60 protein-coding genes, 1 tRNA gene and 1 riboswitch (1 of these 62 running past the window's edge) are annotated in these 52,868 nt (G+C 64.1%); of the genes, 42 read left to right on the top strand and 19 right to left on the bottom strand.

The genetic code is table 11. The annotated features are described in order from the left end of the window. From ACFX4F_RS12155 to ACFX4F_RS12140, 4 genes are all read right to left on the bottom strand, one after another. Window positions 1–49 carry the 5' portion of a hypothetical protein gene (locus tag ACFX4F_RS12155; RefSeq protein WP_380655573.1) on the bottom strand. The gene continues 98 nt to the left of window position 1, outside the view, so the window shows 49 of its 147 coding nt (coding positions 1–49); it begins with the start codon at window positions 47–49; its stop codon lies off the left edge, out of view. A 176-nt stretch (window positions 50–225) separates the two neighbouring features. Beyond that, window positions 226–375 carry a hypothetical protein gene (locus ACFX4F_RS12150; RefSeq protein WP_185954495.1) on the bottom strand — a complete coding sequence of 50 codons (150 nt, stop codon included), beginning with the start codon at window positions 373–375 and terminating at the stop codon, window positions 226–228. Further along, window positions 372–692, bottom strand: a complete 321-nt coding sequence (locus ACFX4F_RS12145; RefSeq protein WP_152609517.1) for a hypothetical protein — start codon at window positions 690–692, stop codon at window positions 372–374. The genes ACFX4F_RS12150 and ACFX4F_RS12145 overlap by 4 nt, the downstream gene beginning before the upstream one ends. Then, the gene (locus ACFX4F_RS12140; RefSeq protein ID WP_380655568.1) at window positions 689–913 is read right to left on the bottom strand and encodes a hypothetical protein; all 225 of its coding nucleotides are present in this window, start codon (window positions 911–913) and stop codon (window positions 689–691) included. Before ACFX4F_RS12140 ends, ACFX4F_RS12145 begins: the two co-directional genes overlap by 4 nt. A 245-nt stretch (window positions 914–1,158) precedes the next feature. On the opposite strand from ACFX4F_RS12140, the gene ACFX4F_RS12135 reads away from it, so the two are divergent. Continuing rightward, on the top strand, window positions 1,159–1,698 hold the full coding sequence (locus ACFX4F_RS12135) for a DUF4124 domain-containing protein (RefSeq protein ID WP_380655565.1): 540 nt from the start codon (window positions 1,159–1,161) through the stop codon (window positions 1,696–1,698). A 325-nt stretch (window positions 1,699–2,023) separates the two neighbouring features. On the opposite strand, the gene ACFX4F_RS12130 is transcribed toward ACFX4F_RS12135, so the two are convergent. Both ACFX4F_RS12130 and ACFX4F_RS12125 read right to left on the bottom strand, forming a co-directional pair. Further along, window positions 2,024–2,578 (bottom strand): hypothetical protein, encoded by a 555-nt coding sequence (locus ACFX4F_RS12130; RefSeq protein ID WP_239669987.1) that lies wholly within the window; start codon window positions 2,576–2,578, stop codon window positions 2,024–2,026. A gap of 225 nt (window positions 2,579–2,803) precedes the next feature. Beyond that, window positions 2,804–3,034 carry a hypothetical protein gene (locus ACFX4F_RS12125; protein WP_049423629.1) on the bottom strand — a complete coding sequence of 77 codons (231 nt, stop codon included), beginning with the start codon at window positions 3,032–3,034 and terminating at the stop codon, window positions 2,804–2,806. A 68-nt stretch (window positions 3,035–3,102) separates the two neighbouring features. Between ACFX4F_RS12125 and ACFX4F_RS12120 the strand changes: the two genes are divergently transcribed. From ACFX4F_RS12120 to ACFX4F_RS12005, 24 genes are all read left to right on the top strand, one after another. Beyond that, a complete protein-coding gene (locus ACFX4F_RS12120) occupies window positions 3,103–3,633 on the top strand; it encodes a hypothetical protein (protein WP_049423631.1) in 531 nt (176 codons plus the stop codon). A 407-nt stretch (window positions 3,634–4,040) separates the two neighbouring features. Beyond that, complete coding sequence (locus tag ACFX4F_RS12115; RefSeq protein WP_380655560.1) at window positions 4,041–6,455, top strand: DUF5906 domain-containing protein; 2,415 nt, start codon at window positions 4,041–4,043, stop codon at window positions 6,453–6,455. A gap of 342 nt (window positions 6,456–6,797) precedes the next feature. Beyond that, entirely contained in the window at window positions 6,798–7,442 is a 645-nt protein-coding gene (locus tag ACFX4F_RS12110; protein WP_380655557.1) for a hypothetical protein, read from the top strand. Continuing rightward, complete coding sequence (locus ACFX4F_RS12105; RefSeq protein ID WP_380655555.1) at window positions 7,439–9,364, top strand: phage terminase large subunit family protein; 1,926 nt, start codon at window positions 7,439–7,441, stop codon at window positions 9,362–9,364. Before ACFX4F_RS12110 ends, ACFX4F_RS12105 begins: the two co-directional genes overlap by 4 nt. Next, entirely contained in the window at window positions 9,361–9,678 is a 318-nt protein-coding gene (locus ACFX4F_RS12100; RefSeq protein ID WP_199157845.1) for a hypothetical protein, read from the top strand. The genes ACFX4F_RS12105 and ACFX4F_RS12100 overlap by 4 nt, the downstream gene beginning before the upstream one ends. Window positions 9,679–9,757: 79 nt before the next feature. Next, entirely contained in the window at window positions 9,758–9,973 is a 216-nt protein-coding gene (locus tag ACFX4F_RS12095) for a phage head-tail joining protein (RefSeq protein ID WP_235651093.1), read from the top strand. A 1-nt stretch (window position 9,974) separates the two neighbouring features. Next, complete coding sequence (locus ACFX4F_RS12090) at window positions 9,975–11,465, top strand: phage portal protein (RefSeq protein WP_380655551.1); 1,491 nt, start codon at window positions 9,975–9,977, stop codon at window positions 11,463–11,465. Window positions 11,466–11,467: 2 nt separating this feature from the next. Beyond that, entirely contained in the window at window positions 11,468–13,444 is a 1,977-nt protein-coding gene (locus tag ACFX4F_RS12085; RefSeq protein ID WP_380655548.1) for a prohead protease/major capsid protein fusion protein, read from the top strand. Window positions 13,445–13,466: 22 nt separating this feature from the next. Further along, window positions 13,467–13,832 carry a DUF2190 family protein gene (locus tag ACFX4F_RS12080; RefSeq protein ID WP_049442274.1) on the top strand — a complete coding sequence of 122 codons (366 nt, stop codon included), beginning with the start codon at window positions 13,467–13,469 and terminating at the stop codon, window positions 13,830–13,832. An 80-nt stretch (window positions 13,833–13,912) separates the two neighbouring features. Continuing rightward, complete coding sequence (locus tag ACFX4F_RS12075; protein WP_235651097.1) at window positions 13,913–14,344, top strand: structural protein P5; 432 nt, start codon at window positions 13,913–13,915, stop codon at window positions 14,342–14,344. Then, window positions 14,344–14,685, top strand: a complete 342-nt coding sequence (locus ACFX4F_RS12070) for a hypothetical protein (RefSeq protein WP_049423649.1) — start codon at window positions 14,344–14,346, stop codon at window positions 14,683–14,685. The genes ACFX4F_RS12075 and ACFX4F_RS12070 overlap by 1 nt, the downstream gene beginning before the upstream one ends. Then, on the top strand, window positions 14,682–15,173 hold the full coding sequence (locus ACFX4F_RS12065; RefSeq protein ID WP_380655544.1) for an endopeptidase: 492 nt from the start codon (window positions 14,682–14,684) through the stop codon (window positions 15,171–15,173). The genes ACFX4F_RS12070 and ACFX4F_RS12065 overlap by 4 nt, the downstream gene beginning before the upstream one ends. Further along, on the top strand, window positions 15,170–15,505 hold the full coding sequence (locus tag ACFX4F_RS12060) for a hypothetical protein (RefSeq protein WP_143994125.1): 336 nt from the start codon (window positions 15,170–15,172) through the stop codon (window positions 15,503–15,505). The genes ACFX4F_RS12065 and ACFX4F_RS12060 overlap by 4 nt, the downstream gene beginning before the upstream one ends. After that, window positions 15,498–15,980: a hypothetical protein gene (locus ACFX4F_RS12055; RefSeq protein WP_380655542.1), complete on the top strand. Its 483-nt coding sequence runs from the start codon at window positions 15,498–15,500 to the stop codon at window positions 15,978–15,980. The genes ACFX4F_RS12060 and ACFX4F_RS12055 overlap by 8 nt, the downstream gene beginning before the upstream one ends. Before the next feature lie 13 nt (window positions 15,981–15,993). Next, a complete protein-coding gene (locus ACFX4F_RS12050; RefSeq protein ID WP_380655539.1) occupies window positions 15,994–16,794 on the top strand; it encodes a hypothetical protein in 801 nt (266 codons plus the stop codon). 71 nt (window positions 16,795–16,865) lie between these two features. Further along, window positions 16,866–17,516: a hypothetical protein gene (locus tag ACFX4F_RS12045; RefSeq protein WP_380655537.1), complete on the top strand. Its 651-nt coding sequence runs from the start codon at window positions 16,866–16,868 to the stop codon at window positions 17,514–17,516. Further along, complete coding sequence (locus ACFX4F_RS12040; protein ID WP_380655534.1) at window positions 17,509–21,252, top strand: Laminin subunit alpha-2; 3,744 nt, start codon at window positions 17,509–17,511, stop codon at window positions 21,250–21,252. Before ACFX4F_RS12045 ends, ACFX4F_RS12040 begins: the two co-directional genes overlap by 8 nt. Further along, window positions 21,252–21,668, top strand: coding sequence for a hypothetical protein (locus ACFX4F_RS12035; RefSeq protein WP_380655531.1), 417 nt, complete (start codon window positions 21,252–21,254; stop codon window positions 21,666–21,668). The genes ACFX4F_RS12040 and ACFX4F_RS12035 overlap by 1 nt, the downstream gene beginning before the upstream one ends. 3 nt (window positions 21,669–21,671) lie before the next feature. Then, entirely contained in the window at window positions 21,672–25,277 is a 3,606-nt protein-coding gene (locus tag ACFX4F_RS12030; RefSeq protein ID WP_380655528.1) for a hypothetical protein, read from the top strand. Beyond that, window positions 25,274–26,269 (top strand): hypothetical protein, encoded by a 996-nt coding sequence (locus ACFX4F_RS12025; protein WP_380655525.1) that lies wholly within the window; start codon window positions 25,274–25,276, stop codon window positions 26,267–26,269. The genes ACFX4F_RS12030 and ACFX4F_RS12025 overlap by 4 nt, the downstream gene beginning before the upstream one ends. Window positions 26,270–26,271: 2 nt before the next feature. Beyond that, a complete protein-coding gene (locus ACFX4F_RS12020) occupies window positions 26,272–26,658 on the top strand; it encodes a hypothetical protein (RefSeq protein ID WP_248149463.1) in 387 nt (128 codons plus the stop codon). 780 nt (window positions 26,659–27,438) lie between these two features. Then, window positions 27,439–28,464: a hypothetical protein gene (locus ACFX4F_RS12015; RefSeq protein ID WP_380655520.1), complete on the top strand. Its 1,026-nt coding sequence runs from the start codon at window positions 27,439–27,441 to the stop codon at window positions 28,462–28,464. Beyond that, window positions 28,454–28,687: a hypothetical protein gene (locus ACFX4F_RS12010; protein ID WP_230112420.1), complete on the top strand. Its 234-nt coding sequence runs from the start codon at window positions 28,454–28,456 to the stop codon at window positions 28,685–28,687. Before ACFX4F_RS12015 ends, ACFX4F_RS12010 begins: the two co-directional genes overlap by 11 nt. A 149-nt stretch (window positions 28,688–28,836) precedes the next feature. Continuing rightward, on the top strand, window positions 28,837–29,628 hold the full coding sequence (locus ACFX4F_RS12005; RefSeq protein WP_380655517.1) for a DNA adenine methylase: 792 nt from the start codon (window positions 28,837–28,839) through the stop codon (window positions 29,626–29,628). 4 nt (window positions 29,629–29,632) lie between these two features. Here the strand turns inward: ACFX4F_RS12005 and ACFX4F_RS12000 are convergent, their stop codons facing one another. Then, the gene (locus tag ACFX4F_RS12000) at window positions 29,633–30,370 is read right to left on the bottom strand and encodes a hypothetical protein (protein ID WP_380655515.1); all 738 of its coding nucleotides are present in this window, start codon (window positions 30,368–30,370) and stop codon (window positions 29,633–29,635) included. Window positions 30,371–30,427: 57 nt separating this feature from the next. Here ACFX4F_RS12000 and ACFX4F_RS11995 point away from each other — a divergent pair, with 57 nt between their 5' ends. Both ACFX4F_RS11995 and ACFX4F_RS11990 read left to right on the top strand, forming a co-directional pair. Continuing rightward, window positions 30,428–31,360 (top strand): SOS response-associated peptidase family protein, encoded by a 933-nt coding sequence (locus ACFX4F_RS11995; protein WP_380655512.1) that lies wholly within the window; start codon window positions 30,428–30,430, stop codon window positions 31,358–31,360. Between the two features lie 203 nt (window positions 31,361–31,563). Then, window positions 31,564–32,070, top strand: coding sequence for a hypothetical protein (locus tag ACFX4F_RS11990; protein ID WP_380655509.1), 507 nt, complete (start codon window positions 31,564–31,566; stop codon window positions 32,068–32,070). Window positions 32,071–32,188: 118 nt separating this feature from the next. Here the strand turns inward: ACFX4F_RS11990 and ACFX4F_RS11985 are convergent, their stop codons facing one another. Beyond that, on the bottom strand, window positions 32,189–32,944 hold the full coding sequence (locus ACFX4F_RS11985) for a hypothetical protein (RefSeq protein ID WP_380655506.1): 756 nt from the start codon (window positions 32,942–32,944) through the stop codon (window positions 32,189–32,191). A gap of 25 nt (window positions 32,945–32,969) precedes the next feature. Then, on the bottom strand, window positions 32,970–33,680 hold the full coding sequence (locus ACFX4F_RS11980; protein WP_380655503.1) for a hypothetical protein: 711 nt from the start codon (window positions 33,678–33,680) through the stop codon (window positions 32,970–32,972). A 343-nt stretch (window positions 33,681–34,023) separates the two neighbouring features. Between ACFX4F_RS11980 and ACFX4F_RS11975 the strand changes: the two genes are divergently transcribed. Next, window positions 34,024–34,593, top strand: coding sequence for a DUF998 domain-containing protein (locus ACFX4F_RS11975; protein WP_380655500.1), 570 nt, complete (start codon window positions 34,024–34,026; stop codon window positions 34,591–34,593). Window positions 34,594–34,639: 46 nt separating this feature from the next. Here ACFX4F_RS11975 and ACFX4F_RS11970 read toward each other — a convergent pair whose 3' ends face one another. Beyond that, window positions 34,640–35,281, bottom strand: a complete 642-nt coding sequence (locus tag ACFX4F_RS11970; protein ID WP_380655497.1) for a flavin reductase family protein — start codon at window positions 35,279–35,281, stop codon at window positions 34,640–34,642. Window positions 35,282–35,386: 105 nt separating this feature from the next. Here ACFX4F_RS11970 and ACFX4F_RS11965 point away from each other — a divergent pair, with 105 nt between their 5' ends. Together ACFX4F_RS11965 and ACFX4F_RS11960 are read left to right on the top strand one after the other, a co-directional pair. Further along, window positions 35,387–36,091, top strand: a complete 705-nt coding sequence (locus ACFX4F_RS11965) for an ArsR/SmtB family transcription factor (RefSeq protein WP_380655494.1) — start codon at window positions 35,387–35,389, stop codon at window positions 36,089–36,091. Between the two features lie 133 nt (window positions 36,092–36,224). Beyond that, window positions 36,225–36,494, top strand: coding sequence for a hypothetical protein (locus ACFX4F_RS11960; RefSeq protein ID WP_089240177.1), 270 nt, complete (start codon window positions 36,225–36,227; stop codon window positions 36,492–36,494). A gap of 13 nt (window positions 36,495–36,507) precedes the next feature. Here ACFX4F_RS11960 and ACFX4F_RS11955 read toward each other — a convergent pair whose 3' ends face one another. Then, complete coding sequence (locus tag ACFX4F_RS11955; RefSeq protein ID WP_380655491.1) at window positions 36,508–37,590, bottom strand: alpha/beta hydrolase family protein; 1,083 nt, start codon at window positions 37,588–37,590, stop codon at window positions 36,508–36,510. Between the two features lie 261 nt (window positions 37,591–37,851). On the opposite strand from ACFX4F_RS11955, the gene ACFX4F_RS11950 reads away from it, so the two are divergent. Further along, window positions 37,852–38,367, top strand: coding sequence for an AAA family ATPase (locus ACFX4F_RS11950; RefSeq protein ID WP_380655488.1), 516 nt, complete (start codon window positions 37,852–37,854; stop codon window positions 38,365–38,367). A 94-nt stretch (window positions 38,368–38,461) separates the two neighbouring features. Beyond that, entirely contained in the window at window positions 38,462–39,295 is an 834-nt protein-coding gene (locus ACFX4F_RS11945; protein ID WP_099820066.1) for an AraC family transcriptional regulator, read from the top strand. 3 nt (window positions 39,296–39,298) lie between these two features. On the opposite strand, the gene crcB is transcribed toward ACFX4F_RS11945, so the two are convergent. Together crcB and ACFX4F_RS11935 are read right to left on the bottom strand one after the other, a co-directional pair. Continuing rightward, window positions 39,299–39,691: a fluoride efflux transporter CrcB gene (crcB, locus tag ACFX4F_RS11940; protein WP_380655484.1), complete on the bottom strand. Its 393-nt coding sequence runs from the start codon at window positions 39,689–39,691 to the stop codon at window positions 39,299–39,301. Between the two features lie 81 nt (window positions 39,692–39,772). Beyond that, window positions 39,773–39,836, bottom strand: a riboswitch (Fluoride riboswitch). Window positions 39,837–39,858: 22 nt separating this feature from the next. Then, complete coding sequence (locus tag ACFX4F_RS11935; protein WP_223880016.1) at window positions 39,859–40,299, bottom strand: helix-turn-helix domain-containing protein; 441 nt, start codon at window positions 40,297–40,299, stop codon at window positions 39,859–39,861. A gap of 78 nt (window positions 40,300–40,377) precedes the next feature. Here ACFX4F_RS11935 and ACFX4F_RS11930 point away from each other — a divergent pair, with 78 nt between their 5' ends. Both ACFX4F_RS11930 and ACFX4F_RS11925 read left to right on the top strand, forming a co-directional pair. Then, entirely contained in the window at window positions 40,378–40,587 is a 210-nt protein-coding gene (locus ACFX4F_RS11930) for a hypothetical protein (RefSeq protein ID WP_099820068.1), read from the top strand. 351 nt (window positions 40,588–40,938) lie between these two features. Next, window positions 40,939–41,175, top strand: coding sequence for a hypothetical protein (locus tag ACFX4F_RS11925; RefSeq protein ID WP_025875165.1), 237 nt, complete (start codon window positions 40,939–40,941; stop codon window positions 41,173–41,175). A gap of 1 nt (window position 41,176) precedes the next feature. On the opposite strand, the gene ACFX4F_RS11920 is transcribed toward ACFX4F_RS11925, so the two are convergent. Together ACFX4F_RS11920 and ACFX4F_RS11915 are read right to left on the bottom strand one after the other, a co-directional pair. Beyond that, window positions 41,177–42,226, bottom strand: coding sequence for a 4Fe-4S dicluster domain-containing protein (locus ACFX4F_RS11920; RefSeq protein ID WP_380655479.1), 1,050 nt, complete (start codon window positions 42,224–42,226; stop codon window positions 41,177–41,179). Beyond that, window positions 42,223–42,507: a hypothetical protein gene (locus tag ACFX4F_RS11915; RefSeq protein WP_089240191.1), complete on the bottom strand. Its 285-nt coding sequence runs from the start codon at window positions 42,505–42,507 to the stop codon at window positions 42,223–42,225. The genes ACFX4F_RS11920 and ACFX4F_RS11915 overlap by 4 nt, the downstream gene beginning before the upstream one ends. Before the next feature lie 180 nt (window positions 42,508–42,687). Here ACFX4F_RS11915 and ACFX4F_RS11910 point away from each other — a divergent pair, with 180 nt between their 5' ends. After that, window positions 42,688–43,128, top strand: coding sequence for a group III truncated hemoglobin (locus ACFX4F_RS11910; protein WP_380655475.1), 441 nt, complete (start codon window positions 42,688–42,690; stop codon window positions 43,126–43,128). Between the two features lie 44 nt (window positions 43,129–43,172). Next, a complete protein-coding gene (gene hemN, locus ACFX4F_RS11905; RefSeq protein ID WP_380655472.1) occupies window positions 43,173–44,582 on the top strand; it encodes an oxygen-independent coproporphyrinogen III oxidase in 1,410 nt (469 codons plus the stop codon). A 9-nt stretch (window positions 44,583–44,591) separates the two neighbouring features. Here the strand turns inward: hemN and ACFX4F_RS11900 are convergent, their stop codons facing one another. Both ACFX4F_RS11900 and ACFX4F_RS11895 read right to left on the bottom strand, forming a co-directional pair. Beyond that, window positions 44,592–45,071 carry a hypothetical protein gene (locus tag ACFX4F_RS11900; protein WP_380655469.1) on the bottom strand — a complete coding sequence of 160 codons (480 nt, stop codon included), beginning with the start codon at window positions 45,069–45,071 and terminating at the stop codon, window positions 44,592–44,594. Window positions 45,072–45,247: 176 nt separating this feature from the next. Further along, window positions 45,248–45,334, bottom strand: a tRNA-Leu gene (locus ACFX4F_RS11895). Between the two features lie 166 nt (window positions 45,335–45,500). On the opposite strand from ACFX4F_RS11895, the gene ACFX4F_RS11890 reads away from it, so the two are divergent. The 5 genes from ACFX4F_RS11890 to ACFX4F_RS11870 all read left to right on the top strand — a co-directional run bounded on the left by ACFX4F_RS11890 (window position 45,501) and on the right by ACFX4F_RS11870 (window position 50,573). Further along, complete coding sequence (locus ACFX4F_RS11890; RefSeq protein ID WP_380655466.1) at window positions 45,501–46,472, top strand: TraB/GumN family protein; 972 nt, start codon at window positions 45,501–45,503, stop codon at window positions 46,470–46,472. Window positions 46,473–46,530: 58 nt separating this feature from the next. Further along, complete coding sequence (locus ACFX4F_RS11885; RefSeq protein WP_240196353.1) at window positions 46,531–46,983, top strand: BLUF domain-containing protein; 453 nt, start codon at window positions 46,531–46,533, stop codon at window positions 46,981–46,983. 112 nt (window positions 46,984–47,095) lie between these two features. Further along, window positions 47,096–48,382, top strand: a complete 1,287-nt coding sequence (locus ACFX4F_RS11880; protein WP_380655463.1) for a nucleotide sugar dehydrogenase — start codon at window positions 47,096–47,098, stop codon at window positions 48,380–48,382. Window positions 48,383–48,427: 45 nt separating this feature from the next. After that, on the top strand, window positions 48,428–50,050 hold the full coding sequence (locus tag ACFX4F_RS11875; protein ID WP_099820075.1) for an FMN-binding glutamate synthase family protein: 1,623 nt from the start codon (window positions 48,428–48,430) through the stop codon (window positions 50,048–50,050). A gap of 91 nt (window positions 50,051–50,141) precedes the next feature. Further along, window positions 50,142–50,573 (top strand): GNAT family N-acetyltransferase, encoded by a 432-nt coding sequence (locus ACFX4F_RS11870; RefSeq protein ID WP_380655459.1) that lies wholly within the window; start codon window positions 50,142–50,144, stop codon window positions 50,571–50,573. A 25-nt stretch (window positions 50,574–50,598) separates the two neighbouring features. On the opposite strand, the gene ACFX4F_RS11865 is transcribed toward ACFX4F_RS11870, so the two are convergent. Both ACFX4F_RS11865 and ACFX4F_RS11860 read right to left on the bottom strand, forming a co-directional pair. Further along, window positions 50,599–51,846 carry a TIGR03862 family flavoprotein gene (locus tag ACFX4F_RS11865; protein WP_380655456.1) on the bottom strand — a complete coding sequence of 416 codons (1,248 nt, stop codon included), beginning with the start codon at window positions 51,844–51,846 and terminating at the stop codon, window positions 50,599–50,601. Next, window positions 51,833–52,267 (bottom strand): FKBP-type peptidyl-prolyl cis-trans isomerase, encoded by a 435-nt coding sequence (locus tag ACFX4F_RS11860; protein WP_099820078.1) that lies wholly within the window; start codon window positions 52,265–52,267, stop codon window positions 51,833–51,835. The genes ACFX4F_RS11865 and ACFX4F_RS11860 overlap by 14 nt, the downstream gene beginning before the upstream one ends. A 68-nt stretch (window positions 52,268–52,335) precedes the next feature. On the opposite strand from ACFX4F_RS11860, the gene ACFX4F_RS11855 reads away from it, so the two are divergent. Beyond that, window positions 52,336–52,701: a DUF6164 family protein gene (locus ACFX4F_RS11855; protein WP_099820079.1), complete on the top strand. Its 366-nt coding sequence runs from the start codon at window positions 52,336–52,338 to the stop codon at window positions 52,699–52,701. Window positions 52,702–52,868 lie beyond the last annotated feature (167 nt).

Below are 52,868 nucleotides of genomic sequence, written 5' to 3'. Positions count from 1 at the left end.
CAAGGCTCGGATCGGTCCAGCGCAGCTCGGCCAGCGCGGCCTTTTCCATTGGTACCGGACGGGTGGCGAGGCCACACCGATGGCATTCGATGTGTAGCAGCGGCGGGCAGGGGGCGCCCAGGCGATGGCCGGTCGGGGCGCCTTCAGTCACCACGACGTGAGGCCGATGGCCGGGGCCACACAGCGGCACGGAGTCGGGGAGCGGGCGAGAGGTCTGGCGCATGGTCAGCCCCTCACCGAGGTGCTGAGCGCCCAGCGCGCCTTGGCCGCATCGCGGTCGCTGTGCGCCTGGTGGATCTCTGCGATGCGCAGTGGCACGACAACTGCGGCCACCAGTGCGACGGCGGCCCAAGCGAGGCGGAGACGCCGGCTCATGCGGCACCGCCTTTGGCGCGGGCGAGGGCAGCGGCGAATGCCAGCATCGAAGCTTCGCATTCGCGGTGCGCGTTGATCTGAGCCTGCATGCCATTGGATTGACCAAGCGCGCGGAACGCCGCAGTCAGGCGATCGCCATGGTCGACCAGCTCAGAGAGCGCGGTGTGGGCAGCGCTCAGATCGACGGATTGCTTCTTCAGCATCGATTCGCCCACTCGAATCATGAAGTCAGGCGTAGCTGCGGCAACGGCGCCGAACTCGCCGTTTGTGGCTGCAATGCGTTGGAGGGTCGCCAGGGGGGATTCCACGGTGCTCATGCGCGCACCTCGGCAGACAGGTCCCGTGAGCAGGCTTCCAGGCGGAGGCTGGCGACGCCCATGCGCCGGGAGCGGCGCAGCTGGTTGCGGCTGTGTTCGCCCTTGCTGCGAACCCACAGGGTCCGGGCGGTGCTGTGATCGCGTGCAGCCACTGCCCGCAGGGCCTTCACGGCCAACATCGGCAGCAGGCAAGGGCTTGGGTCGGCGTAGCGATGAGACATGGCGCGCTCCTGTTCGAAGGAGGGCGCCGGCGGGTCAATGGCCGAGGGGGCGGCTACTGCCGGTCAGGGGAGTGGCCGGCAAGGTGGCGACCCGCCGGTCGCCCGCCGGTCGTTGGCCGGCGAGGCAATTTATCCCACAGCTAAATTGTCATTGCAATAGCTGTGAGCTAAATTTTCGTCAGGGGCTGAAAAAGGGAAGGGCACGCCTGATAATTCCCAGGCATACAGGTGCCAGGGAGGCTGCGATGTTTAGCAGGTTGGTGATGCTGGGGGTTGCGCTTGTAGTTTCGCCTTGGGCTTCGGCAGAGGTGTTCAAGTGCAAGGGGGCAGCCGGGGAGACGGTCTACTCGCAAGCCCCGTGTTCCGCAGGCGCAGCGCCGATGAAGCTGCGCTCCAATCGAGCTTCTACAGAGAGTGCGGGCGAGGCTGCCAATCGTGCGGCGGTGTATCAGACGACAGAGCTCGCAGATGCTGGCATCTCCGAACGGAACTGCTTGTCCTCGGAGCAAAGTCGGATTTACGGCCCGGTCAACGCCCGGGGGCAGGATGTGTCACGTCAGATCGCTGCGCTAAATCGTGAACTGGCTACTGCAAGGAATAACCTTGCCGGCGCCACCTATGCGTCTGGGATAAGGTCTCAGATTGCTAGCCTGCAGCAGGCCCAGACAGCCGACAGGATCTCTGCAGATAGCCAGATGGCCGAGGCTAGGAAGCGATGCGGCGACGCCCGTGCTGAGCGAGAACGAGTCACGCGGGAAAAATACTCAGGTGCCGGCACACCATAGATGTGGGCGCGTTGCGCGCCCACTTGCTTTGCTTCAGGGTCACGCGTCCTAGATGGAAACATCTCGGATGAAGCCAGCTTCATCCAAAGGAACTCCGTCCATGCAGCATTCTCTGGCGGCTTCCATTTCTCGATGCAGACGCACCAGCGCGTCGTTCTCAAGGCAATCGATGCCTGGCGTGTTGAATGTTGCTTGGTCGATCAAGCAGCCCAAGTTGTAGTGATCGCGGAGCCAGCGGATACGCCGGAGAATGCTGTCTCGCGTTACGTTATCGATGGTTGATGGCCTAGGTGCTTCGACTAAGCGGAGCTTGGGCTTTTGCCCGTCACGCCTTGCGACGCGTTGTGCGATCACCTGAGCCAATGCTTCGAGCGTCCCGGCGGCCGGGGGTTCCTTCTTCTGCTTCTCCATCCTTCTCCCTGAGCCTTTGTGCAAGCGCCTTGCTGAAGTCGATCAGGTTGTCGGGAGTTACCGTTGCCTCACCCCGCTGGTATAGGTACTCGTAGGCATAAGCCAGTGGCGTACCGTCTTCTTCATTGCTGAAGTCATCAATCCCGAGGTTGGCGAACGTTAGCCTCACGAGCCTGATCGCGGAGGCGATGATCTCAGGGTCGATTCGCAGATCCTGAGAACCAGCAGGGGCCCCAGCACCAGCGTCGTCGTCGGACCTCGGCTGGTCCAGCCAGCCATGGGATAGCCCGGCCGCGCGTTCGATCTTGCGCGCAACGTCATCCCCCATCTTCTTGCCGCTCAATAGCTGGTTCAGATAGGAAGGCGCCATGTCCAGGTGGATGGCGATCGCTTTTTGCGTCCCCAACTGGGGTTTGAGCGTGGCGACCAGGGCCTGGAGGTTGAGGTGTCTGGCGGTGATGGCATCCATACGGCAAGCGTAGCTAGTAGCTAAACGCCGAAGTTGCGCTGCGTGCTTGACATTAACGTTTAGCTCGGGGCTAAATACTGGCCCTATGGACCTACTCACCTTCATTTCGGACCCCGAACGTAAGCGGCGCCTCGCTGCCTTGACCGGCAGTTCTGAGGGATACCTGTGGCAGTGCGCGACCGGTTGGAGGAACAAGAAGCCCAGCCCAATCCTGGCGCGAAAGATTCAGCTGGCGTCAGTAGAGATCGGTGGCGAGCTTGGCTGCGAGCCTTTGGCTCTTGCTGCGATCCGCCCTGACATCTGGCCGGCTGAGACGGCATGAATCGGTCTACATACAAGAGCCTTGCGCGCCGGGGCGAACAGGACCGCGACCACGCCGCCGATGCCGGATGCGGCGTCGTAGGTGCGGATCGCGGTGAAGCGCATGCGCTGCGGGAAGCTGATGATCTCTGCCATGGCGCCAATGTTGCCCCGGCCGCAATCAGCCTTCCCACGATGATCGTTGGCCCGTTTCAGGGGGACGCATGACCTGCCTCCGCTCTGATCTTTACTGGCGGGATGCCCTGCACAACGCAGTGGCCCGCGCCCCAGGTGGTCTGCAGGATGCGGCCGCACACATCAGCAAGCGTAGGGGCAAGTCGATCTCGGCAGAGACGCTGCGCAAAAAACTGCGAGGCATCGATGGTGAGTCTATCTCCATGGAGATGGCCGAGATCCTGACGGACTACCTGCAGCAGTTCGTGGTCACGCAGGAGATTGCCACCGACTGGGTGTGCTCCCTCGCAGGTCAGTACGACCTGATGGTGGATTACGTACCGCCGCCACCCGAGGGTGGTTGGCCGAACGAGCTGGCCGCGATCCAGGCAAAGCTGCTGGAGCTGCACAAGCTGACCGGCGCGCTGGCTGGCGCCGGTATCGACGCTATGGCCGACCAGCGCTTGACCGTCCCCGAGGCGGATCGAATCCAGGACCTATCGCGCGATGTGCGAAGGCTCTGCTACCGACTGGAGCGCAATGCCTGCCGTGCTGCTGGTAAGCAGGGGATGGAGGACTGACGTGGCAACCCACCACGCCCATCGATCCCGATATCGACGGCGTGGCATAGCCAGCGCATCTGCGCGGCAAGCAATGGAACTGGCCGCCTTGGCGCTGACTGACGCGGTGCCCAGGTTGGTAGGTGAAGAAGCATTGGCGGAGCGCGAGCGCATCCGCCAGCGACAAGAGCAGCAAGACAACCGGCAGCACTGCCTGCCTTTGGGGAATCCAGATGTATCAAGCAAGCACTGATTCGGCCCCATCCCCCCGGGTGGCTTGTGAAAGGCCGCGTGCTGCCCGCGCTACTGAATCCGCCCTGGCATTGCGAGCCATTCGCGATACCAGCGATGGGTCCTCCCTGGACCTGACGGACGCGGGTATTCGGACGCGCATTTCCTGGGTAGATAGCGGCTCGGGAAACTACTGAATGTCTGAGAACTATGGGGATGTGCTGCAGCAGCTGCAGTCTGCCGGCCTGCTGGTCACCGAACTGGACACCACCGGGCGCATGGTCCGGTGCCGCGTCGAAGGTTCACGCGAGCGCCGGGGCTGGTACGCGCTCCACGAACTGAACACCTCGGCCGGCGAAGTGCTGGTCGTCGGCATCTACGGCGTCTGGCACGGCAACGACAACGGCGCGACCAAGGTTGATCTGCGTAAGCGCGACAAGACCTTCTCCGATGAACAGCGCGAAGCGCTGCGGAACCGCCTGGCCGAGGATCGTCGCAACGCGGAGTCTGCCCGGCAGACCCAAGCGAAGCGTGCGGCCGAGCGGGCATCGTCGGCCTGGGCCAAGGCGAATGCAGTCGGCGATGCTGACTACCTGGTCAGCAAGGGCGTGCAGGGCTTCGGCCTGCGCTATGGCACCACGGGTGCCGCACTTGTCCCGCTGCTGGACGTCAACGGCCAAGTGCATGGCCTGCAGGTACTGCGCAGCGCCAAGCTGGCGGCCGCAGGGCGCAAACCGGCCAAGGAGTACTGGCCGGCAGGCATGGTCAAAAAGGGCCACTTCCACCTGATCGGCGGAAGCCCGCAGTGGATCTTGCTGGTGGCCGAGGGCTATGCCACTGCGGCAACGCTGCACATGGCGACGGGTTACCCGGTGGCCGTGGCGTTCGATGCTGGCAACATGCTGGCCGTCGCCTCGGCCCTGGCGAAGCGCTATCGCGGCATCAAGATGCTGCTCTGCGCCGATGACGACGTGTTGCAGAAGTGCCGGCACTGCAAGAGCCGCTTGGTGCTGGCCGACCATCCGCAGTTCTGCCCATCGTGCGCGCAGCCGCATGGCGCGTCGAATGCCGGCCTGCTCGGTGCCGAGGCCGCAGCGCTGGACGTGGGCGGAGCGGTGCTGCACCCGGTATTCGCCGATGAGCCGGCCAGGCGTGAGTGCTTCATCGACACCGGCCGCAAGGTCAGCGACTTCAACGATCTGCACGCACAAGAGGGTCTGCATGTCGTGCGAGCGCAGGTCGAGGCCCGTCTCACGGAGCTTTCTTGGCGGGTGCCTGCGGAAAAACGCGCGCCTTCCATCACCAACGACGGGGGCGAGGGGAATGATCCACTGTCCCCCATCCATTCGTTGACCGAGCTGCTCGAGCGCTTCGCGCTGGTCTATGGGCAGGGCGGCACGGTGTTCGACCACAAAGAGCACATGCTTGTGGCGCTGGGCGATATGCGCGATGCCTGCGTGCGCAAGGAGCTGCACCGCGCGTGGATGGAGCATTCGGATCGGTCCATCGTGCGTGTCCGCGAGGTCGACTTCGACCCCTCGGGCGAGAAGCCGGGCGTGACCTGCAATCTCTTCGCAGGTTGGCCGACGGTGCCGCAGGAGGGTAACTGCGACCGGCTGCTGCAGCTGCTCTGGCACATGTGCGGGAACGAGGCAAACCAGAAGGCGCTGTACGACTGGGTGGTCAAGTGGCTTGCCTACCCGCTGCAGCATCCGGGCGCCAAGATGAAATCGACCATCGTCATCCATGGTCCGCAGGGCACGGGCAAGAACATGTTCTTTGATGAGTACATGAAGCTCTACGGTGAGTACGGCCGTGTGCTTGACCAGGCCGCCCTGGAAGACAAGTTCAACGACTGGGCAAGCCGCAAGCTGTTCCTACTGGCCGACGAAGTGGTTGCACGCACCGAGGTCTACCACCTCAAGAACAAGCTCAAGGCGCTGATCACGGGTGACCGCATCCGCATCAACCCGAAGAACATCCAAGCCTACGAGGAAGACAACCACGCCAACCTGGTGTTTCTCTCGAACGAGGCGATGCCGGTCGTGCTGGAAGAGGATGACCGGCGCCACGCGGTGATATGGACCCCGGACAAGCTGAGCTCGGAGTTCTACACCGAGGTACTGGCCGATATCCGCAACGGCGCAACGGCAGCGCTGCACCACTACCTGCTGCAGGTTGATCTGACCGGATTCACCAACGGCACCAACCCGCCGATGACTCAGGCGAAGGAAGAACTGATCGGCCTGAGCCAAGACAGCCCGCAGCGTTTCCTGGACGAGCTCTACGGCGATGACATTCCTGGGCTGAAACCCATGCCGGCGCTCTCGAAGGAGTGGTACGAGGTCTACAAGGCCTGGTGCGCACGCGAAGGCATGCCACGCCCGGCGCCGTCACCAAAGTTCATCAACGCGCTGGTGCGCAAGCGCCAGATCGTCCATCCCGACCGGGCGCGGAAGCGCTACCAGATCGAGCAGACCGTGAACGGGCCGCATGGCTTCCTGATGCTGGGCGATTGCACGGTGCCTGACGGCAAGACAGAGGCGGCATGGCTGGGCGACCAGGTCGTGTCATTCCGCCGCATGTACTCCGACTACAAGGGGCGTGCGTGATCACTATGCCCATCAATGTGCGGCGTGTGCGGGATGTGCGGGCAGATGTGCGGGCATCGAATTGCCGTGAATCGCTTGCAGCAGTAGGCGTGTGCGGGATGTGCGGGCATCGGCCTACATGGGCGGGCGCGGGCGCGAACGGGTATCGCAACGCCACGCCGCAGTGCGGCTCGCGTGCGTATATGGGTGACCGCACATCCCGCACACGCCGCACACGCCTTGCGCCGCGTGGATTCAGCGGCTATCGCCTCCCGCACACACTGCCGCACAGCCCGCACATGCTCGCGCGCGCGCGTTTTTCCGCTTTAACGATCTTCGAAGGAAATGGAGAAGGGGGTAGCAATGGCTGAGGAAGACGTGACGATCACTGGCAAGGAGTTGGCCTCGCTGATCGGCTGCAAGCCGTCCTACGTGGTCGAGCTGAGGAAGAAGGGCAGGGTGGTGGCGGGTGAGAGCGGCAAGGGATTCCTGAAGGCCGCCTCCCTGGAGCTTTACGCTCGCACCGCAGACCCGGTCTATGCCGGTGTCGCCCAGCGCCACGCAGATGAGCGCGGCAGCGCGCTGGTGGGGGGCGGGGATGGGGCCAATGCCGTCGACGCCGACATCGATGACGACGAAGAGGACGGCGACGACGACGATGCCAGGCCCTCACGCGCCGGCCGCCCTCAGACCCCGGACTCCGCGCGCAAGGCCAAGGCGCTCGCTGACAAGGCCGAGACCGACGCGCACATGGCCCACATCGCGCTGCAGAAGGAGCTGGGGCTGCTGTTGCCGCGCGCAGACGTGGAGGCGTTCCTCGCTGAGCATGCAACGACGTTCCGGGGTGCGATGGAGCGCCTAGCCGACACGCTGGCGCCACAGCTCGCTGCAACGCTGGATGAGGCCGGGTGCCGGCGGCTGGTCTGGGATGAGGTGAGCCACGCCTTGGAAGAACTGAGCCAGGGCTTCCGCACGTTGGCGGCCAAGGCAGCGGAGGCTGCGGAATGATGGAGGCACAGAGCTGCCTGGCGTCGGTGCTGGCGCGCTCGCTGCAGCCGCGGCGGCCCATGAGTGTGTCGCAGTGGTGCGATGAACACATGCGCTTGTCTACCAAGAGCGGCAGCAAGCCCGGCCGGTGGGTGACGGACCGCAACCCGCCGCTGCGTGAGCCGATGGACAACATGTCCGCCCGTAGTCCGGTGCATGATCAGGTCTGCATGTTCCCGATCCAGTTCGGCAAGAGCCAGCTGGCGACCAATGCCATGGCTTACTGGATGGACTATGCACCGGGCCCAATGATGTACGCGCTGCCGGGTGAGGTGTCCATGAACAAGTGGATCGCCCAAAAGCTCAACCCGATGATCGAGGTCTGCGCAGCAGTGAAGAAGGCGCTGACCAGCACCGCCAGCCGCGACAGCGCGAACCAACGCACCTTCAAGGACTTTGCTGGCGGCCAGCTGTTCGTGGAGCACATGGGTAGCCCGCAGCGACTGAAGTCGTCGACGGTGAAGTACCTGCAGGTGGATGAAATCGATGAGGCGCCGCAGCAGCTCTCCACGGGCGACAACCCGGTGAAGATGCTGGACGGCCGCACATCGTCCTTCCCGACCACCTACAAACGGCAGTACATCAGCACGCCTGGTATCGCCGGGCTCAGCCGCATCGCCAAGCTGTACGACAAGAGCGATCAGCGTCGCTATCACGTGCCGTGCCCCCACTGCGGCCATTACCAGGCGCTGCAGTGGAGTGGTCTGGTGTGGTCGCCCGACAAGAGCCACGCGTGGTACGCCTGTTGCGAGTGCGGCGTCGCCATCGAGGAACACTTCAAGACCGAGATGATCGCCAACGGGCGCTGGGTCGCGGCCAACCCTGACTCGCCCATTCGCGGCTACACCATCAACTGCCTCTACTACCAGTTCGGCCTGGGGCCGCGCTGGTTGGACCTGGTGAAGGAATGGCTGGAGGCGCAGGGCGATCCCGCTTCTCTAAAGACCTTCGTCAATGATCGCCTGGCCGAGACGTGGGAAGACCCGGCAATGCGGGCAGTGAAGCACAATGTCATCAAAGATCGTGCCGAGCCCTATGCGCTTCGCTCGGCTCCGCAAGGTGTGCTGGCTATCACCGTAGGTGTGGATACGCAGGACAACCGTCTTGCTGTTCACGTCGTCGGCTGGGGACGGGGTATGACCGCATGGACGCTGGACTATGTGGAGCTGCAGGGCGATCCAGCCGAGGAAGCGGTGTGGGTAGCCCTGACCGATTTGCTCAACCGCGCAATCGAGCGCGAAGATGGCGCGCTGCTCCGGCCGATGGCAGTGGCCATCGACGCTGGTGGCCACCGCACCGAAGCCGTCAAAAACTACGTCCGTCAGCGGCGCATCACCCGACCAATGTGCATCTTTGGTGCTGTACCCAACAACGCTCCCGTGCTGTCCAAGGGCAAGCTGGCTGACGTCACCTGGAAGGGCAAGACTGACAAGCGCGGCATCACCATCAACCACGTGGGTACCGTTGCAGCCAAGCACTACCTTTACAGCCGTCTGTCGGCTGACGCCGAGCGTAAGCCCGAGAATCGCATGGTCCACCTCAGTGACCAGCTACCGGAGGAGTTCTTCCCGGGCCTGGTGTCGGAGGTCTACAACCCTGTCAAGAATCGCTTTGAGAAGAAGGTGACCCGAAACGAGCCGTTGGACACCTGGGTGTATGCCTACGCGGCGACCCATCACCCAGAGGTCCGCATCAACCGCTTCACGCGTTCCGATTGGGACCTTTTGGAACAAAGGCTGGCTGCGCCGCCAAGCGTGAACGTTTCACGCGAAACGCAAGGTGCTGCGTCGGAGGCCGACACGTCCGCTGATTCCCGTGAAACATCGAGTGTTCCTCGCCGGCAACGTCCCGCGCAGCCTCGCAGCACGGGGAGGCAGTGGTGAGCAGGAACACAGTCCGAAACAAGGTACGAATCAGTGAGCTGACGGAGGAGCTCGCGGTCGGCGCCGCGCTGCGCCTGCGATGTGATAGCGACGATATACGCAGCGTTGTGGAGGCCGTGGTGGCCTACCTTGTCGAGGAGTACCCAGCACAGGATCTGTACATCCCCGCCAGCATGCAAATCAGTGCCTACCCTGTGGATGAGATCCGAAAAGGGATGCAGGAACAGGAGTCTGTACGGTCGCTGTGCAGGAGGTTCAGGATTGACAGACGGACGCTGTACCGCTTGCTTGATGAGCCTTGCGCCAATGAGTAGGGGGTGCGGGTGAGTTCCCCGAGACTCACCCGCACTTGATCAGGAAACTGGCATCCATGATCTCGCGGATGCCTCACTGATGAGCTGGACCAAAGACGATGTGCAGAGGCTGAAGGCCGCCATCGCCAGCGGTCAGTTGTCCGTTCGGCATGGTGATCGTCAGATCACGTATCAGTCCGTCGAAGCCATGTTGACGGCATTGGACCGCATGGAAGCTGAGGTTGCCGCCGTGACGGCTGGCCGACGGAAGTCGGCCACACGCCGCTACCGCTTCACGACGCTGAGGGGCTTCTGACATGGCGGCCTCGCTGCTGGACAGGGTCATCGGCGCCATTTCTCCGCAGGCAGCCCTGAAGCGTCACCGCGCCAGGGCAACGCTTGATGCGGTACGTGCCTACGAGGGCGCTTCGCGCGCTGACGGTTGGCGTGTTCGTAGGGCGGGGGCCAGCGCGAACACCGATCACCTGGCAGACGCCCGCGAGCTGCGGAACCGAGCTCGGGCGCTGGTGCAGAACGTTCCGTACTGCGCGCGGTCCCTCCAAGTGCTGGTGAGCGCAACGATCGGGACCGGCATTACTCCCAAGGCCGAAGGCCCAAACGCTTCCGCGCTGGACACCCTGTGGGGCCGCTGGGCCGATGTGGCGGATGCTGATGGAAAGTCGGACATCTACGGCCTCATGGCTACCGCGTATCGCGCGATGGAGCAGGACGGTGAGGTCATGATTCGCCGCCGCACCAGGCGTCAGTCGGACGGTCTCGCAGTCCCGCTGCAGCTTCAGGTACTGGAGATCGACTGGCTGGACGGGAACAAGAACGGGTCTGCGTCGGGCGGTGGTCAAATCATCAACGGCATTGAGTACGACGCGATCGGTCGGATTCGCGGCTACTGGTTGTTCGGAGCGCATCCCGGTGAGGCTGTGCGTGGCTCTGTACGCTTGAGCAGTTCGTTGGTGCCGGCATCCGACATCATCCACCTGTACAACCCCGTCCGCCCCGGGCAGGGACGCGGCATTACGCGCTTCGCCCCGGTGATCGCGCGAGTGCGCGACCTGATGCTATACGAAGACGCCGAGCTGGCGCGGAAGAACCTGGAAGCGCGGCTTGGTGTGATCGTCAGTGGCGACATCGACTCGATGTCCAACGCGGACGATGACGGCCCTTCGCAGCTCGGCTCAGATCGCGACCAGGTCACCGACCTTGGGCCACTGCCCAGCGGTGGCGTCACCCACATCACTGGTGCCACAGCCTTCCAGACTGTCGAGCCAAAGCCGGCAGGGGGCTACGTCGAATATTGCAAGTTCAACGCGCACATCATTACTGCTGGCATCGGTGTCCCCTACGAGTCGGCCACCGGTGATATGCGTGAGGTGAACTTCTCCAGTGCCCGCATCCGGCAGATGGAGTTCCGTCGTGATTGCGAGCAGATGCAGTGGCTGGTGCTGGTCCCGCAGATGTGTAAGCCGATCTGGCGCTGGTTTGACGAAGCAGCTGCGCTTGGTGGTGGGGTGCGTTCCACGGGAAGCACTGCCGACTGGAGCACGCCGCGCTGGGACTACGTCAACCCCAAGCAGGACATCGAATCGGAAATCGCGGCGATGGGCGCCGGTCTCAACTCACCCAGTGAAGCGCTGCGTCGGCGTGGCTACGACCCGGATGCGGTCTACGTCGAGATGGGCAAGGACTTCAAGCGGATGAAAGAGACCGGCGCCCTCGGTCTGATGACTTTCCTTCAATCCAGTGGCGCCCGGACCGGCCTGGTCGACGCCTCAACAACCAACGAGGAATGACCATGCCCCAGCCAATCCAGGCTCCGACGCAAGACGGTACGACACGCCTCATGCCCCCGCAGTTGCGTGAGGCCGAGCTGCAGCCGACCAGCTTCGATAGCGAGGCACGCACGATCGAACTCCAGTGGACCGCCGGTACCCGAGTGCGCCGCTACGACTGGTGGAATGACACGTACTACTGGGAGGAGCTGGTCGTTGATGAGGCTGCCTGCAACATGGAGCGTCTGTCGTCTGGCGCTGCGCCGGTCCTGGACAGCCATAACACCTGGGGTATCGGCTCACAGATGGGAGTGGTTGATCGCGCCTGGCTCTCCAATGGTGAAGGCCACGCCCTTATCCGTCTCTCCGGTCGCGAGGAGCTGTCCGGCGTAGTCGCCGATATCGGTGCCGGAATCATTCGCAATATCTCGGTTGGCTACACCGTGCAGCGCTATGAGATCGAGCGCGCCGTCAACCCCGGCGATTTGCCGATCTACCGCGCGGTGGAGTGGACGCCGAGCGAGATCAGCTTCGTCACTGTGCCGGCCGACCCGGCAGCAGGTACCCGCAGCAATCAACCCGCACAGGGGACCCCCTGTGTATTCACCCGTAGCGCATCGTCGCAGGAGCACACCATGCCTCAGCCCGCCGCCCGCGCCGCCGAATCGGCGGTCCAGCAGGAACCCATCAACAACACCCCGGCTCCGGCAGCGCCGGCCGCAGCTCAGGCTCCGGAAGGTGACACGCGCGCAGCCGACATCGTGGAGCTGGCAACCCGCCACGGCCAGACCGAGCATGCAGCTGGCTGGATTCGCGCTGGTCACTCGGTCGACCACGTGCGTGGCCTGATCTTGACCACGCTGGAGCAGCGCGATGCCGCTGCTGGCGGCAACATCAACCGCATCGGCGTCACCGAGGACGAGCAGGATTTGCAGCGCTCCGCTGTGACGCATGCGCTGCTGCACCGAGCCCAGGTGATCGATCCCGCAACCAAGCGGATCTTCGCGCTCACCGGTGACAATCCAGTGCGCGGCCTGACCCTGATGGACCTGGCCCGTCGTAGCCTGGAGCGCTGCGGCGTACGCACCGATGGCATGGCGAAGCTGGAGCTGGTCGGCCGCGCGTTCACGCAGAGCGGCAGTGACTTCCCGGTGCTGCTCGAAAGCACGATGCACAAGGCGCTGCAGGCGGCCTACGCCGTTGCGCCGGACACCTGGTCCCGCTGGTGCGTCACCGGCACCGTCAGTGATTTCCGCGAGCATTCGCGCTACCGCGTGGGCAGCATTGGCAACCTGGACAAGCTGACCGAGGCTGGCGAGTTCAAGAACAAGAAGATCCCGGACGGCGAGAAGGCAACCATCACCGCTGGCACCAAGGGCAACACCATCAACCTGACGCGTCAGGCGATCATCAACGACGACCTGGGTGCGTTCCTCGGCTTGGCGACCGCCTTCGGTCGTGCCGCAAAGCGGACCATTGAGGCCGACGCGTATGCGTTCCTCGCCAGCAATCCGAAGCTGGATTCCAACAAGACGCTGTTCCACGCCGACCACGGCAACATCCTGGCGGCAGCAGTGCCGAGCGTCACCTCGGTCGACGCGATGCGCGTCCAGCTGGCCCAGCAGAAGGACGTGGGCGGGAATGATGTACTGGATCTGTCGCCGGCACTCTGGCTCGGTCCGACCAAGTACGGCAGTGCCGCGCGTGTCACCAACAAGGCCGAGTACGACCCGGACGCTGAAGGAAAGCTGCAGCGCCCGAACGCGGTGCAGGGTCTCTTCCGCGACATCGTCGACACCGCGCGCATCAAGGACGACAAGTGGTACCTGTTCGCCGATCCGAACGACTGTCCGGCCATCGAGGTCGCATTCCTTGATGGGATCACCGAACCCTTCCTCGACTACGAGGAAGGCTTCACCGTCGACGGTGTGCGCTGGAAGGCCCGCCTCGATTTCGGCATTGCCGCCCTCGACTATCGCGGCGTGCAGCGCTGCGGCTGATCCCCAACTGGAGCACTGAGACATGGCACAGAACTTCGTATCCGATGGGGACGTGATCCCCTGGACCAACACCACCGAACAGCAGGTTGCATCGGGTCAGGCGGTTGTCGTCGGTCATCAGCTGGGGGTTGCCCTGGTCAACATCGCCGCCGGCGCGACGGGCAGCGTAGCCCTGGGCGGCGTGTTCACGCTGCCGAAGGTGCCTACGGCGGTCTTCGAGCAGGGTGAAAAGCTGGTGTGGAGCGCAAGCGCCAAGGCAGTCGACGGTAGTTCCGCGACTGCCGTGGCCGGCGACATCACCGGCGCAGCGTTCGCCTGGGCCGCCGGCTCCACCGGCCAGACGACCGCCGAAGTCCGTCTTTCGCCCGGCAACGCCACCAAGGCGTAATCAAACTGGCCGGCACCGCTCACAGAAGCCCGGGTGGCGTGAGCGGTGCCGGTTCTTCCACAGCGACAACGGGGGATCGCATGGGCACCACTGGCACGCCGCGCGGCGTACGCAACAACAATCCTGGCAACATCGACCGCACCAGCACGCCCTGGCAGGGCGAGGACCGGTCGGCAGCTGCCATCGCCCGCGAGGCTCGCTTCTGCGTCTTCCTGACCCCGCAGGCGGGTTTCAGGGCTCTGGGCAAGACACTGCTCACCTATCAGCGCAAGCACGGCCTCCGCACGGTGAAGGAGATCATCGGACGCTGGGCACCACCGGTGGAGAACGATACGGGCGCCTACGTCCGGCAGGTTGCGGCGGCGGTGGGCGTCGCACCTTCCGAAGTCATCCGGTTGGATAACCCGGTGACGCTCGGGCGTCTCGCGACGGCCATCGCAAAGCACGAGAACGGTGGCATGTACTGGAGTGCCGATGTGGTCAGCGCTGGTGTCGCCGAGGCGCTCAGCTGATGGTCGGCGGCGGTGTCACCGCCACGGCTCCCTGGTGGGCTGCGGGCAGCGTCGTAGCCGTGTGGATTCTGCGCGAGACCTGGGCTGCATTTCTGTCGCGCAAGAAGGAACGCACCGAGACTGATGCGAACGTGGATCTCATCAAGGGTCTTTCCGAGCGTATCGGGTCGCTGGAACAGAGGGTCTCGGTCCAGGACGAGCGGCTGCAGCAAGAGATGATGATGCGGCTCAAGGCACAGGAGGAGGCCAGCGCATTGCGGATGCGAGTCAGGCAGCTTGAATCCACGCTGCGTGGGCTCGGTGCAGTCATTCCGCCTGAAGACCCGGTGGTGTCCGCATGATCCGTGCCCTCATCCTCGCCACTCTTCTGCTGCTGGGCGTGATTGTCTGGCAGCGAGGGTCGATTTCTATCGCGCACCGCGCGACCGACCAGGCAGCTGCCGCCCGTGACGTGATGGAGCGCGAACGCGATGCGACCCGCGCCGAGGCGAATGCAACGGCCGCCACGCTGGCGGCCGAACGTGGCAGCGCAGCCGCTGCGAACGCTTTGGCCGCCATATATGAAAAGGAAAAGGACGATGCACAGAAAGCCTCTGATCGCCTTATCGCTGATCTTCGCGCTGGCAACCAGCGCCTGCACCAGCGCTGGCAAGCGACCGTCGCCACTGCCGAGCTGTCCGCAGCCGCCGCTGCCGCCAGCCAGCCTGATGGTCGAGCCGACGACCGAATTGAGAGTGCGGGCCGAGCTGTTGGCGCCGCAGCCCAGTGCGATGCACAGGTGAGGGGACTGCAATCCTTTGCCCTGCTATGCGCCGGAGGTGGGAAGTGAGCGAGGTCGACTTCCTCCGCGATCTGGACGGCACTTTGCACGCCGCCTTTGCGCTGGCTGGCATGGCGTCGCGAGGTCGGTACACGGCCAAGGATGGTCCGGCCACCGAGGGCGTGCGTGCCTACGTGGAGCGCGACGTTGAGACCATCGGCGAACTGCGCCAGTTCAGGGCAGGGCGTGTGGAGATCGCGTACCTGCGTTCGGACGTAGCGCCTGACCAGGGCGATCGCTTCGAGGTGGTTTCGAGCGCGTTCGGTACTGAGGTATTCGTCAACAGCAAGAAGATCAGCGATGACGGCTCGCAGAGCCGCTGGCTGGTGAGCCGTGGATAAACTGGCAGAGCCGCTGTCGTGGCAGCTGGTGGAGTTCCTGGCTGCTCGCGTCCGCCTGATCTCGCGCAGCAGTGGCTTCCGCACCGACATCGGTGCGGGCGCCGTGATCATCGATGAAACCGAGATTGGCGAGGACAGCACCGAGCCGGCAACGATCATCTCTGTCCGCCAGCTTTCGCGCAGTGGCGGCGGTGTGGCCCAGTCCAGCTCCGATGCGGCCATCACCATCGAGTTCGAAGTTCCGCGTGGCAGTGATGAGGCGAATCCCAGGCTGCTCGTTCATCGCGCGCGCCACGACCTGATCCGCGCCCTGACGTTCAAAGAGAAGTCGCTACCGCTGGGGGTGACCAGCTTCGAGCTGCTCGAAACCCAGCTGGCGACCCTGGAGGACGATGCCGGGCATACCGCCGTAGTCGCTCAGATCACCGCGCGGGCTGGTCTGACCGAGACCTTTGAGCCCGTGTCCAACCCGTAAAGGAACCAGAACCATGGCACAGCCCAAAGTCCGCAAATTCGCAGGTGATCTGCGCTTCTGGGAGCACGGCGCCGAGGGCGTACGCGTCCCCGTCATTCCCGAGCCCGCCGACAAGTTCGGCAACCAGCCCCTGGAGCAGTCCTCGCTGACCTTCAGCTACGAAGCCGGCGATTCGGTGGAGATCAAGAGCAAGCGACGCGATGCTCGCTATCAGCAGATCATCCACAAGGACTCGAATCCGGGCGTCACCAACGTCTCGATTACCGCGCTGGAAGTGCCGCCGGCCTTCCTGGCTCGCATGCTGTACGGCACCCTGGTCAACACCACTGTGGCAGCCGGCTCGGCCAGCGCTGTGTCGGTCACTGTTGGCAGCGTGGATACGCCCGTGAAGCTGCCGCACAACTTCATCGAAGCAACGCCGGCGCCGGTGTTCAAGAAGGGCGCAGTGGACCTGGTGAAGGGCACCGACTATGACCTCGAGCCCCGTCATGGATTGCTGATCCCCAAGAAGGGGGGCGCGCTGCAGGCCGGCGATGTTGTGGTTGCCGATTACAACTTCGATGCCTATCTGGAGACCGCGATCAGCGGCGGTACCACCCCGAGCAAGTCGTTCCAGGTCCTGGGGGACATGCAGGATCGCATCAGCGGTGACGAAGGCTTGCTGACGATCCCGAACGTCGACCTGACCGTCGATGGCGATGTCGACTGGTTCAGCGATGAGCCGATCCAGGTGACCCTGACCGGTCCGGTGATCTTCCAGGCCGGCGAGGCTGACCTGTACACCTTCAAGATCGCCGCACAGTCAGCAGGCTGACGCGGGGGCAGTAGTTGCTATGTGGAGGGCGCCGGCCTGGCGCCCTCCTGGTCTGAGCCGGGAATGGTGCCATGGCGTCGAATCGCAATAACAACGTCCTGAAGTTCTATGTCAGCGGACGTCGAGCGAAAGGTCTGCACGGGCTTTCCGACTTGGCAGGCAATGCGCTGAATCGCTACGACCTCTCAGTGCAGCGTGCCTTCGTTGGTTTGCAGCGACGGGCAGGCGCCGCTGTCAGCCAGGAGGTCAGGGGCTCCTACAACGTCCGGGCAACCACCCTGCGTGGGAAGTATCGCGTGGAGACCGGGGAGCAGGGCTACCGGACGGGTAAGCGTGGGCGGGATGACTTCCTGGCCATCTGGGCAAGCACTCGCCAGATCTCGTTGCTGGAGTTCGGAGGTCGGTGGGTCGGGCGGAAATCGGTTGGTGCCACCGCAAGTATCGGCGTGGGTGACAGTAAGACCTATGACGGTGCGTTCATCGCCACGATCAAGGGCAGGAAAGCTATCCGTGTGCGCAGCTGGGACAGCGCCAAGCAGAAGCGGCACGGACGTGGCCCGGTTCGAATCCTACGAGGCCCCAGCCCATTCGAAATGCTGTCCGGTGCCGATGGGAACGGCCGAGCGCTGACCACTCGCCGCCGACTGATCGATCGGTTCCACACCTACTACTCAACCGAGCTGCGCCGACAGTGGCGCGTGAATGGGAACAGCAATGGCTGACCGGCTGGAAGAAGCAATCCGAGTAGTCATCGAGACGCAGGGGCGTGAGGGTGTTGAAGCCCTGCGCCTGGCGTTTGGTGACCTCGGGGATGTGTCGGTCGAGACGGCTGGCAAGACCACCAAGCTTCTGGACTCGCTGACGGGCCTGAACGCGGCAGCCTCGAAGGCCGATGCCTTTGGCGGCATGCTTGATCAGCTCGCCGAACTTGAGCGCGAGTTTGGTGCTAACCAAGCAGCGGCGCTCGCGCTGAGCCTTCGCATCGGGGAGATGGAGAAGCCTTCCCGCGATGTACTTGCGGCCCAGCGTGATCTCCGGAAGGAAGGCGAGCGGCTTAAGAAGGCGCTGAACGAGCAGTGGGAGGCGGTCGGCAAGGCTGACACCGAGCTGGCGACGCTGGGTGTGAACACCTCGCAGCTGGCAGACAGCCAGCAGCGGCTGCGCACCGAGGCTACGCGGGCTGCGGCCGCACTGACCGCGCAGGCGAAGGCCGCCGCTGAAGAGGCTGCGGCCACGCGTCGCCGCACCCAGCAAATTGCTGAGGGCGATGCTGCCTTCCGCAAGCAGGCAGACGCGAGTCGAGCCGCACAGAAGTCACTCGCCGCCTATCGTGACCGCGCCGAGGAAGCGGCCGCAGGTAGTGAGAATCTCGCGGGCGCCACAGAGAGCGCGGCGGGGTGGTTCGGCAAGCTTAAGGCGGTGGCCGCCGGTGCGGTCGCGTTTGTCGGCTTGAATCGGGTTGTTGAGGGCATCAAAGCCATCATCAAGGAAGGCAGCGACGCCGAGCAGGAGTTGGCTCAGATCGAGGCTGCGCTGCATGCCACTGGCCGGACCAGCGAGTTCACTGCAGAGAAACTGCAGGCGCTCGGCAAGAGCCTGCAGACCGGGTTGTTTGATGATGGGCAGATCAACAGCGCTATGGTGCGCATGCTGTCCTATACCAACATCGTGGGCGACCAATTCTCCGCCGCGATGCAGATCACCATCGACCAGGCGCAGCGCCTGGGCATCTCCTTGGAGTCCTCTGCAGAGACGGTAGGCAAGGCGCTGCAGACTCCGTCCAAGGCGATGGAGGGGTTGAGCAAGCAGGGCTTCACGCTCTCAGATAGTCAGAAGGTGCTGATCAAGGAACTGGAGGCTACCGGGCGTGTCGCCGAAGCCCAGTCGATCATTCTGGATCTTCTGGCTGAGTCGTACGGTGGTGCCGCGGCCGCTGCAAAGGTTGGCACGATCGCTGGCCTGTGGAAGGAAGCCACCGACCGCTTCAAGGACTGGAAGCAAGAGGTCGCCGATCAGGGTGTGCTGACCTATTTCAAGGATCAGCTCACGACGCTTCTGGGAACATTGGATCGCCTTGCCAAAGATGGCAGCTTGTCTCGTTGGGCCAAGCAGACCGCCCAGGCCATCATCACAATGGCCGAGGCGGTGAAGGGAACAACGCAGTGGGTGGTTGATCACGCCCGAGTGATCGGGTTGATGGCTGCGGCCTATGCCCAGTTCAAGATCATCGGCGCGCTGATGCAGCTCAACGCCTGGCGCGTAGCGTTGATTGCAACGACCCAGGCGCAGATTGCCAACAACGCCGCAGTAGCATCAGGAAGTCGTGGCATTGGGAGGTTCGGCCTATTGCTGCGCGGCCTTCCGAAAGCTGTTCCGATCACCATTGCGTTGCTGGGACTGGAGTCGGCTGTCAGCGGTCTGGGCGTACTGAAGACTGTAGCCCAGGACATCTGGAAACAACACGACCCTGCGCTCAAGCGCGCTGGCGAGGCCCAACGTGCCTATGCTAGCCAAGTTCGCGATTCGGCACGGGAGCTGCGCCAGCAAGCTATCTCGTTCATTGACTACCGCGATGTCGTCATCAAGACGGCAGAAGAAGTTTCGCGGATGGGCGAGGCGGAGCGCCAGTCTTACCTGAAGCGCCTGTCGGGGCTGGAACAGTACCTGACCGCACAAGAGGGTTTCCTGCTGATGCAGCAGAAGGCTGGTGTCGCCACTGCCGATCAGCTGCAGGATCTGGGGCGGGTGACAGACCGTCTGTTGGAGGTCTCGACAGGCTTCGCGGTCATGGCCAAGGGCGCCCAAACTGCGGCTGACGCGGTCAGGAACGGCATCGGTGGCGCGGCCCAGCTTGTTGTTGAGCAATTGGACGGAATCACCAGCAATGCTCGCCTCGCCAACGAGTCCATCGGCAAACTGTTCAGCGGTCTCAACTTCACTGACAGCGGCAGCCTTGAGGCGGTCGGAGTCGCGCTGGGCTACATCGCCGACCAGGGTGGGGCGGCTGAGCGCAATGTGCGGGATGGCTTGCTGGCAACCTTGCAGCGCCTGTCAGGAGAGGAGCTGGCCCGTTTCCAGGGGGCAGCACAGGCTGCTTTTGACGCACTGCCGCAGGGCGCGGCGAACGCTGCTGCGGTGCTGCAGACCACTCTCCTTGCGGCAATGGAAAAGCTGGGCGTGGCGGCTGGTCGCCTCGGCGTTAGCTTCACCGGCGCCGGCAGGGATTCGATCGCGGCGTTTGGTGCCATTACCGAGAACGCCGTTGCGACTGGAACGCAGATCGAGGCTGCGTTCAAGGCGGCTTTGGGCAAGGTGGCAACGCTGGATGAGGCCCGTACTCTGGGCTCGCTGCTGCAGGCAGCGGGCGAGCAGGGCAAAGTCGGCTTCGATTCTGCGGCGCGCTCAGCTGCGGCACTGCGTGCCCGTATCCGTGAGATTGAGGTCGGCCTTGGCCCGCTGACTGATGAATTCAGCCGTCTGGGCATTCAGTCCCAGGCGTCCCTCAACGCCGCGCGGGATGCAGCCAAGGACGCATTCGATGCGATCCGTGCCGGCGCGGCAAAGGGCAAGGCGTCCGTCGAGGACGTTCGGCGTGCGTTCCGGGCGTACTCGGATGCCGCGAAGGCTACGGTCGCCGACAGTGACAAGTGGAAGCAGGCCCAACTTCAGGCGCAGCTTGATGTCCAGGGCGCGATCTACCTGACCAACGAGTCTCTGGACGATATGGGCGGCATCGGCCAGGGCGCGATGGACAAGATCGAGCGTGGCGCCAATCGTGTCACTGGTGCCTTGAAGGAGGTTGAAGCCAGCTCCAACGCAGCGGCTTCGGGGGTCGAGAGGGTGGCCGATGGAGCCGAATCTGCAGGCGGCAGCTTGGGCGGCGCCAGCTCGGCCGCGCAAGGTTTCTCCCTGCAGATGGGTGAGATCTCCTCAAAGACGCGCGAAATGCTGGCCCAGATGAACGGACCGAACGGACTGCAACAGTTCGCCAACATCTGGAACTCGCTGTACGACCAGCGCCAAGATCTCGCCAAGTATAAGAAAGAGCAAGAGGCCGTCCTGAAGGGCATGGAGGATCTCTCGACGGCGCGCAGCGCGCTGGCAGAGCGGTTCGACTTGGTTGGCCCCGGTGAGCTTGAGGAGATCGTCCAGATCGAGAATCAGATCGAAGCAAAGCGCCTCGAGCGCGACCGTGAGGCAAAGCAGGCGATGGAGGAGCGGCGGCGCGCTGCGGAAGCTGAGGCCGAGGCGCAAGCCAGGGCAGATGCGGCACGGATTAGTTCTGGCGGGAAGACTGAACAAGTATTGATTATCGACTGGAAGGCCCCCGGCAAAGAGGTTCTGGCCGGCGTAACCGCGCGCGAAGTGCAGGAGGCGCAGCGCCTCGCCAGCATCGTGGCGCCGTTGGTGCTGCAGCAGGTTCGGAAGAGCCGGTCCGTTTCCGTGAGGGGGCGATGATGACCCGTATTGTTCTGGCCGGAATCGAGTTGCCGGCCGACCTCCAATGGACCGACGAGTTCACCGCCTGGAAGGTGGGGCAGCAGGTCCGAACAAGCCTGACCGGTGCCTTGATCGTTCAAGAGTCGGCGCGCCAAGCGGGACGGCCCATCACGCTGCAAACCAGCCGGGATGGCACAGCTTATGTCGGTCCGGTGAATTTGCCTGTGCTTCGTGCGCTACAGGCGAATGAAGGCGAGACGCGCGTCGCGCCGCTGGAGCTGATCGTCCCCGCTCACAACGGCGGCGAAAGAACGTTCCAAGTGCGCTGGCGGCGCGCTGATGGACCGGCCATCGAGGCGGAGCCGATTCGCTTTGCGGTGCCCGCGTTGGACCCTGACTACTTCTCCATCACTCTTCGCCTCATGACGGTGTAACCGATGACGATCTCCGCAACCGATATCAAGCTGCGCCAGTCGCAGCGCCTCACCGACAACCCGGACGGCGGTGGTCGAATGATCCAGGCCGAAGTCCAGGACGGGGCGATGAACAACCTCTTCCCCGACATCGGCGATGAAGAACGAACCACTGGGCGGGCGACACTGCGGAAGATGTTCGTGCATGTCGACACCCCGAATGTCGATGTTCTCAAAGATGCCATCGGCGTCCTCATCGAGCCGCCTTCAGATCCGAGCGTCACGGTGAGCATGTTCGCAACTGGCTCCTACAGTGATGTGCGGTTGGACGCGAAGAACCGTGTGGAAAGCTACATTACCCGGGGAACTGAGTCGCGATTCATCCTGATGGGCAACCACTTCGTCGGTCAGATGACGCTGCTGGTCTACACCACGGCCGACGCACCCAGTCCGGACATCAATGACAATCTTTCACTGATGACACTGCCGGCCTCCGGGCATGATGAGGCTGAGCAGTATGTGCGTGTGAAGTCGGTTCTCTCTCGCACCAAGCGCACCTTCACCGACGATCAGGGTGCATTTGAGCGTGACGTGCTGGTGATCGAGCTGGTGAACGCGCTTCTCCGCAACTTCTACGGGCAGGAGGTGGTTCGCTTCACTGCCAGCAAACCTGCAACGCGTGTGTACGAGACGAACGTTGTGGATGCCAACAGCTACCACAGCGTCAAACGCCTGTCAGCCTCGGGTAAGCCTGGCGACCTGTCGGTCCAGGTTGATACTCCCTACGTCCCCATCGTCCCGACCTCCACTGCCGAGACGCCCGTGAGTGATGTGCTCGCCGGTCTGGGGACCATGAGCTTCGTTCCATCTGGTGCTGCGGGAAGCTTGGCGCTCAACTTCGCATCCAGCTTCCAGGCGGGCACGCCGGTTGCTCGCTATCTCGGGACGGGTATGGCTGTCGGTAGCGTGAAGGTGATGGCCGGCAGCGTGGAGCTGACCGATGACGGCACTGGCACCCTGACGTCGGCGGCGGTGACGCCCTGGGGCGGAACTGTGGATTACCAGGCTGGTGTGGTTTCAGTCACTCATTCGTCGGGCACGGCCAGCACCAGCGTCAGCATTACCGCGACCCCTGCCGGTGCCATCCCGATGCAGGGCTACACGGACGAAATCGCGGTGACCCAGAACAATCAGGGCATGGTTTGGTTGATCCAAGCCATACCGCTGCCGGCGCCTGGGACGGTGATCGTTGACTATCGCGCCTTGGGGCGCTGGATCAGACTGTCCGACAACGGCAAAGGTCAGTTGGTTGGAAAGCCGGGGCAGGGCGGCGGCACGGTCAACTACACAACCGGCTCCATTGTCCTTACCGCAGGGGCGCTGCCAGATCTCAAGAGCAGCATCATTGCTGCGTGGGGGACGCCTATCATTGCGGAGGCACGCTCCGGGGATGCTGCTATTCAGGCCCCGTCGCTGCAGTTCGTTCTGGGTGAGGGGGCAGCCGTACCTGGTAGCGTCAGCATGACGCTGCGTATCGGCGGCGGTAACGTCGCGGTCACTGACAACGGAGCCGGCGGATTGCTGATCGGCGGCCAGGTACGCGGCTCGATCTCCTATGCGACGGGCGAGGTGTCGCTGCGACCTGGTTCGCTTCCAGATGCAGACAGCAACCTGGCAATTACCTACGACTCGGGCCAAGCGCTCCACTCGGCACCTCAGCCGGTACCGGATGGGTCTGGCATCGTCTCGTTCCTCCTCCCGCAGGGGCCAGTGCGCGCCGGCTCGGTACTTCTCGACTGGGTGATCAGCGTTCTGCGCGACCGCGATGACCTGGCGTCAGCGCCGCAGCCGATGCGTGTGATCGCCAAGGACGATGGCAAAGGCAACGTCGTGGCCGTGTCGGTGGGCGACACGGCGGCAAGCGCTGTGCTCGGTTCGGTGAACTACAGCACGGGCGCGGTGACGTTGCAGGCCGGCAAGTTCACAGTCCACCAGGTGTCCTACCCGAAGTATGAGCTTCGATCCGGCAGGCTCAAGGTTGTGGGCTATGAGCGTCTGGATGTGCTGGCGCAATTCTCCGCCGGCACCATCATCTCCACAGCCTGGATGCTTGCGGGTGATTCCTCTGAGCAGGCCCAGGAGTCCTTGCCCCTGCCCGCAATGCAGTTGCAGCTGACGCCGACCATCAGCGACAGCATTGTTCCGGGGAGCATCCGTTTCAGCTTCCGGGGCAGAACGTACATCGATCGCAGCGGTGGCTTGTACCACAGTGTTGATCCGCAGACCGGCGCGGGTGTCTACGCTGGCACGGTCGACTACACCTCAGGGGTGGTCAATCTGGCCCAGTGGCTGCCCGGCGGTACTAATGCTGTCCAGGTGCTTTCCCTGTTGACCAGGATCGCCGATCCCGGCGTCGCATTCTCGTTCTTCCGGGCGCCTGGATCGCCGCTGCGGCCTGGCATGTTCACGTTGCGGGCGAACCGCCTTGATGGCGAGCTGCTGACGGCGACGGCGGACATCAACGGTGATATCGCCAGCGCAGAGATCCGTGGGAGCGTCGATTGGGAAAGCGGCGTGGCGAAGGTGCAGTTTGGCCAGCTCGTACCGGTCGCGGGCAACGAGGGCCAGCCGTGGTTTGATCCCGCCCTGGTGGAAGGGGACCAGGTGTGGCGGCCGACATTGGTCCTTCCGGGGTCGATCTACATGGGGGCGGTCGTCTACCGCTCCATTCCTCTTTCCGAGGTGGTTATCGGGCTCTCGTCGGTTCGCCTCCCCAGCGATGGGCGAGTGCCGGCGTTCAAGCCGGGACAGACCGTGCTCATTCACCACACCGCCAAGCACAGCATCGCGGCCCCTCAGGCCGGGCAGGTCGTTCCTTTCGGGCGCACTCGTATCGCTGGAATCGAAGTCAGGGATTCCAAGGGGGCGGCGGTCGATAGCGCGTGGTACGCCGTGGATCTCGCGCTGGGTCGTCTGACGTTCAGTGATCCATTGAACCTGGCGGCGTACACCATGCCGATTGTCATCAGTGAACGGGTCGAGGATCGCCGATTGGTGGTGCAGCCTCAGATCACGGGCGAGATTGAGATCAACACCGCCCTCACGCATGACTATCCTGCGGGCGAGGCAATGATCAGTGCTGCGCTGCGTCTGGGCGAGGCGAACGGCTCCCTCGATCTGCAAGCGCGCAGCGTTAACCTTTTCGACCAGGCTGCATGGACTGGTGTATGGAGCGATGTCCTCATTGGTAGCGCCGCGCCAGGCACCTTCAACGATACCGACTATCCGTTGGTGGTCGCCAACGCCGACGCAATCACCGAGCGCTGGGCTATTCGCTTCACTAGCTCAACGACCTTTGAGGTGATGGGCGAAACGGTCGGAACCATTACCAGCGGCGCCACGACCTCGGACTGTGCGCCGGTCAATCCGCGTACAGGCCGGCCCTACTTCACCATTCCGCGTGCCGGCTGGGGTTCCGGATGGTCCACCAACAACGTGGTGCGTTTCAACACGGTCGGTGGCCTTGCCCCGATCTGGATGGTACGCACCACCCTCCCAGGCACACCGGAAGGAGTCGTTGATTCGACTCGCTTCCAAGTCATCGGCAACGTCGCAGGAGTTCAAGCATGAGTCTCGTTCCAACGGTTTATCGAAGCACTGATCCGGGCGCGCCACTGCTGTCTGGCGCGCCGGGGGCCCTGATCGCGCTGCTGGATGCGCTGCTCGTGGATGGGTACGGCGTCGGAGCGGGCAGAGTGAATGGTCTTGGCTGGACCAAGGAGTTCGGGGGCGTGAACGTTCGGGCATATCGCAACTCGCCCGTGTCCGGCACCGGCTACTTCCTACGGGTTGACGATACTGCCGCACGGTCGGCACTGCTGCGCGCCTACTCCAGCATGAGCGATCTCAATTCGGGATCGGATGCGACCCCGTCCGATGCGCTGAAGGCGATTGGCTCCACGTGGGAGAAGTCAAACGTGGCCAGCGGTGCTGCACGACACTGGGTCGCCGTGGGCAATGAGCGCTTCTTCTACTTGTTCATCGATACGTCCGGCACATTCGCATCCCAAGGCACCCAGGGAACTCACGGGCACTATGCCGGAGATATGAACTCGATTCGCCCCGGCGACCGACATAGCTTTGTGGTCTCTTACAAGGGAAATGACACCGAGGGCAGCAACAACATCGGGTACGGATTCAAGGTTCAGCCTTGGAGCGGCAGTGCAGGCACGGATAGCATCACCGCCGCGTTTGTCGGGCGCTCGCACTCGGGGGCTGTCGGCTCTGTGCGATTGTTTCTGTCTGCGCCAGCGGTTACTGCCAATTTTGCCGTGGGCAACCAGCCTGGGTTCCCCAACTATCCGTATGTCGGCAATGGCGGATTGCTGTATGGAAGCATTGATCTACTGGAGGCTCCGTTCACGCCTCGCGGTTACCTTCCTGGCGTGTATGCGCCAATACATCGGCGGCCCTTCCCCGAGCAGACGATCGTTTCAGATGTTGATGGCCTGCCGGTTGGCACGAGACTGCTTGCCAAGAATGTGACTGCTGACAACATCGCTGGATTTTCCGATACGTGGACCGGACAGATCCTTATCGACATCACCAACTCCTGGGGGTAGTCGTGGCGATCACTGCAGCTCGCTTTGGCTTCAGATGGTCGGTGGTGACCTGGACTGCACAGCAGACCGCCGCGCGCTATGGAGCCTACAGTTCATCGGGCCAGTACTGGGCCGGGCCCGGCTACTTGGCCGGTGAAGCTCCGAAGACAAATGATCCGTCCGAGCCGGATGGGCGATTCCGCATCCTGAATCAGCCGGCGCGAGGTCGCGTCATGGTGCTGGAGCGCGGTAGCGGACTCTGCGTTGCCTCAACAATGAGCAAGGACGATGGGACCTGGAGAGTTGATCGGCTCAACCCTGCCATTCGCTTCACCGTGATCGGTTTTGATGATCGCGGACTGCAGAACGCGGCGATTCAGGATTGGATTGCCCCAGCCGTGCGTGAGTAGCCCATGAACCAACTGGGCAACAGTACCGTGCTGAACCTCGGACCGGCGGCCACTGCGGGCGGCGCCGTGGTGAGCCTCAACCTTGGCGTTGACTGGTGGTCGGTAGATCCGCCGGGACCGGAGCCTTCGTACCTGCGCGTTGACGCCTCCCTCGCATGGTCTGCCGGGCGATCACAGACAGCCATGGCGGTGGTCGGCTGGGGTAGGGCTGGTGCGGCGTCGATGGAGGTGTGGGCGAGCTGGGCGCGCGCAGAGCGTCAGGCCGGTCCGGGTGCTTCCATCGGGTGGGGCCTGTCACCGTTGCTTCAGCACAGCGGCAGGCTGCGTTGGAGGGGCGTGCAGGCCAGCGTTCGGCGTTCGCATTCGCTCCCGTGGCGGTCGATGGATAGACGGGATGCGTCGCTGCGCGCACGGTGGGCTCAGTCAAAGGCGATTGGTGTCGATGGTGGCCTCAATTGGTCTGCTCAGGAAGTAGTGAACATCTCGGTCAGGGTGCGGTGGCGCTCTAGTCAATCTGAGCGGAACCAGTGGCTGGCACCGTGGACCCCGGCTGATCTGTTGCCCAGGGATTGGCGCCTTCCGTGGGGGAGCGCGGCGAAGCTCCCTTGGATCGTGCGGCCGCCTGTTCCTCCTGACCCTGAGCCCGAGCCTGGCTGGCCAGCGGGCAATGCAGTCGGGCTAAACCTCGGCTGTCCTGTCGTTGGTGGCTTCGGTGTGGTTCCCCTAAATCTTGGCGTCGTCGCGTGCTACGCGGTGCGCCCTCAGCGCAGGACCTATGTCGTGATCAACACGGTTTCCTTCGTGCGTCTCCCTGATCGCACCCCCATCGAAGTGACGCGAATATCGCTTGCTGCAAGCCGAGGGTCGTGGGGTTGGACTTTCGATTTCGAGCTGGCCGATCCTGGCCAACTGTCGCTGCTGAAACCCACCGCCGCTGGCCCGCGACAATTTGAGGTGTCGCTCAACGGCAATGTCTGGACCGGTATTGTCGAGACCTTCCAGAAACAGCGGGAGTTCGCTGGTGGCGGTGTGCGGCTGAGCGGACGCTCACGCACTGCGCTGCTGGCTGCCCCCTACGCCCCTGCGCGGGTCAAGGCCACAAGCGAAGATCGCAGCATGGCGCAGCTGGTGGCCGAGGAGCTGGCCGATACCGGCTTCGTCAGCCACTACCAAACCGTGGACTGGAACGTCCCTGCTGGTGCCTGGTTCTACGACGCTAGCACGCCTCTGGATGCGATCAGCGCGCTCGCCGAGGCGAGCGGTGCGGTGGTGCAGTCGCATCCGGCTGACCTCGCACTCACTGTGCGGCCGGCTTATCCGGCCAGTCCATGGGACTGGAGGGAGACCGCACCCGACCACGTGCTGCAGGAGGACATCGTGCTGACAGAGAGCCTGCAGATGCGCAGCGCTCCGCTCTATGACGCGGTGGTGGTCACGGGAGAGCTGGCCGGAAAGGGTGTGACCTGCAAGGTGCGGCGGGAAGGGGAGGCCGGCCAACTGTTTGCGCCGCAAGTCAGCAGCCCACTGATCAGCGTCGCCGCTGCCGGCGCCGAGCGGGGCCGGAACATCCTCTCTGATCGCGGTGAGCAGGCGGCCGTTGATCTGACCGTTCCGCTTTTCGCCAAGCCGCTGAAACCAGGCGAGGTGGGGGTGATCATGCCCTTGGATCTGGTCGAGGTCACGAGCTGGGACGGTACGTGGCACGGCCAGTGCGAGTCGCTGCGCATCGAGGTGACGGTTGAGCAGCAGGCCGTCGTGATCGAGCAAACCGCCACACTTGAGAGGCACTACACCGATGCGGACTGACCTGTGGGATCAATTTGGCGACCTGGTCGGTGGCAGCCCAAGGCTGCTGGCCACCGTCACCGCGCACAACTCTGACGGCACAAGCAGCTTGACGACCTACGACGGCGCACAGATGCGTGCGTTCGGCCAACTGCAGCTGGCCATTCCTTACAACGTGTGGGTGCGAGGCGGCCGCCTGGTGGAAGGCGCTCCGAACCTGCCGCTGATTGAACTGTCCGTGTAGCGCAAAACAGGGCGCTGCCCGGATGCCGCCAAGCACCCGAACAGCGCCGCAACACAGGTGGTCTCAGCACCTGGCATTGGCCGCGTCCCTGTCGCCCTCGCGAGAGCGCGTGGATTGTCGGTCTCCCCTATCGCAAATGCTGAGAAACTATGACCAAGCCAATGATCTCCTGGCCCGGCGGCAAGCGCCGGCTGCTGAAGCACCTCTATCCCCACTTCCCCATACACGACTGCTACGTCGAGGCATTTGCTGGTGGCGCCGCCTCACTGCTCATGCGGCCCTACCCGGCGCAAATGGAAGTCCTCAACGACATCAACGGCGATCTGGTGTCCCTGTATCGTTGCGTGCGGCATCACCTCGATGAGTTCGTGCGCATGTTCCGCTGGTCGCTGGTGTCTCGCCAGATGTTCGAATGGGCGCAGATGGAGCGACCGGAGACCCTGACGGATATCCAGAGGGCAGCCCGGTTCTACTACCTGCAGAAGCTGGCCTTCGGTGGAAAGGTGCAGGGCCAGACGTTCGGAGTCGTGACGACGGGCGGTCCAAGGTTGAACCTGCTACGCATCGAGGAAGAATTGAGCGCCGTCCACCTGCGCCTGGCGAACACCATCATCGAGTGCCTGCCGTGGCAGGAGTGCGTCCGACGCTATGACCGTCCCGGCACGCTGTTCTACCTTGACCCGCCGTACTGGGAAACGGAGGGTTACGGTGTCGATTTCCCGTTCTCCGAGTACGAAGCGATGGCCGCGCTCATGCGCGGCGCAGCGGGCAAGTTCTTGGTATCGATCAACGACCACCCGCAAATCCGTGAAGTGTTCGCCGATTTCGACCTGGTCCCGCTGCAGCTCGACTACACCATCGGTGGGGGACAGGGGCGGGGCAAGAAATTCGGGGAGCTGATCATCAAGAGCTGGGACGACAGTCAGGCTTCACTGATCTAGAGCGCTACTGAATCCGGAGAGAATTGTTCCAGATGTCCTCGTAGGCGGCGGTCTTCTCGCCTACGAGTTCTGGGGCGACTCGATGAACGAGCGCCGGGGATCTTGCCGCGATGTCCTTTAGCGATTGAGACACCGTGAACGCTGACGCTCGGTCAATGAATATGGCTCGGTCGTGGAGGCTGCGGGCCGGCGCCGACCTGATTTCGAGTGGGCGGTCGGCGTACTGCGTGTTCCAGGCATCCATGGCGGCCACAAGCGCTGGAGTGTGCGGCTGCTGTCGACCTTCGCCGTCTCTCAAGAGACGAATAGCAATCCCTTGAGGTGCTGCAACTATGAATCGGTTGATTGCCTCATGACTGAGGTACGGGTCAACCACGAACAAATCTTTCTTGGCTTCGGAAATGACAGCAGTCAAAGTCGCAAACGCGGAGAAGTTGTCGCCCACTGCAATGAACGCTCCTCGTTGCTCGGGTGGAAGTCGTAGTTCACATCGGGCGAGGAGGTTACTGAGAGATTGCCTTAGCCGGTCGCCGGACTTGCTGCGAAAACCGCGTCGTGCCATCTCCATGTAATGCCGGAATTCGGTGGCATCGCGCATGGAAGCGATCCCATCGAGCTCCAGTGCAGCCAGAGCTTTCGCTTGCCAGCTCTGGTGTTCCCGTACCTCCGGCTCACCGTCCACATATGCCGGCATGGCTTCGAGCAACTGGGCCACATAGTGATAGAGTTCTAGTGGGCTCATCATCTTGCCGCTTGTTCAGGATTCCGCAAGTTGTAGCTTATGGGAGGGTGCATTTCAATGTGCTACTCGGCGCAGATCGAAGCTGCCTATCAAAAGTTGGTCCGCATGACTGGAGCCACTGTGTCGCTGCAGGAGTTCGCTGCGCTCTATGCCCACGACCCGGGCAAGAAACGGCCCAAGACCCCGAAGGCGATGGATGATGCGTTCCGCGCCGGCACCAGCCCGGCAGAGTTGGCGGTGTGGGCGGAGATCCAGCAATGGAACCAGGCCGAGGCCGCGATCCTTGAGAAGGAGCTTTTCGCCAACCGGAAGCGCCTGGCCGATGCGGAGCGATCGCTGCAGGCAAAGGAAACGAAGAAGGCCCGGGAAGACGTTCGCATCGCCGGCAACAAGATCGAGCGGGCCATGGGCAAGCTGGGCGACCTGAAGCGGTCCGAAGGCAAGGACCGGGACAGCCGGATCTTCCCCGGTGTCTACGCCCCGGTGATCGTCTCCGAGGGCGGCAAGCTGACGATCAAACCGATGCGCTATCAGTGCCGGCTGGCCGGGAAGCCGGCCAACTACGATCAGCGCTTCCCGGGCACGTACAACGCCCGCCGCGACAGCCTGGAGAGGTTCTGGGCGCCCGCCTTCGGCCATACCCATGGGCTGATGGTGGTCGACACCTTCTACGAGAACGTGGAGGGGCCGGACGGCAAGAACCAGGTGGTGCAGTTCACCCCGCGCACGGGCGAGCCAATGCTGGTGGCCTGCCTGTGGTCGCACTGGGTGGACCCTGCAGGCAAGGAGCCGGATCTGCTGTCGTTCGCAGCCATCACGGATGATCCGGAACCGGAGGTGGCCGCCGCCGGCCACGACCGGACCATCATCAACATCAAGCCCGAGCACGTCGACGCCTGGCTGAACCCCGATTCCACCGACCTGGCCGCGCTGTACCGGATCTTTGACGACAAGCGGCACCCGTTCTACGAGCATCGGCTGGCGGCATAGGCGAAACCCGAGCGAGCGTCGCGCGGTTCCCTGATGGCGTTGGCCGCGTGGCGCGGCGATGCTGGTCTCGCCGGATCCGGGGCCACAGGCCGCTCAACCCGGAGGCGCCTGAGCAGCGCCGCGCCGGCATTTTTCCCGAACGATTCAGCCAGGTCGCTACCGCGTTCGCAGGATCTGCGACGCCTGGCCGTATGCTCCCGGCCATGCTTCCCTCGCACGGCTACCAAGGATTCCGCTCAGCACCACCACCCTCTGGCTGGGTCCAGATGGGGGAGGGCTGGATGCTGTGGTGGAGCGGCCGACAGATCGCCCACGTAACGCCAGCAAAGGACGGCGTTCGGGTGCATCTTGATGCCCGGAAGATGTGGGAGACCAAGAACGTGCGGGCGGCCAGCATCAAGCAGGGCAGGCGCTACGCCGAACGCTGGTGCGCGGCCAGGCTGTACCCCGAGCTGAGGCTGCGGGAGGCGGTAGCCCGGCTGGTGGACAGTACGCCCACCGAACTGCCGCCGCCGATGCCAGGTCTGCCCCCGACACCTGAGCAGCTGCAGCAGGCCCGGCGTTTGGCTGAAGCGAGCAATGCGGCATTGGTGCGAGCCAAGGAGGCGTTGGAGCCGCGCAAGCCGCCGAAGGAGACCAAGCCCAGGGCGAGGGACCCCCTCAAGGCTTGGATGAGGGCGGGGCGCTACCAGATGGGCCGAACGGTCTGAGCGCAGAGCCTCCAGAAAACTTGCCATCACGCCCTTGGGCTGTAATGGCCCGCAGGTTCCTGCGCCAGAAATGAAGTCAAAGCAAATATTTGATTCACGTCCAGAGGCAGGCAGGCTTTTAATTTCTTTGGCTCCCTTTGATGATTAGCTCGTTCAAAGGAAGCACTCGATACTCGATATGTCGATTTCGTTCTGAGCGCAGAAGTGCTCTTTCATAAGGAACTATCGCCACCAGTCGATAGCTCGCTCCGCTGCTGTCTGAGGCTAGGCGAACTTCTCTCTGACTACTGCTGTCTTCATTCCCTGCGCGCTGTGCATTTCGCGTTCCTAGGAAGTCGGCAGAGCTGAATATTCCATATGCTGCAAGCAGCAGCAAATACATGGCTGTTGTTACCCTGTTATCGCTTTCAAATACATGTCTTAGCACTTTGGTAGTGAGCATGAGCACGGCCACTCCTAGTGCTATAGCGGCCACGATCCAGATGTGGGAGGTGTATCCCGACAGGTAACGATTCACAGCCAAGTGAGTACAAAACGCTACGGCCGCAATGCTGCTGGCAACGCATACTTCAAAAAAACTAACCTTCGTGTCCTTGACTTGGGGATACACGGTCCACACAGTGAAACATAAGCCGATAATTCCTATGGCCAGTGGTGCCGAGATCTGGATGATTTGGGTGGGTGGATACAAATCAATAGCCCACTCCGCTCCAAGGGTGCGGTAGAAAGCCCTTAGGTATCGGTAGGATAAAATGTATCCAAATGCTGTCAGGATACTTACAGCACTGGCAGCCATCGCCACCGCGCTCCCAGCGGTGGCCACTGTGCGTGTGATGCGCTGCGTCTCTGCTCGGGGCTCAGTCTGAGAAGTCATTTTGGGCTTAGCTGCAGGCATAGCTCTACGCGTTCTTACCCAGCGCCTTCATTCTGGTCGACTTCGCCGAGGCTATGGAGCTAAGCAGTCTTTTCCGGTTGTCTTGGTAGAGCGTAATGAAATCGAGGCCCTTCGGGTCCCTCCGACCTGGAGTCGGGTGTTCTGGAATCTTCTCAATCAGCACATACAGCTCATCTGCAACAAGCTCCACGTCTTCCGCGCTCTTGATGCTATCGATAATTGCCAGGACCTCAGCCCTGATCTTCTCGAGGTCCTCAGCTTTGCCCTTCACCCCTTTGTCAAGCGAATCAGCTTCTGCTGCATCGATAGATCTGAGAACTCGGTGAAGTTGGCCAACAATGCCAGTCCTTATCTCGATTCTCTTTATTTCTTGACCGCGAGCCCTTAGCGCGAAAAGCGTCTCTGTCGATGCCACTTCAGCAACACGCCGGACGTCATCGTAGAGAAGCGAGATGCCTTCCCGAAAGTCCTTGTAGTTGCATACCCCTTGAAGGGCGACCAAGATTGTGCCGAGCACCGTGATTCGTGACTTAACTGAACCAGGTTCCGAATCGAACTCTAGCTTAGCGTCTTCGTAGAGGAAGAACTTGGCTCGAGTGGCGATCAGTGGCAGTGCGTTCTCGCGAATGGCTGCAACGGCGGATGCGTAGTTCTCGTCCACCTCCGCATGGACGTATGCTTGGCAAAGAATGTTGGTCCGAATGTAGTCGGCCATTTAGATCCCCCCTTCGGATCGAACTGTCCTTGTCTTTCCGGCACGAAGTCCGGCTGGTGCTCGCAACTTAGCCTGAGCCCCGTCATTTATCTACTACCGCTAGCCAGAGTGGTGGGCAGGCAGGGTGGCGGGAATTGCTATGTATTTGATTAATAAAGGATAGATGCGGATTGCAAATCCGTTTACAGCGGTTCGATTCCGCTTGAGGCCTCCAATTGAAAAGCCCTGACTACGGTCAGGGCTTTTTCTTTGCGCACAATCCGGCACCGACGCGCTGTACCAAAATGCACATGCGACCCGGCGGGGCCGGCTGCTAACGTCGCCGCACTCCTCTTCAGCAGTGGTGACCGCAGTGCGAAACCTGGCGATCCAGCAGGCCGTGTATGTTCCCCTCGGCGCAATGCTGGCGCTGATCGCTTTTGCATTCACCGTGCCCGGCTACCACCCGGTCTCGCAGCACCTCAGCGAGATGGGCCTGATGCCGGGGCTGCCAGCCAAGGCGGTGCAGGTCGGCCCGATGGTCAGTGGCTCGGCCATCCTCCTCTTCAGCCTCGCGTTGCTGGCGCAGAGTCGACGTTTCGCGCTCACTGCGCTCACCTCCACGCTGTTCGGGGCGGCCATGCTCAGCAACGGCCTCTTCACCATCGGCAGCCCGATGCATGGCCTCCATGCCATCGGCATCTTCTCGATCCTCACCCCGCTGCTGTTCCTGGCAGAGCTGGGCCCGCAGGCGTCAACGCGGATGGCATGGTTCGCGCGCGCCAGCTCGCTGCTGGGGATGGCCTACCTGTGGCTGATGATGTCCGGCTTCGACCCGGAGCCCTATCGCGGCCTCACCCAGCGCCTTGCGCTGCTGCCGGCGTTCGGCTGGTACACCCTCGCGGCGCTGGAACTGCGTCGATTCCGCGGTTGAGCCAAGCGCTTCCTGCAGCGAGCGCTGGCAGTCTGCGGCCAGACATTCAAGCCGCCGCTGGCGCCGGGTCGTCAGCACGGAAATTGCGCGACACCGGCGTCGTCGTGCCCACATAGTGGCGGAACAGGTAGATCAGCGGTGCCCAGCGCTGCACGTCGATGTGCTGGGTACCTGCAATGGTGATCGCCTCGTGTGCATGCACCCGGCAGATCCGTCCCTCGACGATCATGAAGCCCTGATCCTGCGTTCCGCTGGGTCGATGCGAGGCAAGCAGTACCACCTCCACCTGCAGCGGGCATTCGGCGATCGCCGGCGGTGCCACCAGCACCGAGTCGACGCGGCTGAAGCCGCCCAGTGCGAACTTGTCACGCACATGCACGTAGCCCATATCACGCTTCGAATCCGGCACGGGAGTGCGCGCGGTGGCGCGGGCAATGGCTTCAACCTGCGCCGCCTGCGTGGCATCTGCGAAGTTCAGCACGCATTCGCCGCGTGCCAGAAGATTGCTGCAACCCTGGCCCTGTTCGCCGATGCCGAGCACCACGCGGTCGCCCAACGCCCAGAATGAAGAAAGCGGGCTGATGTTCGCACTGCCGTCTTCATTCAGCGTGGTCATCAGCACCACCGGCGTTCCCGGATAGAGCACGGAGGGGGTGATACAGCGGCGTTGGATGTGTTCTGCTCGCATGCTGGAAGTTGTGGGTTGCGGGCGATTACTGTGCCCTGTGCAAGCGCGCGGACGCTTCGATCCAGGTCGAACAATGAGTAGCAGGCGGCATGCCACACTGTGGTCATGGTCCAGACCTCCCGCTCTTTCATCAATGTCGGCACCTTGGTCGGTGACCACGCACGCGCGGCCATGCTGTCGACGTTGATGGATGGCCGCGCACACACGGCATCCGAGCTGGCTGGCGTGGCCGGCATCTCGCCACAGACGGCAAGCAGTCATCTACGGCGGTTGCTCGATGGCGGCATCCTGGCCGTAGCTGTGCAGGGACGTCACCGTTATCACCGTCTGGCCTCGACCGAAGTCGCCGACATGCTGGAAGGCATCCTGCGTTTCAGCGATCAACTGCCACCGCTCTCTCCGCGAATCGTCCGGGTCGATGCCGGCTTCCGTCGGGCACGCAGCTGCTATCAGCACCTGGCTGGTGAATACGCCGTCGCCATCTCTGACCATCTGCTGGGTACCGGGGCGATCACCGCATCAGCAGACCACTGGCAGCTGACGGCTCATGGCGCCGACGTCCTGCGCGCCGTGGGCGAGCCGCTGGCAGAGCTGATCGCGCGATCACCGCGGGTGAGGCCCGAGCGCTACTGCCGCGGCTGCCTGGACTGTACCGAGCGTCGTCCGCACATGGCCGGCATGGTCGGCGAAGCCATGCTGCAGAGTTTCCTGCTGAACCGCTGGCTGCACCGCCTCGAGGGGCGGCGCGAACTGCGGATCACGCCAGCCGGGCAGGCGGCGTTCCGCAGCTTGTTCGACGTGGGCGCCTGAGACCCGCCACGCGCCCCTGTCAGTCTCAGCCGGCCACGACATGGCGACGGGGTATGGTCGAGTTCTGGTCTTCGGGAGCAGCAATGGCAGGCAAGGACATGAGGGGCTGCATGCATGATGCAGCTGGCGGGCAATGAGCAGATCCACCGCAGATGTGCGCTGGCTTACATTCCGGCTGAAGAACGGGCAGTCCATCGGCCCCGATCAACTGAAGGACGGCTGGGTCCTCGCCTCGGAGAGCCGTCATTGCGACGTGCGCCGCGAGCGCATCGAGGGCGCAGGCGTGGTCTATGCGCTGTACGGTCCGCCGGATCTTCCGTCGCCCCGCCGCGCAGAGCTGCGCATGCGCGACTTCCTCATGCGCTCCGGCTATACCTTCACCATGGGTACGCTGGGTCACTGATCCGGTTGGGCATTCAGCGGGCAACCGCTGCTGCCTTGAGCGCCTCGACTACCTGTGAATCGGTAAAGCCACAATGGCCTTCGCCAACCGGCGGCAGCACCCGCGGTAATGGCGTTGCGCCTGCGCGTTTGGCCAGGTGCGGGTACACCGTCTGCATGCGCGGCACGATGCTCGGGTCATCGTTGTTGAACTGGATCACCAGCGGTCGCTTGACTGTGCCGGTCAACGCCAGCTTTTCGCGCACATATCGCTGTGCCGGCGCAACAGGTGCCAGCCGCTGCACGCCCGCGTTGAACGCCTTGTCGTCACCGAATCCACGATAGACCGTCGTCAGGTTGCCGACCGGCATGCCGCCAGCGCGCGTGGCCAGTTCGTGCAGGATCATCGCGTGCAGGCTGATCGTGCCCGGCAATGCCTCCACACTTACCTGCAGCCGTGTCGCCAGTTGCGCGGCCACGGCGGGCCGGGTCTGAAGCGCGGCAGCGATGCCTTGATAGAGCGCCATCTGTGGCAGTGCTGCAGCGTCCGCCGATGCCAAGCCCTGGCGGGGCAGCCCTTCGGCCTCGGGGAAGAAATAATCGAACGCCACCAATGTAGTCAGCAGGTCGCTGGCCAATTGTTCGCCGGGCAGGTTGGCGCCGCACAGCGATACGCCACCGCTGTAGCGCTGCGGTAGGCGTTCGAGAGTGGCGATGGCCACCGCACCGCCCATCGAGAAACCGAGTATCCAGGTGCGACGCACGTCCTTCAATTCGGACAGGGCGTGCACGCGCAGGCGTTCCATGTCGTCGATTGCATCGGCCACGGCCCAGCCCTGGCTGGCATAGGCGCTCTGCGCAACGGCGTAGCCGGCTGCAAGCAGGCCGGCGGTGCTGTCGTTGGCCAGTATCGGCGATTGCCACGGCGCGCCAACCGGCTCGTAGCCATGCGCCAGCATCACCAGTTCACCGTTCCAGCCGGCGGGCACATCCAGGCGCCAGCGTGCGCCCTGCAGTTCGCCGCTGGAGGTGTGCGGTGGGGCTGTGGGTACGGCGGACAGCGAGGTGTGTGGCAGCAGCAGGGCCACGGCCAGGGCGAGTCGAAAACGTGGACGCATCGTGACCTTCCTTGCAGGGCGTGTGGCGAGGATAGGGCTGGATAGTGCAAGGGGCGCGCTGCACCGCATCAGTGGCTTGCCCAGGCGCCTGATCTGACGCTAGTCTCGGGGAATGGTGACCCAGCGCATTCCGGCGATTATCCGAATTCCCCACGGGAAGGCGGGTTAGCGCGCGGCTGTTCCAGCCATGCAACCCGTCCGGGAGGGCGGGCTGCCACCGTTCCCGGGCGATCGACGTTCCTTCGCCCTCGGAGATGGCACATGCAGCTACTTCCCACCAGTACACACGATTGCCCGGCCACCCTGCACCTGGTATGCGGCAAGATCGGAGCAGGCAAATCCACGCTGTCCCGGCAGTTGTCGATGCAGCCGCGGACTGCACTGATCTGCGAAGACACCTGGCTGGCGGCACTCTATCCCGGCCAGATCACGTCCGTGGCCGACTACCTGCGGAACGCGGCGGCGTTGCGCGGCATTCTTGCCGACCACGTCTGCTGCCTGCTGCAGGCGGGGGTGTCGGTAGTGCTCGACTTTCCCTCCAATACCCCCGCCAGCCGCGCATGGGCACGGCAGATATTCGTTCGCGCCGGCGCGGCGCATCGGCTGCACTTCCTGGACGTCCCTGATGAGGTCTGCAAGGCGAGGCTGCACGCGCGCAATGCTGCTGGCGCGCATCCATTCCAGGCCACGGAGGCCGAGTTCGAGCGGATTACCCGCCATTTCGTTGATCCTGCCGAGGAAGAAGGATTCGACGTGATCCACCATCCCGGAGGATGAGCCCTTGTTCCGGCTTGGGCCGCCGTGCCGGTAGGTCTTGAATCCGATACGATCTGGCGTATCTGCCTCCCTTCGTTTGACCTGGAGTCCCGCCATGGCCGATCGTCTCGCCATCCTGCTCGAACGCTTCGCGGTCACCGCCTCGGTGTTCCATGCCGGCGCGCTGTGTGGCATCAACAGCCTCGAAGGAGAGGGCGAGGCCGGCCAGTTGCATCTGGTGCGGCGCGGTCCGTTGCAGGTCAGTCATGGGGCGCAGACGATGCAGGTCGACGTTCCCAGCCTGCTGCTGTATCCGCGCCCGCTGCCGCATCGCTTCCACACCGATCCCCAGCTCGGCGCCGACATGGCCTGTGCCAACCTCCACTTCGAGGGCGGCAGGCTCAACCCGATCAGTGCGGCGCTGCCCGACTTCATCTGCCTGCCGTTGGCCGAACTGTACGGTGGCCATGCCGCGCTGGAGCTGCTGTTCGAAGAGGCATTCGAGCAGCGCTGCGGTCGCACGGTGATGGTCAACCGCCTGTTCGAGGTGGTGATGATCCAGGTGCTGCGGCAGTTGATGGAGGGCGGCGAGATGCGCGGCGGCCTGTTCGCCGGGCTTGGCCATCCGCGGCTGCGGTTGGCGCTGGTGGCGATGCATGAGGCACCGGCGCAGGCGTGGACACTGGAAGATCTGGCCGACGTTGCTGGCATGTCGCGCAGCGTGTTCGCCGCCAGTTTCCGCGAGGCCATGGGAACCACCCCCGGGCATTACCTGCAGGGGTGGCGGGTAGGCCTGGCGCAGCAGGCGCTGCGCCAGGGGCGACCGTTGAAACGGATCGCCGACGAGGTCGGCTATGGCAGCGAGGCGGCGTTGTCGCGCGCGTTCAAGGCGCACACCGGGCAATCGCCACGGCAGTGGCGCGGGCAGGCGCGCGTTGCCGCGAGCTGAGTGTCACCCCAGCGCGAGCCGGGCCAGCTTCATGCCGGCGAACAGCCCGGCCAGGCCAAGGGCGACCGAGCCCCCCGCGTAGAGAGCGGCCAGCCCATGCTGGCCCCGCTGCAGCAGCAGGCCGGTTTCCAGCGAGAAGGTGGAGAAGGTGGTGTAGCCGCCAAGAATGCCGGTGGCCAGCAGCAGGCGCAGTTGTGGCGAGGCGCCGTTGCGCAGGGCAAATGCCTCCACCACTACACCCATCAGCAAGGCGCCGCTGATGTTGACCAGAAAGGTCGACCAGGGCCACGAACTGCCGACGGCGACGCGGGTGCCGATCAGGTTGCAGGCGTGGCGCAGGCAGGCGCCGACACCGCCGCCCAGGAATACCAGCACATAGTTGTTCAATGTCTGCATTGCTTGCCTCGCGTGCGTGTTCGCAGGTTCGACGGCGTACGCAATGGCGGGCAATACCTGCCATCGACGAACGCCGGGTTCGTCGCAGCAGGAGCCATCAGCCATCTCAGGCGGTTATCGGGGGAGCCCCATCCCCATCGACGGCCATGCTACCAGCCCGCGATGGGTCAGGGCAGGGCCGTCATCACCACGCGTGCGACCTTGCCGCGGCTGACGCCCTCCATCAGCAGGTCATGGGCCATCAGCCCCAGCGTGGCCTCGCGGCGGTAGCCGACTTCCAGGCCTCGCTCGGCAAGGATGTGGGCGACCAGCTCATAGGCCGCTTGCCAGACATCCAGATGGGCTTCGCTGGGCATGTGCATGTAGGCCGTGCCGCGTTCGCCGACGCCCCGTCCCAGCGGGCCGAACAGCAGCTCGCGCGGGTCCAGCTTCACCGCATCGGCGATGCGGAACAGCTGTTCGGCTTTCACGTGGTTGGCTTTGACGTGGTCGTTGAGCCAGTTGCTGACCGTTGCCGTCGTCGTTTCGGCGGCACGCGCCAGGTCGGCCGGGCGTGCATGCCCGGCGTCCTTCATGGCGACCGCGAGTCGTTGTCCAAGAGTATTCATCTATGCAAGCCAGCTTAACGCGTGGAATCGAAAGAGGCCTTGGCGCAAGAATAAGTTTGATGATGAAAGGGATCGAAAATGGACGAATTCTGGAGCAAGCGGCAGGTCCGCATGCGGCTGGGCTTTTCCACCGACGCAGAGCTCGCCAAGCTCTTTGGAATCAGCAGATCCGCTGTCTCGCAATGGCCCAGAGGCTTTCCCATCCCGCCGCTGAGGCGCTACATCCTGCAACAGCGTTACCCTGCGTTGTTCCCGATGGATCAGGGGCCAAGCGATGAAACGGCATGAGATGCGTCTAGGCCTGTCGCAGACAGACCGCTAAGATCAATGTGCTAAGCATGCTTAGCAAGATAGGCAGAATCGATCGCCACGCTCGCAGCGACGGCCTGATCTGTGATGGGTACCCGGCTTCGCTGGCGGGCGGTGTCGACATCGGCACGGAGATTCCCGATCTCCTTCGTGACCGTCCTTCATGAACGATTAATAATTTCAATCGCGAAAGTCGCGTCTTGTAATTGACGTGTCGTGAAATCTATGACTAATTGGCATCAACCGGTTGTGAAGGCCGGGAGTCTTTCAGTAGCTCGCAAGTGAATCGGTCGACCGTCAACGATGCAGAACAAGTCCAACGGAGGTCGTATGGAATACGGCATGCATGGCTTGGCTGAACGGGTACGCCGCGAACTGGAAGCCAGTTATCACAAACACGGATGCGGTCCGGCGTTCTGGGATACCTACCAGCAGGTGCTTGACCGTCTGGTTCCGCAGGGGACCGGGCGGACCGATGTCACCAACGAAATGGCGCTGATCATCGAGCAACTGGGCATCGTCCGTCGTGCCCAGCTGGTACCGCCGCGCCCGGGCGACCCGGGCTGACTCAGAGCAGGCGCCAGGCGCCACAGGCCAGCAGGGCCAGCAGCATCGATGCCAAGGCGGTGGTGCGGGGGCGCCACCACCGACGTGGCTGGCCGGCCATCACCTGCGGGCTGCAATAGCTGATCAGGCCGGGCCCGAAGCCCGCCTGCTGCTGTTGCCGGGTGCACGCTTGCAGACAGGCGCCACAGGCCAGGCAGTCGGCCTGTGGGCCATGGCGGATGTCCAGCTGCATCGGGCAGGCGCTTACGCAGGCCATGCAATCGATGCAGTCGCCCAGGCGATCTGCACTGAAGGTCGGCATCGGTCCGGCCAGCAGTGGATGTGCGGCACGGAAAACGTAGTCATGCGCGGTGGTCGGGTCGAGCAGCCCACGACCGCGGCCGAGCACGCCCCCCAATGCCGGCGGGCGCGCACCGCGCGGTTCACCACGGCGCGGGTCATACAGCATGCGCGGGGTGTGCGGGTCGGTCAGCAACGGTTGCATGCGCGCGAATGGACAGAGCGATCGGCACACCTGTTCGCGCAGGAACCCGGCGTTGCCCCAGGTGGCGGCGGCATAGAACAGCACCCAGAAGGTCTCCCAGCCGCTCCAGCCGCCATCGAATGCGCCGGCGACCAGTTCGCGGATCGGACTGAAGAATCCCACGAAGGTGATCCCGGTCCAAAGCGACAGCAGCAGCCAGGCCAGCTGGGTGGCCGGTCGCGCCAGCTGCGCAGGCAGGGCGCGGGACAGTGCCTGCGCGATCCCGTCGAAGGCCCGTGTCCACAGCGTCTGCGGGCAGGCATGTCCGCACCACACGCGACCGGCCAGATGGGTGAGCAGGGCCAGGCCCACCGCCATCACCGCCAGCAGGCCCAGCAGCACGCCGACGTCATCCGGCCACAGGGTCCACGCGAACAGGTCGAAGCGGCGTGCGTCGAGGTCCAGCAGCAGGGCCTGCCGGCCATCCCACTGCAGCCACGGCAGCGCATGGAACAGGACCAGCAGCGCAAGGCCCAGGGGGCGGCGCCAATGCCACGGGCGCGGTGGCGGCGAAGCGATGATGCTCATCCCAGCGGCAGCTCCTCGTCCTCGTCGTTCGGCATCGGCCGCAGCAGGTAGCCGGTCACCGCGCTGGAAAGTGCGGTGACGGCCCAGAACATGAAGAACCCTGCGGTGTAGCCCAGCTCACGGCTGATGGCCGTACCCGGGAAGCTGATCGCCTGCAGCCGCAGTGGATCGACGAACGCAAAGAACACCACGCAGGCCAGGCCGGCGGCGATGAAGCTGGGCCACAGGACTGCGCCCCAATGCTGGATCAGCCGCTGGCGGCTGGAAGACGGTGTGTTCATGCGGGTTCGGGTCGAAGAAGAGGGCGGCGCGTATACTTCGCCGTGGTTGGCGCAGCATCCGCAGGGCATGCTTCCTGCAAGCGTGTCAGCCTAGGTGCGCCGCAGTGCGCTGACATTGATCTGGATCAACAGTAGTGGTGGCGGCCTGCGGCACACTGCCGATCCGCATTTGGTGCCCTGATGAACGCAACGCCCAAGACCGATATTCCCGTTGCTTCACCAGAGCTGTGCAGCGAGGAGGAAGTGACCCGGCTGGTTCACGATTTCTACGCGCGCGTGCGTGACGAGGAGCGTCTGGGGCCGGTGTTCGAAGGTCACGTCAAAGAGTGGCCCGAACACCTCGCCCAGCTCGTGGATTTCTGGTCGGCGATGCTGCGCGGGACGCGCAGGTTCAAGGGCTCGCCGATGTCCAAGCACATGGCAATCGATCTGGAAAAGGATCTGTTCGATCGCTGGCTGGTGCTTTTCCACATCACCACGGCCGAATGCAACAACCCGCCGATGCAGGCGCTGGCCGACGATGTGGCCGCCCGCATCGCCGAGACCTTCTGGCGCCGCTACCAGATGCTGCGCTGGCCGCAGGTCATGCTGCCGGTGCTGGGCGTCCCCGCCAAGGATTGATCTGGGTCAAGGCGCACCGCCTGGCTTGGCGCGATGCTGGCGCCATGGACACGTTCTCTCCCGCTGCCGGTGGCCTGGCCTGGACCTTCGATCCCGATCTGCTGCGCCGGCATGACCGGCCCGGCCCGCGCTACACCTCCTATCCCACCGCGCCGCACTTCCATGACGGCTTCGATGCGCCGGCGCTGCGCCAGGCGATCGCCGACAGCAACCCGCTGGCGCGCGCGCTGTCGTTGTACGTCCATGTGCCGTTCTGCTCCAGCCCCTGCTTCTACTGTGGCTGCAACCGGGTGATCACCCGCGACCGCGGACGTGGCCACAGCTACGTGTCACGCGTGCTGGCCGAGGCGGACCTGCTGGCACCACAGTTCGCCGACGGCCGTGAAGTGATCCAGCTGCACCTCGGCGGCGGCACGCCGAATTTCCTGGATGCCGATGCGATGACGGCACTGGTCGAGGGCCTGCGCCGGCGCTTCGATTTCAGCGATGCCTCGCAGCGTGATTTTTCCATCGAACTGGATCCGCGTTTCATCGACACCAGCGACGTGGCGATGCTGGCCCGGCTCGGTTTCAACCGCGCCAGCCTGGGGGTGCAGGATTTCGACCCGCAGGTGCAGGAATCGATCAACCGCGTGCAGGGCGTGCGGCAGACGCTGGACATCCTGCGCGCGTGCCGCGACAGCGGCATGCGTTCGGTCAATGTCGATCTGATCTACGGACTGCCCGGGCAGAGCCTGGAGGGCTTCGGCCGCACCCTGGAACTGGTGCTGGCGCTGCGCCCGGATCGACTGGCGGTGTACGGCTACGCGCACCTGCCACACCTGTTCCGCGCGCAGCGGCAGATCGACGAAAGCCGCATGCCGTCGCCGGAAGACAAGCTCGCGCTGCTCGGCCTGGCGGTGGAGCGCCTGTCCGCGGCCGGCTACCAGTACATCGGCATGGACCACTTCGCATTGCCGGAAGAAGATCTGTCGCGTGCCCAGCGCGCCGGCCAGCTGCATCGCAACTTCATGGGCTATACCACCCACGCCGACACCGATCTGCTTGGCCTCGGCGTAAGTGCGATCAGCCACATCGGTGCCACCTACAGCCAGAATCCGCGCGACCTGCCATCGTGGGAAAACGCGGTGGACCAGGGGCAACTACCGGTCTGGCGCGGCGTCGCGCTCAGTGCCGACGACGAGCTGCGCGCCGAGCTGATCCAGCAGTTGATGTGCCAGGGCGAAGTGGATGGCGCGTCACTGGCCCAGCGCCATGGCATCGACTTCGAGGCCTACTTCGCCGAAGACCTGCAGGCCGTACAGCGCCTGCAGCAGGATGGCCTGGCCGAGTACCGCGATGGGGTGGTGCGCACCAGCGAGCCGGGGCGGCCGCTGCTGCGCCTGCTGGCGATGTGCTTCGATCCCTATCTGCGTGTCGCCCAGGAGCAGCCGCGCTACTCGCGGGCGATCTGAGCGCAGGCCTCAGCGCTTGCCGACGCCGCGTTCGGGGTGGCGCGCGGCCATGCCTCCACTGGAGGTGGTGGTCCAGTTGCCGCTGAGATCGCGCACGCTGGTCGAATAGGAACCATCGCTGTATTCGGTGCGCCACCTGCCGCTCAGGTCACGCTTGCTGACGGAGTAGGCGCCGTTGCTGTACTCGGTGCGGATGTTGCCGCTCAGGTCGGTGCTGCTGTTGGAGTAGCTGCCATCGCTGTGGGTGGTGCGCTTGCGGCCACTCAGATCAGTGGTGGTGGTCGAGCGGCTGCCGTTGCTGTGCTCGGCGATCTCGCGGCCGGACAGATCGCGCTTGATGCGGCTGGACGATCCGTCGCTGTTGCGGATATCCCGACTTCCGTCGAGGTTGTGGTGGCTGTCCGAACGGCTCTGTGCCGATGCGGGCGCGGTGGCCTGCGCGAGCAGCGTGACCAGCGCCAGCGATGATGCGAGCCATATCCACTTCATGGGGGATCTCCTTATGCGTCGTTCGGCGGCCGAGGCGGCGCGTCCGATTCTGCCATGCCGGCCTGAAGCCGTCTCGAACGCAGCGACGGCAGCCGGATGGCCGTATCCCGTTCAGTGGGCTGCTGTAGAACCAGCGATGCGCGGGCCTGGTGCGGAGGCGTCGGTGCGTGATTGGGTGGTGCCCGGAGCCGGAATCGAACCGGCATGGGGTTGCCCCCGGCGGATTTTAAGTCCGATGCGTCTACCAGTTTCGCCATCCGGGCCTGCAGCGCGCGCCGATTGTAACGGAATCGCCGCCGCTGCCGCCGGCTAACGCTGCTTTTACGCAGTCGGGCGCGGGGCTGGGTACAGTCCGCCAACGTTTCCGGGAATGGCGATATGCGTGCACGTGGCAGGCGATGGATCGGATGCAGTGCCGTGCTGGGGCTGATGCTGGCGATAGGCTCTGCCACCGCGCAGCAGGCACCCGCACCCACGGGCCCGGTGGTGGACATGGACACGGTGCAGGTGACCGGCGAACAACCCGGCCCCGGCCTCTGGAAGGTCACCGCTCCACAGGGGCATGTGCTGTGGATCCTGGGAACGGTCTCGCCGTTGCCAAGCGGCGTGCAATGGCGCTCGGATGAAGTCGAACGGACCATCGCCGGTGTCGACCATGTGCTGGGCGATCCCGGCTTCAGCCTCGATGCGAAGATCGGTGTGTTCAAGGGCCTGACCCTGCTGCCGCTGGCGATGAAGACCGCGCGCGATCCGCAGAGGCGCACGCTGGATCAGATCCTGCCGGCGGCAACGTACGCACGCTGGCTGGGGCTGAAACAGACCTACCTGGGCAATGACCGTGGCGTGGAAAAGGACCGTCCGCTGGTGGCCTCCGGTCGCCTGTACCAGGCGTTTCTCAAGCGCAACGGCCTGCGCGACGGCAAGCAGGTGAAGGAAGCACTCGGGCGCGCCTACAAGGCCCACGACCTGAAGCCTGAAGACGTGCAGGTGAAGCTGAAGGTCGACGACATCCGTGGCACGTTGAAGGAACTGCAGGCCACCGAAGTCGATGACCGCGCATGCTTCGAACGCACGCTCGACACCGTGGAGTTCCAGGCACCGGTGTTGCGTGAGCGGGCCAATGCCTGGGCACTCGGCGATGTCGCTGCACTGCGTCGGCTGTCGGCTTCGGCGATGGCGCAGACCTGCCGCGAACTGCTGCAGGATTCGGCCTTCGTGCGCAGGCGCGGCTGGAGCGACATGCCGCAGCAGGTGCGCACGCGCTGGCTGCAGGGCGTGGATGCGGCGTTGGCCCATCATGCGGGCACCTTCGCGACGGTGCCGGTCAGCCTGCTGCTGGGCGAAGGCTATCTGGACGCGCTGGTGCAGCGCGGCTACCAGGTAGAGGCGCCGCCGGAATAACCAACGCTTGAAGTCCTCGTGCTTCCTGTCATATTCCTCTGCACTCAGGAGGGGAGTGATGGACATGCCGTTGCATGCGTATGCCTATGTCAGCACGGCCAGGGAGGGACTGGACGTGCCCGAGCTCGATGCGCTGCTGGCCGATGCGACCGCCTTCAATCGCATGGCCGGAGTCACCGGGGTGCTGATGTTCGATGGCAGCCGTTTCCTGCAGTACATCGAAGGTCCGCGGGATGGTCTGGCCTCGGTGCACGCGCGCATCAGCAACGCGCGGCGCCACGGCAGCGTCGTCCAGCTTGCCGCAGGCCCGATCGCGACCCGCTGGTTCCCGCGCTGGACGATGGCCAACCGGCATGTGGATCCGGCGACGCTGGCCAGCATCGTAGCGGCCCCGTGGCACGGTTTCAGCCTGGAACAGAACCATCTGGACCACGGTTTCTGCCTGTTGCTGCGGGCCTGGACCGGGGGCCACGGCGAGCTCGAGCCGGCTGCCGTCAGCCTCGGATCCTGATCCGGGGCGTGGTCTGCCGCCGCCGCCGCGGTTAACCTTGTCGGCATGATTGCCTGCACCCGGACCCTCGCATGACCCAGTGGACCCCGTCGCCAGCTGCCGGACGCCGCGCATGAGCGCGCCCATCGGCGCAGCCCAGATGCCGTCTCCGGCCATCATCGGCCTGGGGTACGTCGGGCTGCCGTTGGCGGTGGCCTTCGGCCGCCAACTGCCCACCCTGGGGTACGACATCGATGCCGCACGCATCGCCGAACTGGCCGGCGGGCAGGACCACACGCTGGAGATGGAGCCGGACGAACTGGCCAGCGCGTCGCTGCTGCGCTACAGCAGCGATCCGGCACAGCTGGACGCCTGCAACATCTACATCGTCACCGTGCCCACGCCGATCGATGCCTACGAGCAGCCCGATCTGGAGCCCTTGCGCTCGGCGACGCGACTGATCGCCAGCCATCTTCGCGCCGGTGACCTGGTGATCTACGAATCCACCGTCTACCCGGGTACCACCGAAGAAGTCTGTGTGCCGCTGCTGGAGCAGGGCTCGGGCCTGCGCTTCAACGAGGATTTCTACTGCGGCTACAGTCCGGAGCGGGTCAGCCCCGGCGACCGCCAACGGCGCCTGGCCGACATCCGCAAGATCACGTCCGGTTCAACGCCGGAAGTGGCGGCGGTGGTCGATGGCCTGTACCAGCGGATCATCACCGCCGGTACGTTCCCGGTGCCGTCGATGCGGGTCGCCGAAGCGGCCAAGGTGGTGGAGAACATCCAGCGCGACGTCAACATCGCGCTGGTCAACGAGCTGGCCCTGATCTTCGATCGTCTCGGCATCGATACCCAGGATGTGCTCGACGCCGCAGGCAGCAAATGGAATTTCCTGCCGTTCCGTCCGGGGCTGGTGGGAGGCCACTGCATCGGCGTGGACCCGTACTACCTGCTGCACAAGTCCGAAAGCATGGGCTACCACCCTGACCTGATCCATACCGCGCGGCAGGTCAACAACCGGGTGGGCGAACATGTGGCTACCCGTGTGTTGGCGATGCTGGCCGAGCGAGGTCGTGCGCCGGCGCAATCGCGCATCCTGGTGCTGGGCGTGACCTTCAAGGAGGACTGCCCGGACCTGCGCAACAGCCGCGCGCTGGAACTGGCCCAACGGCTGACCGACAGTGGCGCGCAGGTGGACGTCAGCGATCCCTGGGTGGGGCCGGCCGCACTGGCGGACGAAGGTGTGAACTGGTTGGCCGAGCCGGTGGCCGGCAGCTACGACGCGGTGGTGCTGGCGGTGGCGCATGAGCGCTTCAAGGCGATGGACATTGCCCACATCCGCAGTCTGCTGGCACCCGCTGGACTGGTCTACGACGTGAAGTCTGCCTGGCCGCGCAGCGTGGTCGACGATCGCCTGTAGGTGCTTGCGCGGTAGACTCGGGGGCAGTTGCAACCGAGGAACGCCATGCACCGGTATATCGTCTACCTGCTCGCCATCCTGATGTTTCCGATCTGCCTGTGGCTGGCCACGATCTGGCCGGCCTGGTATTGGGGCGTCGGCCTTACAGCCGCGATGGTGGCGCTGGGGACTTGGGACCTGCTGCAGAAGCGCAGCACCCTGCGCCGCAATTATCCGGTGATGGCGCACTTCCGCTACGGCCTGGAATCCATCGGTCCGGAGATCCGCCAGTATTTCGTGCAGAGCGATCTGGAAGATGTGCCGTTCTCGCGGCAGCAGCGCGCGCTGATCTACCAGCGTGCCAAGAACCAGATGGACACGGTGCCCTTCGGCACCCTGCGCAGCACCTACGCGGTGGACTACGAATGGATCAACCATTCGCTGGCGCCGACAACCATCGCCAAGCACGATTTCCGCGTGCTGATCGGTGCGAACTGTGCCAAACCCTATTCGGCGAGCGTGTTCAACATCTCGGCGATGAGTTTCGGCTCGCTGTCGGCCAACGCGATCCGCGCATTGAACGAAGGCGCACGCCGGGGTGGTTTCTACCACGACACCGGCGAAGGCTCGATTTCGCCCTATCACCGTGAGATGGGCGGCGACCTCGTCTGGGAGATTGGCTCGGGCTACTTCGGCTGCCGCGACGACAAGGGTGGCTTCAGCGAGGAACGCTTCGTTGCCAATGCCAACCACGATCAGGTCAAGATGATCGAGATCAAGCTGTCGCAGGGTGCCAAGCCCGGCCACGGCGGCGTGTTGCCGGCGCCGAAGGTGACGGCCGAGATCTCGGTGACCCGTGGCGTGCCGATGGGCGTTGACTGCGTGTCACCTTCGCGCCATTCGGCGTTCTCCACGCCGGTTGAACTGCTGCAGTTCGTCGCCCGCCTGCGCGAGCTGTCCGGTGGCAAGCCGGTGGGATTCAAGCTGGCCATCGGCCACCCGTGGGAATGGTTCGGCATCGCCAAGGCGATGCACGAAACCGGTCTGCTGCCTGACTTCATCGTCGTCGATGGCGCCGAAGGCGGTACCGGTGCGGCACCCGCCGAGTTCGTCGATCACGTGGGTGTGCCGATGCACGAGGCGTTGCTGCTGGTGCACAACACCCTGGTGGGCCTGGACCTGCGCGAGCACATCCGTATCGGCGCGGCCGGCAAGATCACCAGCGCGTTCGACATCGCCCGCACCATTGCGATGGGGGCCGACTGGTGCAATGCCGGGCGCGGTTTCATGTTCGCGCTGGGCTGCATCCAGTCGCTCAGCTGCCATACCGACAAGTGCCCGACCGGCATCGCTACCCAGGATCCGGCGCGCTGGAAGCATCTGGATGCACCGGACAAGGCCACGCGCGTGTACAGCTTCCACGAGCACACCCTGCATGCGTTGAAGGAGCTGCTGTGTGCGGCGGGCTTGAACGATCCGGCCGAGCTTGGCCCGGAACACATCCTGCGCCGGGTGTCGCCGGTCGAGATCCGTTCACTGGCCTCGTTGTACCGCTACCTGGAGCCGGGCGAGCTGCTGCACAAGGTGCCCGACCACGCGGTGTTCCATTCGTTCTGGGCCGATGCGCGCAGTGATTCCTTCCAGCCGCCGCCGAAGATCCAGGCGCTGCGGGCCAGCAAATCGCGATGATCGCGTAGTAGAGCCGAGCCGGTGCTCGGCTGTACGAAAGCCAGAAACATACGGAGATTGCACGCAGTTCAGGACCGGCACCAACGATGATGTGAGCACGCTGTGGGCATTGCGTACGCGTTGCGTACGCGAGCTGTGCAGCAGCCACTATCCGCCAGAGGTGATCGCGCCGTGGTCGGCATCGCCACCGCCGGTGCAGTACTCGCGGTTGCTGGGGCAGGGCGGCTGTGTCGTCGCCGAGGATGATCGGGGCGACGTGCTGGGGTTCGGTGTGCTCGACGCCGAGGGTAATGAGATCGACGCGCTGTTCGTTGATCCGGATCGAGGCGGGCAGGGGGTTGGCCAGGCGCTGATGCAGCGGCTGCTGGCGATGGCCGATCCAACGCGCGAGGTGGTGTTGTCGGCCTCGCTCAATGCCGTGCCGTTCTACCAGCGGCTGGGCTTTGTCGCCGAACGTGAGGAACTGTATCCGCACCCGAGTGGCGTAGCGCTGGCGTCGGTGAAGATGCGCCGGCCGGCCTGATATCCCCGGCGCTACTGCGGGTGGATCAGCGCGTGGCCAACCACGCCGTCACGCCCTCTGCCGCGCGCAGCCCGCTGGCATAGCACGCCGTCAACAGGTAGCCACCGGTCGGTGCTTCCCAGTCCAGCATTTCTCCCGCGCAGAACACCCCCGGCAAGGTACGCAGCATCAAGCCGTCGTCCAGCGCACCCAGGCGCACGCCACCGGCCGTGCTGATCACCTCGGCCATCGGCCGCGGGCGCAGCAGGCGCAACGGCAGGCGCTTCAATATGGTGACTACGGCGGCCAGATCGTTGCCGGCATCCTTGCCCAGTGTTTCAAATACCAACGCAGTCTTTACTGCATCCAGCCCCGCCTGGCGACGCAGGTGTTCGCCGAAGCTGCGACCCTTGCGCGGCTGCGAGAGATCGGCCTGCAGGCGCGCCTCGTCGCGGCCCGGAACCAGGTCCAGCCACAGCGTGGCGTGGCCGTCGCGGTTGATGGTGTCGCGCAGGTCGGCCGACAGGGCATAGATCAGGCTGCCTTCGATACCGTACTCGCTGGCCACGCACTCGCCCTGCAGCGAGCGGGGCTCACCGTCGAGGTCACGCCAATGCGCGACGATCGGCTTCAGTGGTGCACCCGCGTGGCGCTGCGCGAAGAACGGTGTCCAGGCAACGTCGAATCCGCAGTTGGCCGATTGCAGCGGCGCGACATCCACGGCGCGGGCCTGCAATACCGGAACCCATGCGCCGTCGCTGCCGAGCTGCGGCCAGCTTCCGCCACCCAGCGCCAACACGGTCGCGTCGGCGCGCACGTCCAATGCCCCGTTTTCGGTGGCAAAGCGCAGTGCGCCGTCTTCGCCCCAGCCCAGCCAGCGATGGTTGACGTGCAGGCGCACGCCCTGTTCCTTCAACCGGCGAACCCAGCCGCGCAGCAGCGGTGCGGCCTTGCGGTCGACCGGGAACACGCGGCCGGAACTGCCGACGTAGGTGTCCACACCGAAGCCCGCCGCCCAGTCGCGCAGCGCCTGTGCATCGAAGCCGTCCAGCCAATGGCCAACATTGGCGGCCTGCTCGCGGTAGCGGCTGTCGAACAGCGGACGCGGGTCGGAATGAGTGAGGTTGAGCCCACCCTTGCCGGCAATCAGGAACTTGCGGCCCGGCGAGCCCTTGGCCTCGTACAGATCAACGTCGAGTCCGGCCGCGCGCAGCCGTTCGGCGGCAAACAGCCCCGCCGGGCCGCCGCCGATGACGGCGACGCGGCGCGGCGGGTGTACGTCACTGTTGGACATTGAGCAGCTCGACGTCGAACACCAGCGACGAACCTGCCGGGATCGGGCCGACCTGGCGATCGCCATAGCCGAATTCCGGCGGAATCATCAGCGTGCGCTTGCCGCCGACCTTCATGCCGGCCACGCCTTCATCCCAGCCACGGATGACCTGGCCGGCGCCCAGCGTGAAGGTGAACGGCTCGCCGCGTTCGACCGAACTGTCGAAGGTCTTGCCGTGCTTGTTGTCGGCGCGCTCGTCGTAGATCCAGCCGGTGTAATGCACGCTGACCTTCTGGCCCGGCACGGCCTCGGCGCCGCTGCCGGGCTGGGTATCGATACGCTCGAAAGCGGCGATGGTGCCTCCCGGCGGCGGGCCAGGCGGTTCCGACGAGCAACCAACGGCGGCGAGGGACAGCAGCAGGGGAAGCAGCAGGCGGCGCATCGGCGTCTCCGTGGGTGATGAGTCAAGGGCGGCAAGGTTAGCGCATCGGCGCCGGGTATCATGGGCACATGGCAAAACTCCTGCTCAATCTGCGCAATGTCGGCAACGACGAATATGCCGATGTCTGCACGCTGCTCGACCAGCATGGCATCGCCTGGTACCGCACCGAACCCAGCCCCTGGGGCATCTCCAATGGTGGCCTGTGGCTGCGCGAGGATGCCGACCAGCCGCGTGCCAAGGCGCTGATGGCCGAGTACCAGGCGGCTCGCGGCGTGCGGGTGCGCGCCGAGCGCGAGCAGGCCCTGCGCGATGGCACCGCCGAGACCTTTGGCAGCCTGTTCCGGCGCCGCCCTGCGTTCGTGGTGCTGGTGCTGCTGGGCATGGCGGTGGCGGCGGCACTGGTGCTGCTGCCGTTCATGCTGCTGCGGGGGTAGGGGTGTTCGGCCGGGTTGCACCCGGCACCCGCAGAGGCAACGGCAACGTCAATAGCGGGTTTCCCGTGATTGGGCGGGGCGGTGTGGGCAGGCGGGACACGCCGTAGACCCATCCTTGGGGGCTCGATGGCGCCATCCATGGCGCCAACGGTCCCGCCTGCCCACAC

The organism is Stenotrophomonas sp. YIM B13575 (assembly GCF_042787595.1).
In the GTDB taxonomy this organism is placed as follows: domain Bacteria; phylum Pseudomonadota; class Gammaproteobacteria; order Xanthomonadales; family Xanthomonadaceae; genus Stenotrophomonas; species Stenotrophomonas lactitubi_B.
Note: the sequence above shows the minus strand (reverse complement) of the source record. Positions and strands in the feature narration are given on the sequence as shown.

What these genes read in the sequence shown, in the direction of transcription:
- ACFX4F_RS12150 (WP_185954495.1), bottom strand. Translation starts at nt 375, where the DNA reads ATGAGCCGGCGTCTCCGCCTCGCTTGGGCCGCCGTCGCACTGGTGGCC.
- ACFX4F_RS12145 (WP_152609517.1), bottom strand. Translation starts at nt 692, where the DNA reads ATGAGCACCGTGGAATCCCCCCTGGCGACCCTCCAACGCATTGCAGCC.
- ACFX4F_RS12140 (WP_380655568.1), bottom strand. Translation starts at nt 913, where the DNA reads ATGTCTCATCGCTACGCCGACCCAAGCCCTTGCCTGCTGCCGATGTTG.
- ACFX4F_RS12135 (WP_380655565.1), top strand. Translation starts at nt 1,159, where the DNA reads ATGTTTAGCAGGTTGGTGATGCTGGGGGTTGCGCTTGTAGTTTCGCCT.
- ACFX4F_RS12130 (WP_239669987.1), bottom strand. Translation starts at nt 2,578, where the DNA reads ATGGATGCCATCACCGCCAGACACCTCAACCTCCAGGCCCTGGTCGCC.
- ACFX4F_RS12125 (WP_049423629.1), bottom strand. Translation starts at nt 3,034, where the DNA reads ATGGCAGAGATCATCAGCTTCCCGCAGCGCATGCGCTTCACCGCGATC.
- ACFX4F_RS12120 (WP_049423631.1), top strand. Translation starts at nt 3,103, where the DNA reads ATGACCTGCCTCCGCTCTGATCTTTACTGGCGGGATGCCCTGCACAAC.
- ACFX4F_RS12115 (WP_380655560.1), top strand. Translation starts at nt 4,041, where the DNA reads ATGTCTGAGAACTATGGGGATGTGCTGCAGCAGCTGCAGTCTGCCGGC.
- ACFX4F_RS12110 (WP_380655557.1), top strand. Translation starts at nt 6,798, where the DNA reads ATGGCTGAGGAAGACGTGACGATCACTGGCAAGGAGTTGGCCTCGCTG.
- ACFX4F_RS12105 (WP_380655555.1), top strand. Translation starts at nt 7,439, where the DNA reads ATGATGGAGGCACAGAGCTGCCTGGCGTCGGTGCTGGCGCGCTCGCTG.
- ACFX4F_RS12095 (WP_235651093.1), top strand. Translation starts at nt 9,758, where the DNA reads ATGAGCTGGACCAAAGACGATGTGCAGAGGCTGAAGGCCGCCATCGCC.
- ACFX4F_RS12090 (WP_380655551.1), top strand. Translation starts at nt 9,975, where the DNA reads ATGGCGGCCTCGCTGCTGGACAGGGTCATCGGCGCCATTTCTCCGCAG.
- ACFX4F_RS12085 (WP_380655548.1), top strand. Translation starts at nt 11,468, where the DNA reads ATGCCCCAGCCAATCCAGGCTCCGACGCAAGACGGTACGACACGCCTC.
- ACFX4F_RS12080 (WP_049442274.1), top strand. Translation starts at nt 13,467, where the DNA reads ATGGCACAGAACTTCGTATCCGATGGGGACGTGATCCCCTGGACCAAC.
- ACFX4F_RS12075 (WP_235651097.1), top strand. Translation starts at nt 13,913, where the DNA reads ATGGGCACCACTGGCACGCCGCGCGGCGTACGCAACAACAATCCTGGC.
- ACFX4F_RS12070 (WP_049423649.1), top strand. Translation starts at nt 14,344, where the DNA reads ATGGTCGGCGGCGGTGTCACCGCCACGGCTCCCTGGTGGGCTGCGGGC.
- ACFX4F_RS12065 (WP_380655544.1), top strand. Translation starts at nt 14,682, where the DNA reads ATGATCCGTGCCCTCATCCTCGCCACTCTTCTGCTGCTGGGCGTGATT.
- ACFX4F_RS12050 (WP_380655539.1), top strand. Translation starts at nt 15,994, where the DNA reads ATGGCACAGCCCAAAGTCCGCAAATTCGCAGGTGATCTGCGCTTCTGG.
- ACFX4F_RS12045 (WP_380655537.1), top strand. Translation starts at nt 16,866, where the DNA reads ATGGCGTCGAATCGCAATAACAACGTCCTGAAGTTCTATGTCAGCGGA.
- ACFX4F_RS12040 (WP_380655534.1), top strand. Translation starts at nt 17,509, where the DNA reads ATGGCTGACCGGCTGGAAGAAGCAATCCGAGTAGTCATCGAGACGCAG.
- ACFX4F_RS12035 (WP_380655531.1), top strand. Translation starts at nt 21,252, where the DNA reads ATGACCCGTATTGTTCTGGCCGGAATCGAGTTGCCGGCCGACCTCCAA.
- ACFX4F_RS12030 (WP_380655528.1), top strand. Translation starts at nt 21,672, where the DNA reads ATGACGATCTCCGCAACCGATATCAAGCTGCGCCAGTCGCAGCGCCTC.
- ACFX4F_RS12025 (WP_380655525.1), top strand. Translation starts at nt 25,274, where the DNA reads ATGAGTCTCGTTCCAACGGTTTATCGAAGCACTGATCCGGGCGCGCCA.
- ACFX4F_RS12010 (WP_230112420.1), top strand. Translation starts at nt 28,454, where the DNA reads ATGCGGACTGACCTGTGGGATCAATTTGGCGACCTGGTCGGTGGCAGC.
- ACFX4F_RS12005 (WP_380655517.1), top strand. Translation starts at nt 28,837, where the DNA reads ATGACCAAGCCAATGATCTCCTGGCCCGGCGGCAAGCGCCGGCTGCTG.
- ACFX4F_RS12000 (WP_380655515.1), bottom strand. Translation starts at nt 30,370, where the DNA reads ATGAGCCCACTAGAACTCTATCACTATGTGGCCCAGTTGCTCGAAGCC.
- ACFX4F_RS11995 (WP_380655512.1), top strand. Translation starts at nt 30,428, where the DNA reads ATGTGCTACTCGGCGCAGATCGAAGCTGCCTATCAAAAGTTGGTCCGC.
- ACFX4F_RS11990 (WP_380655509.1), top strand. Translation starts at nt 31,564, where the DNA reads ATGCTTCCCTCGCACGGCTACCAAGGATTCCGCTCAGCACCACCACCC.
- ACFX4F_RS11985 (WP_380655506.1), bottom strand. Translation starts at nt 32,944, where the DNA reads ATGACTTCTCAGACTGAGCCCCGAGCAGAGACGCAGCGCATCACACGC.
- ACFX4F_RS11980 (WP_380655503.1), bottom strand. Translation starts at nt 33,680, where the DNA reads ATGGCCGACTACATTCGGACCAACATTCTTTGCCAAGCATACGTCCAT.
- ACFX4F_RS11970 (WP_380655497.1), bottom strand. Translation starts at nt 35,281, where the DNA reads ATGCGAGCAGAACACATCCAACGCCGCTGTATCACCCCCTCCGTGCTC.
- ACFX4F_RS11965 (WP_380655494.1), top strand. Translation starts at nt 35,387, where the DNA reads ATGGTCCAGACCTCCCGCTCTTTCATCAATGTCGGCACCTTGGTCGGT.
- ACFX4F_RS11960 (WP_089240177.1), top strand. Translation starts at nt 36,225, where the DNA reads ATGAGCAGATCCACCGCAGATGTGCGCTGGCTTACATTCCGGCTGAAG.
- ACFX4F_RS11955 (WP_380655491.1), bottom strand. Translation starts at nt 37,590, where the DNA reads ATGCGTCCACGTTTTCGACTCGCCCTGGCCGTGGCCCTGCTGCTGCCA.
- ACFX4F_RS11950 (WP_380655488.1), top strand. Translation starts at nt 37,852, where the DNA reads ATGCAGCTACTTCCCACCAGTACACACGATTGCCCGGCCACCCTGCAC.
- ACFX4F_RS11945 (WP_099820066.1), top strand. Translation starts at nt 38,462, where the DNA reads ATGGCCGATCGTCTCGCCATCCTGCTCGAACGCTTCGCGGTCACCGCC.
- crcB (WP_380655484.1), bottom strand. Translation starts at nt 39,691, where the DNA reads ATGCAGACATTGAACAACTATGTGCTGGTATTCCTGGGCGGCGGTGTC.
- ACFX4F_RS11935 (WP_223880016.1), bottom strand. Translation starts at nt 40,299, where the DNA reads ATGAATACTCTTGGACAACGACTCGCGGTCGCCATGAAGGACGCCGGG.
- ACFX4F_RS11930 (WP_099820068.1), top strand. Translation starts at nt 40,378, where the DNA reads ATGGACGAATTCTGGAGCAAGCGGCAGGTCCGCATGCGGCTGGGCTTT.
- ACFX4F_RS11925 (WP_025875165.1), top strand. Translation starts at nt 40,939, where the DNA reads ATGGAATACGGCATGCATGGCTTGGCTGAACGGGTACGCCGCGAACTG.
- ACFX4F_RS11920 (WP_380655479.1), bottom strand. Translation starts at nt 42,226, where the DNA reads ATGAGCATCATCGCTTCGCCGCCACCGCGCCCGTGGCATTGGCGCCGC.
- ACFX4F_RS11915 (WP_089240191.1), bottom strand. Translation starts at nt 42,507, where the DNA reads ATGAACACACCGTCTTCCAGCCGCCAGCGGCTGATCCAGCATTGGGGC.
- ACFX4F_RS11910 (WP_380655475.1), top strand. Translation starts at nt 42,688, where the DNA reads ATGAACGCAACGCCCAAGACCGATATTCCCGTTGCTTCACCAGAGCTG.
- hemN (WP_380655472.1), top strand. Translation starts at nt 43,173, where the DNA reads ATGGACACGTTCTCTCCCGCTGCCGGTGGCCTGGCCTGGACCTTCGAT.
- ACFX4F_RS11900 (WP_380655469.1), bottom strand. Translation starts at nt 45,071, where the DNA reads ATGAAGTGGATATGGCTCGCATCATCGCTGGCGCTGGTCACGCTGCTC.
- ACFX4F_RS11890 (WP_380655466.1), top strand. Translation starts at nt 45,501, where the DNA reads ATGCTGGCGATAGGCTCTGCCACCGCGCAGCAGGCACCCGCACCCACG.
- ACFX4F_RS11885 (WP_240196353.1), top strand. Translation starts at nt 46,531, where the DNA reads ATGGACATGCCGTTGCATGCGTATGCCTATGTCAGCACGGCCAGGGAG.
- ACFX4F_RS11880 (WP_380655463.1), top strand. Translation starts at nt 47,096, where the DNA reads ATGAGCGCGCCCATCGGCGCAGCCCAGATGCCGTCTCCGGCCATCATC.
- ACFX4F_RS11875 (WP_099820075.1), top strand. Translation starts at nt 48,428, where the DNA reads ATGCACCGGTATATCGTCTACCTGCTCGCCATCCTGATGTTTCCGATC.
- ACFX4F_RS11865 (WP_380655456.1), bottom strand. Translation starts at nt 51,846, where the DNA reads ATGTCCAACAGTGACGTACACCCGCCGCGCCGCGTCGCCGTCATCGGC.
- ACFX4F_RS11860 (WP_099820078.1), bottom strand. Translation starts at nt 52,267, where the DNA reads ATGCGCCGCCTGCTGCTTCCCCTGCTGCTGTCCCTCGCCGCCGTTGGT.
- ACFX4F_RS11855 (WP_099820079.1), top strand. Translation starts at nt 52,336, where the DNA reads ATGGCAAAACTCCTGCTCAATCTGCGCAATGTCGGCAACGACGAATAT.